The organism is Calothrix anomala FACHB-343, assembly GCF_014696435.1.
Classification (GTDB): Bacteria; Cyanobacteriota; Cyanobacteriia; order Cyanobacteriales; family Nostocaceae; genus Aulosira; species Aulosira anomala_A.
The window spans coordinates 57,672-105,221 of sequence record NZ_JACJQG010000027.1; the positions used below are offsets into that span (position 1 = coordinate 57,672).

Consider the following 47,550-nt stretch of genomic DNA (forward strand, 5'->3'; position numbering starts at 1 on the left):
TCGGCTCACGAATCCACAGATAACGCTACAGTGGTGGGCAATATTCACCAAGTTGCTAGCCGCATTCCTGGAACTGTGAGCCAGGTACTAGTGAATGATAACCAGCTAGTGCAGCCAGGACAGTTATTAGTAAAACTCGATCCACAAGATTATCAAAGTAAAGTCCAGCAAGCGCAAGCGGCGCTACAAACTGCGCGCAGTCAAGCGGAAGCCGCACAAGCAAATATTTTATTAGCTTCGCAAACCTCTACTGGTAAAACAACTCAGGCGCAGGGAGATGTCAGCAGTGCAGTAGCTGCAATTTCCACAGCCCAAGCTGCAGTTAGAGAAGCACAAGCCGGGATACCCGCCGCCCAAGCGGAAGTACAATTAGCGCAAGCCGGAATACCCGCCGCCCAAGCCCAAGTCGCCCAGGCGAATGCGAATTTGGCAAAAGCCCAAACAGATTACAACCGTTACAGCAGCTTATTTAAAGAAGGCGCAATTGCGCGTCAGCAATTAGATACAGCCAGAGCCGCCTATGATGTGGCTGTAGCGCAGAAAAATGCGGCGGTTCAGGGAGTCGAACAAGCCCAAGCGAGGTTAGCTGCGGCGAAAGTGGGCGTAGCTAAAGCCCAATCCCAACTAGCGCAAGCACAAGAAGGCGTCACCAGCGCCCAAGCCAAACTCGCCGCGTCGAAAGGCGGATTGCAACAAGCCACCGCTACCGGACAGGATACCGCAGTTAAACAAAGTCAGTACGAAGCAGCTAAAGCCGCGATCGCGCAGGCTGAAGCATCGTTAAAAGATGCGCAGTTACAACTTTCTTACACAAATATTACCGCTCCCAGTGCCGGACGAGTAGGCAGGAAAAATGTTGAAGTTGGTAACCGGGTACAAGTCGGGACACCATTAATGGCGATCGTTGATAACGGCTATTGGGTAGTAGCCAACTTTAAAGAAACCCAATTGAATAAAATGCAACCCGGACAGCCAGTAGAAGTCAAGCTCGATGCTTTTCCGAATCACCAGTTTACAGGTCGAGTTGATAGTATTTCACCCGCTTCTGGTGCGCAATTTGCCTTATTACCGCCAGATAACGCCACTGGTAACTTTACCAAAATCGTCCAACGGATTCCTGTCAAAGTAATTTTAGACCAAAAGAGTATTCAAGGATATGACTCGCGGATTACGCCAGGGATGTCTGCAGAAGTTACTGTAGAGGTTAAGTAAATTATTGGTCAATAGTCCACAGTCAATAGTCCACAGTCTCAAAATTCATAATCCTGAACTATTGACCATTGATCCATAACCATTGACTCTTGTACAGACGCGATTAATCGCGTCTCTAACAACTGACCCTTAAATAATGCCTAAAATTCAGCTGCTTCTACCTGCATTAAAATCCAAAAATTACCGCTTGTTTTTTGCCGGACAAGGTATTTCTCTGATTGGGACTTGGATGACTCAACTAGCTACAATTTGGCTAGTTTATAGCTTAACAAACTCACCATTACTCTTAGGAGTTGTGGGATTTACTAGCCAAATTCCTAGTTTCTTTCTTGCTCCCTTTGGGGGCGTTTTTGTAGATCGCTTTTCGCGCTATCGTACCTTAATTTTTACCCAAGTTATGGCGATGATTCAGTCCTTAGCATTGGCGGCGCTGGCGCTAACGGGTGTGATTCAGGTATGGCATATTATTGCTTTAAGCTTATTCCAGGGATTTATTAACGCCTTAGATGCACCAGCCAGACAAGCTTTTGTGCCAGAACTGGTGGAACGGCGCGAAGATTTAGCCAATGCGATCGCTATTAATTCAACTATGATTAACGGGGCGCGATTAATTGGCCCGGCGATTGGCGGTTTAATTATTGCTAGAATTGGCGCTGCTTACTGTTTCCTTATCGATGGTTTAAGCTATATTGCTGTGATTGCTGCCTTATTAGCAATGACAATTAAACCTTGGCAAGTACCAGTAAATAATGGCAATCCCCTACAAAGAGTTAAAGAAGGATTTGTCTATGCTTTTAGCTTTCCACCAATCAGAGCAATTTTATTACTATCAACTTTAGTCAGCTTAATGGGATTACAAAATACTATTTTAGTGCCCATTTTTGCAGAAGAAATTCTCAAAGGTGGTGCCGAAACATTAGGATTTTTGATGGCTGCTTCTGGAGTTGGCGCATTATCAGGTGGAATTTATCTAGCTACGAGACAAACTATATTAGGTATTGGCAAATTAATAGCTATAGCTCCAGCAATTCTCGGAGTCGGTTTAATAGCTTTTTCTGTTTCTCGATTTTTACCGCTTTCTTTATTCACAATGTTATTTGTTGGCTTAGGCACAATTCTCCAAATTGCTGCTAGCAACACATTTTTACAAACAATTGTAGAAGAAGACAAGCGCGGTAGATTAATGAGTTTGTATACCATGTCATTTCTAGGTATGATTCCTCTAGGTAATTTATTAGGAGGTTTTTTAGCTAATCGCATTGGTGCTACTAATACATTAATTATTGATGGCATAGTTTGTATTATTGGCTCAATAATTTTTGGTAAGCAACTCCCGGCATTAAGGGAATTAGTGATACCTGTTTATGAACAAAAAGGCATTTTAAAACCGTTAAAAAGTTCTAGATAAATATGCCTGCTACTGCCTAATTTAATAGAATTATTCCTGCGCCAAGCAACTAAAAACGGAGCAATTTTATGGCTAATACTGGCACCATCCAGCAGCATACTTCCCGCCCCCCAGAAAATATCCCTCTCAGAACTTGGATTGGTGTATTAGCCAGTATGCTTGGTGCATTCATGGCGGTTTTGGATATTCAAATTACCAACGCTTCATTACAAGAAATTCAAGCTAGTTTAGGTGCAACTTTAGAAGAAGGTTCCTGGATTTCTACGGCTTATCTAGTTGCAGAAATTGTAGTTATCCCTCTGACAGGTTGGCTTTCGCGGGTGTTTTCTTTACGACGTTATCTATTAGTTAATACAGTATTATTTATCTTCTTTTCTATATGTTGCGCTTGGGCGTGGAACCTCAACTCTATGATTGTCTTCCGCGCTTTACAAGGGTTTACAGGTGGGGTTTTAATTCCTTCAGCCATGACAGTTGTACTGACAACTTTACCCCCCTCTAAGCAAGCAGTAGGATTAGCTGCATTTGGGATTACCGCAGTTTTTGCACCCTCAATTGGCCCCACATTAGGCGGTTGGTTAACAGAAAATTTTAGTTGGCAATATAGCTTTTATATCAATTTATTTCCCGGTATATTAATGCTAACCGGCGTATGGTATGGCATTAAACAAGATCAACCGCAATTACAATTACTAAAACAAGGTGATTGGTGGGGAATTATTTCAATGGCGATTGGCTTAGGTTCCCTACAAGTTGTATTAGAAGAAGGTAGCCGGAAAGATTGGTTTAGTTCCGCTTTCATTGTCCGCTTAAGTGTAATTGCGGCAATTTTTATAACTTTATTTTTAATAATAGAATTAACTCGCAAACAACCGTTTATTAATTTAAGATTAGTGCTGAAGCGAAATTTTGGTTTAGCGAGTGTTATTAATATTTCCCTGGGTGTGGGATTATATGGTTCGATTTATATTTTACCTTTATATCTCGCCCAAATTCAGAAATATAATGCTCTACAAATTGGTGAAGTGTTAATTTGGGCAGGAATTCCCCAATTATTTATTATTCCGTTTATTCCTAAATTAATGCAACGCATTGATGTGCGGTTTATGGTGGCTGTAGGAGTTTCCCTATTTGCCCTCAGTGCTTTTATGAATGCAGGAATGACATATCAAACAGGATTAGATCAATTAAGATGGTCGCAATTAGTCAGAGCGATGGGACAACCATTAATTATGGTACCTCTAACTACTATCGCTACGGCGGGATTGAGTCCTAAAGAAGCGGGTTCGGCAAGTGGTTTATTTAATATGATGCGGAATATGGGAGGTTCTTTAGGGATTGCGGCATTAGCAACTTTATTAACTAATCGAGAGCAATTTCACTCGAATCGATTAGGTGATAGCGTATCTTTATATAATCCTGAAACTCAACAGCGCATCGACCAAATGACCCAATATTTTATCAGTCGAGGAGCAGATTTAAGTACGGCGCAAAATCAGGCGATCGCATCTATATCAAATATTGTCCGTCGCGAAGCCTTTGTGATGGCTTTTAATGATTGTTTTCACTTTATTGCCATTGCTTTATTATTAAGCGGCTTGGCGATTATTTTTATTAAAAAAGTTAAGGCTACAGGTGCTACTGCTGCTCATTAAATATTCAACCTCTCTCCCAAACGAAGAGAGGTTAATCAAAAAGTCAAAATCCTGTTCAACAACTCCCATTTATTTAGACGGCATGTTGCCGATACCACTCAATAGTATTCTTTAGCCCCTGCTGAAAGCTAACCTGAGCAGTAAAATTAAAAGCTTGCTTTGCTCGTTCAGTATCCAAACAACGGCGAGGCTGTCCATTAGGTTTATCTGTTTCCCAGACAATTTCACCTTTAAATTCCATTAGTTCACAAATCAGATTGATTAAATCGCGAATGGAGATTTCAGAACCTGTTCCCAAATTCACCGGTGCAGCTTCGTTGTAAAACTGAGTACCCATGACAATTCCCCTAGCCGCATCTTCAGAATAGAGAAATTCACGGGTAGGACTACCATCACCCCATACTGGGAGTTGCTTGACGCCGTTGATTTGCGCTTCGTGAACTTTGCGAATTAGCGCCGGAATCACGTGAGAACTTTTGGGGTCAAAGTTATCTTCAGGCCCGTATAAATTTACAGGTAAAAGGTAAATACCGTTAAAGTTGTACTGCTGGCGATAAGCTTCTAACTGCACTAACAGCGCTTTTTTAGCAATACCATAGGGCGCGTTAGTTTCTTCAGGATAACCATTCCACAGGTCATCTTCTTTAAAAGGCACAGGGGTAAATTTGGGATAAGCGCAAATAGTCCCGACACAGACGAATTTTTCTACTCCAGCTTGATAAGCAGCATGGATGAGTTGAGTTCCCATGATCAAGTTGTCGTAGAACAACTCGGCTGGTTTTTCACGATTGAGTCCGATACCACCAACATGGGCGGCTAAATGAATGACTATATCTTGCTGATCGACTACAAGTTGGCAATTTTCCCAGACGCGCAAATCGCGATCGCGCGATCGCGGTACGGTAATTTTTTCGCGATCGGCTCCTGCTTGACAAAGCTGATCGATTACCTGACGACCGAGAAAACCCGATCCACCAGTTACGAGAATTCGCTTATTTTTTAGTTCTAAGACAGCCATATTTTTATCCTCAGCCTTGGGTATTAAAAGTGGAGAGCGCCTAATTGTTGGCGAACAGTCGCCATATCTTCCAACAGGGAAGAACCACTACCATTAGCTGCTGTCACGCCCAAGGCTTGTAAATCCGCTTCCACCATTAGTGATACTAATTCCTTAAAGCTTACAGATGGTGCCCAACCTAGCTTTTGTCTGGCTTTAGTAGAATCCCCAATTAATAACTCTACTTCCGCCGGACGCAGATAGCGCTCATCAAACTCTACATAATCTTGCCAATCGAGGTTTACATAACTAAAAGCTAAATCTAAAAATTCCTTGACTGAATGGGTTTCACCAGTAGCAATTACATAATCATCTGGTTGCTCTTGCTGTAACATTAGCCACATGGCTTTGACATAATCCTTGGCATAACCCCAATCTCTTTTAGCATCTAGATTACCCATGTATAATTTTTTCTGTTTACCCGCCACAATTTGCGCTACTGCTCGAGTAATTTTCCGTGTGACAAAAGTTTCACCACGACGCGGGGATTCATGGTTAAAAAGAATACCATTACAAGCAAATAAAGAATAAGATTCTCGATAATTTACTGTTTGCCAATGGGCATAAACTTTAGCACAAGCATAGGGGCTACGAGGATAAAAAGGCGTTGTCTCGCTTTGAGGTACGGCTTGAACTAAACCATACATTTCTGAAGAACCAGCTTGATAGAAACGCACCTGAATTCCTGTGCGTTGCTGGTAATCGCGGATTGCTTCCAGCAAACGTAGTGTACCCATCCCAACAGCATCTACGGTGTATTCTGGCGAGTCAAAGCTAACTCTGACATGGGATTGAGCGCCCAGATTGTAAATTTCTATGGGCTTTACTTCTTCTAAAATTCTGCGCAGGGTTGTACCATCGGTCAAATCGCCGTAGTGAAGAAACAACCTTACCCCCTCTTTATGGGGATCTTCGTAAATATGATCGATACGGTCGGTGTTAAAGGTCGAAGTGCGACGGATAATACCATGAACCTCATAACCTTGCTCTAGCAAAAACTCACTCAAATAAGAACCATCTTGACCAGTAATACCAGTAATCAATGCTCGCTTCTGTTGTGTCATGCTGAGTATTCCTTTGGGATATTTTGATAAAGAATTGACGAGTCTAACTGATACAAGCTAGCAATTAATTACTAAATTGCCTAATGGACAACTTAGAAATCTTCGCTAATACTTAAAATCTAAAGTTATCTAATATACTCTGAAAAGACAAAACTCTCAAATTTTGATAGCAGTACAATCGAAACTACAAAATTTGATCTAGAAAATTGGGAAATCTTGACTCAAACTTCATGTAAATTTGAATTTTATGAAGCTTGCATAAATTTTATCGAAAACTTTAAATTTATACTAGAAGCGATCGCATTTCCATCTCATCCCTCGTTCAGTTCGCGAGCGATACACTAACACCCTATAAGGGTGAGGCTATACAAACATAGACGCAAAGCAGCTTCCCGCAGGGTAGCCTGCCCACTCCGCTAATAAATTGGGTTTTTCGGTTTATTGCGAAAATAAAATGTTTATTGAAAACTTATTTAGTTCAGTATAAATACTTTGGTAAAAGATGTGAGTGAGAAAGCATTAACTAGATACACAACTTATAAATGTTCACTGTTGACAGAGTTGAAAGGCTTGTATTGTCAGGATTTTATCTTAGCTTGATGTCCTCATCTATCTAACTACAGCTATAAATTGTATAAATTTTTGCTCTGGGGACATTTATTGCCCCAGAGAATTGTACTGAGAGAACTCCAAACAATAAATTATTCCATTCAAGTCTTTAACTGTTGAAGGTTCACAGTTAACAGTCAACGGTCAACGGTCAACAGTCAACAGTCAACACAGAACAATCGCTGCGGGAATATCTTTGACTTGGAAGTCCCTGATGTATTTGTCAGTAAGCCCCGTTATTTTTGGGTATAATTACAACATCAATAGTTTTCAAGATAATCCACAAATCCAGCCAAAAAGTCCTAAATTTGACATAATGTAGGTCAATTTGAACTCTGCGGGGATAAGGGATATCATTACGTCCAGAAACTTGCCACAATCCGGTGATTCCAGGGCGGGTAGTTAAAACCCGGTCGATGTGACAACCGTATTTAGGCAATTCTTCCGCTACTAAGGGTCGCGGCCCGACAACACTCATATCCCCTTTTAAGACATTCCAGAATTGTGGAAATTCATCCAAGCTAGTGATGCGTAAAAATTTCCCAATTTTGGTAATTCGCGGGTCTTGTTTCAGTTTAAAACTGCTTTCAAATTCCTGGCGCATTTGGGGGGATGTTTCCATCATTTGCATGAGCATTTCATCGGCATTACTCACCATTGTGCGAAATTTAATACAATTAAATGGCTTGTAATTTTTACCGACCCTTTCTTGGACATAAAAAATCGGGCCTTCTGAACTCAAAGCAATCAGTAAGGCCAAGATTAAGTAGACAGGGAAAAATACGATCAAAACAAACAGCGAAAACACAATATCAAACAGTCGCTTGGCAAACTCTCCGTTTAAACCTTGAAAAGACAAGCCTTTAGGTTTTAACCTAAAAGTCTTTTTTGGTTGACCGCGTTTGAAGAAAGTACGCGCAGACGCGCTAGCATCTCGTCGCAGGCCTCGCTTGCCGGAGAGGAGTGAGCTCTGGGCAGTCATCATACTCCTTAACAATCCACACCACACATAGTCCCAATCTTAAAGCTAAAACGAGGTGCTTCTGGGTTGAAATTGCCAAAAGCATACAAAAGAATTACAAAAATTTTGAATTTGACTCCAAGGATTGCTTTTGTTTGCTGCACTGCTCAACAAAATTGAGATAGCGCTGGGCAAATGCTACTGTAGAAAAGTGAGTAGCGTGCGATCGCAAATACTCTGGATTAAATGCATTTTCATACATTGCAAACTTTTCTACTGTTTCCACTAAAGCAGCCTCTGTTTGGGCTTTAAAGAAGATTCCTGTTCCTGTATCGCCACATAGGCGAATATCTCTGACAGTTTCTAATGCTCCTCCTGCACCATAGGCAATTACCGGAGTACCACAAGCTTGGGCTTCTACTAAGGCAATGCCAAAATCTTCACAAGCTGCGTACACAAATGCCTTGGCTTTTGCCATGTATTCTTTAACTACATCATCAGGTTGCCATCCTAGTATTTTGATATTAGAGTTTGCTATTTTCCGAAGATATTCCATCTGCGGGCCTGTACCAATAACTACCAACTGTTTTTGCAGTTGATTAAAAGCTTGGATAATTAAGGATACTTGTTTGTAACTAACTAACCGGGAAACTATCAGATAAAAATCTTCTTTCTCCTTGACAAAAGGCATAGCATCGACATTAACCGGGGGATAAATTACTTCTGCCTGGCGTCGATAACAGCGCCAAATTCGTCGAGCTGTATGCTGGGAATTGGCAATAAAATAGTCCACGCGATTGGCTGATAATACATCCCATTGGCGCAAGCGATGTAATAAATATCGCGTCATCCACCCAGCTAAACCACTGCCTAATTTGCTTTGTTGGAGATAATCAAAAGTTAAGTCCCAAGCATAACGCATCGGGCTATGACAATAACAAATATGTAATTGTTCGGGACTAGTAATCACTCCTTTAGCTACAGCGTGAGATGAAGATAAAATCACGTCATATTGCCGTAAATCCAATTGTTCAATGGCTAACGGTAACAAAGGTAAGTATTTTTGTACACCATTGCGCGCCAAGGGAAAGCTTTGGAGAAAAGTTGTACCAATCTGACGCTGATATAAATAGCTTTCTGGATTGCTAGATTCAAAATCAATGAGTGCAAATAAGTCAGCATTTATATGATTCAGAATTTCACGTACAACTAGTTCTGAACCTCCGGTGGCTTTAGGTGTCAGCCATTCATGAACCAGAGCATATTTTAAGGGCACAGCTAACGTAAATAAATGGAAAATACAGCAATTTAAGTGATGAGGTTAACTGAAAACTTTCCCTTTTTAATTAAGAAATGGAAAGCAACCCAGGTGTTAATGAAGACGCTATTCTCCGAAAACAGGTTCCAGAGGAATGCAGCAACCTGATAACCTCAAATAGGGAGAACTAGGGACTAGGGATGAGGGACTAGGGACTAGGGATGAGGGACTAGGGAAGATAAAGCATTAATATTTTTTTTACACTAGCCTCTAGCCCCTAGCCTCTAGCCTCTAGCCTTGTCCCCTAGCCCCTTGATGAATAACAGAGATTACAGGGGAATTTATGCGTATTTTGATAATGGGTGGGACTCGGTTCATTGGCGTTTACCTAACTCAACTGCTAGTAAAACAAGGACATGAGGTGGTACTGTTCAATCGCGGTAATCGTCCTGCACCTGCTTTACAGGGAGTAGGACAAATTATAGGCGATCGCACTGACCCCACTCAGTTAAAAGCAAAATTATCACAGGAACAGTTTGATGTCATTTTTGACAATAATGGGCGAGAACTATCTGATACCCAACCACTAGCAGAAATTTTTCAAGGTCGGGTACAGCATTTTGTTTATATGAGTTCTGCTGGAGTATATCTTAAATCCGACCAAATGCCCCATGTAGAAGGCGATCCTGTCGATCCTAAAAGTCGCCATCGGGGTAAACATGAAACAGAAGCGTACTTAGAACAAATCGGTATTCCTTTTACCTCAATTCGTCCTACTTATATCTACGGGCCGCGTAACTATAACGATTTGGAAGCCTGGTTTTTTGATAGAATAGTCCGTGATCGCCCCATAGTTATCCCCGGTCATGGTTTACACATCACCCAACTCGGTCATGTCAAAGATTTAGCCCAAGCCATGACTCAGGTTATCGGTAATCAGCAAGCCATAGGGCAAATTTATAATATCTCAGGCGATCGCTATGTCACTTTTGATGGTTTAGCCCGCGCTTGTGCGCAAGCTGCTGGTAAATCAGCCGATGACATCAAAATAGTCCATTACGATCCGAAAAAATTTGATTTCGGTAAACGTAAAGCTTTCCCTATGCGGACACAACATTTCTTTGCATCAGTCAATAAAGCTCAGAGCGAATTAGCTTGGAAACCTGAGTATGATTTAATTTCTGGGCTAACTGACGCCTTCAATAATGATTATTTAGCATCTGGGCGTGACAAAGCTGAGATTGATTTCTCAGTAGATGAAGAGATTTTGCAAGTCCAAAGTTAATAGTCCACAGTCAAGAGTCAATAGTCAAGAGTCAATAGTCCAAAGTCAACAGTCAAAACTATTGATCATTGACAAGGGAAGGAGGACAAATAACAAATGACTAATGACCATTGACTAATGACCATTGACCATTGACCATTGACTATTGACCATTAACACAAAAAATATGCAAACAATTTTAGTTACCGGAGGAGCCGGATTTATTGGCGCAAATTTTATTCTCCAAGCGCGAAAGGAGCAATGGGCTAATGTAATTAATTTAGATAAATTAACTTACGCTAGTAATCTCCAAAATTTAGCAGAACTAGAAACTGACCCCAACTATCATTTTGTTCAAGGAGACATTGGTAATTTTGAGTTAATCAATTACCTTTTAGAACAGTATCAGCCAGATGCAATTCTTAATTTTGCCGCCGAAAGTCATGTAGATAGGTCAATTTTGAATCCCCATGACTTTATTCAAACAAACGTTGTAGGTACATTTCAATTATTAGAAGCAAGTAGACTTTACTGGCAAAAATTATCATCGCCCAAGCAACAGCAATTTCGCTTTTTGCACGTGTCTACAGATGAAGTATATGGTTCACTCCAACCCCAAGACCCAGCTTTTAGAGAAGATACACCCTACGCACCTAATAGTCCCTACGCCGCATCTAAAGCTTCATCAGACCATTTTGTCCGCGCCTACTATCACACCTACGGATTACCAACTTTAACCACCAATTGCTCAAACAATTACGGGCCTCGACAGTTTCCCGAAAAACTCATTCCTTTAACTATTCTCAACGCTTTAGACCAGCAGCCATTACCTATATATGGGGATGGACAAAATATTCGCGATTGGCTGTATGTAACTGACCATTGCGAGGCAATATATCTTGTTTTACAACAGGGTAAAGTTGGTGAAACTTATAATATTGGCGGTCTGGACGAAAAAGCGAATTTAACAGTTGTCGAAAAAATCTGTGCTATTTTAGATGACTTAGCACCTAAATCTAATGTTCACTATTCATCTTTGATTACCTTTGTTAAAGACCGTCCAGGTCACGACCGAAGATATGCAATCGATTGTAGTAAAATCCACCAAGATTTAGGTTGGAAACCTCAAGAAAATTTTGACAGTGGATTATTGAAAACCGTTCAATGGTATTTGGCTAATTCTGTTTGGGTCGAACAAGTCCGTTCAGGCGCATATAAAAACTGGCTAAAACAAAACTATGAAAATAGAAACTCTTAATAATTTAGGACTTACGCAGTGTCAGATATTTTTCATGCTTTTTGTCAATGGTCAATAGTCCATAGTCCAAAAACCTGAATTTTGACCATTGAATTTTGACTTTTGACCACCCTTGTGAGAATTTTTGTGTTCGGTGCGTAAGTCCTATAATTTAGCCTTGATTAACATAAATCATTTGTAAACTTACCCAAATGACAAATGACCAATGATAAATGACCAATGACAAAAAAATTATGAAAGGAATTATTTTAGCAGGTGGCTCTGGTACTCGTCTTTACCCTCTAACATACGCTGTTAGTAAACAGTTAATGCCAGTGTACGATAAGCCGATGATTTACTATCCCTTATCTGTATTAATGTTGGCAGGAATTCGGGAAATTTTGATTATTTCTACGCCTAATGATTTACCATTATTTGAGAAAATACTCAAAGATGGTAGTCAGTGGGGTTTGCAATTTAGTTATATCGAACAACCTCGCCCTGAAGGATTAGCACAAGCTTTTATTTTAGGGAAAGATTTTATTGCGAACGAGCCAGTATGCTTAATTTTAGGTGATAACATTTTTTACGGTCATGGTTTAACAGAAGTGTTATATAGGGCTGCAAATCTCAAAGAAGGCGGATTAGTTTTTGGCTATCAAGTCAAAGATCCAAGTCAATATGGAGTAATTGAATTTGATGGCGAAGGGCGAGTAATTAGTATTGAAGAAAAACCTTTAGTTACCAAATCAAAATATGCTGTTCCTGGTATCTACTTTTATGATTCTCAAGTAGTAGAAATTGCGGCTAATCTGCAACCATCTGCGCGGAATGAATTAGAAATTACTGATTTAAATACTGTCTATTTACAGCAAGGAAAACTCCGCGTAGAAATTTTGGGAAGAGGCTATGCTTGGTTAGATACAGGAACTCATGAATCCTTACATCAGGCTGGTAATTTTATTCAAACGCTAGAAGAAAGACAAGGATTAAAAATAGCTTGTATTGAAGAAATTGCTTACAATCAAGGATATATTAACTCATCTCAATTGAGACAATTAGCTGAATCTATGGCAAAAAGTAGTTATGGTCGTTACCTGATGTCGGTGTTAGAAAATGAACAAAAATTTGTATTTATAGAACAAAATGATGGAATAAAACAGTCATCTTTAAATTTAAATTCATTTACAAATTAGGTAGAAAATTAACTTAGTAAAAATCTCAATAATGAACTATATTGAATGATATAATAAGCGCGTTAAATTAAAAATATCAATTCAATTTTGTCAATATAAGGTATTCAATGCGAGTTACACCAACAGAAATTCCTGATTTATTAGTAATTGAACCCCAAGTATTTGGCGATGAACGCGGTTACTTTTACGAAAGTTATAACGAAAAAGCTTGGCGAGAAAAAACAGGTATTATCGAGCATTTTGTCCAAGATAATCATTCCCGTTCTGCTAAAAATATCTTGCGTGGTTTGCACTATCAAATCCAACAACCTCAAGGAAAACTCGTGCGGGTGGTAGTCGGAGAAGTGTTTGATGTCGCTGTGGATTTACGTAAAAGTTCCCCAACTTTTGGTCAATGGGTAGGCACAAATTTAAGTGCAGAAAATAAAAGACAATTGTGGATACCAGTAGGTTTTGCACATGGTTTTTTAGTGCTTTCGGAATATGCAGAATTTTTATATAAAACTACAAATTATTATGCACCCCAACACGAACGCACTCTTTTATGGAACGATCCAGATTTAGCGATCGCCTGGCCAATACAATCAGAACCAATTTTATCAGCTAAAGATAAAGTAGGAACAAGATTGCAAGACGCAGAGGTGTATATATGAAAATTCTCTTAACAGGTGTCACTGGACAAGTAGGTTGGGAATTACAACGTACCCTGATGACTATCGGTGAAGTTATAGCTGTAGGGCGTAATATTAATAATCCAAATTTACAAATGGATTTAGCGCAAATAGATACTATTAGCCGCACAATTAAAGAAATCAAACCAGACTTAATTATCAACCCTGCGGCTTACACAGCAGTAGATAAAGCCGAAACCGAACCAGAATTAGCAATGAAGATTAACGCAATTGCGCCAGGTGCGATCGCCGAAGCAGCTAAAGAAATAGGCGCAGCCATGATACATTATTCTACAGATTATGTATTTGATGGTAAGAAAAATACTGCATACACCGAGCTAGACGAACCTAACCCCCAAAATATTTACGGTAAAACTAAACTTGCTGGAGAACAAGCGATCGCATCTGTGGGTGTACCTTATTTAATTTTACGTACCAGTTGGGTTTACAGTCTCCGGGGTAAGAACTTTTTATTAACTATGCTCAGGCTAGCGCAAGAACGAGAAGAAATTAAAGTAGTTGACGATCAAATTGGCGCACCGACTTGGAGTCGGATAATTGCTGAAGCAACAGCCCAAATTGTAGCGCAAGCACCAGGGAATATCTCGGATTTTTTAGCAAATCGGGGTGGGTTATATCATTTAACAGCTAGCGGTAAGACAAGCTGGTATGGATTCGCCAAAGCAATTTTTGAGCTTGATGAAAAAAAGAGCGATCGCAAATTGCAAAGGTTAACTCCCATTACATCTCAAGAATACCCTACACCAGCCAGCAGACCAGCTTATTCTTTACTAGACAGCCAACAATTATCGCAAAGCTTTGGGTTAATTTTACCTGATTGGGAAAGGTGTTTAGCGTTGTTGCTAGGTCGTTAATAATTATTTATAAAAAAATAAGTCTAAAATCATAGCAGAATAGGCGATCGCTTTAAATTATTTATGCAAAGCAAGTATTTTAAAGGCTACCTGCTGAGATTTATGGGCGGAGTTTTAGCCATCTGGATTAGTGTGATTCCGGCGAAAATTGCGATCGCTTCCTATCAATCCCCAACTCCCCAAGCAATTTTTGTACTAGGTGGTAATTTTCAGCGAATGGAGTTTGCTGCAAAGTTTTGGAATTCGCACCCTAATTTAGATATTTGGGTTTCTGACTTTAGCTGGTATCTAGATAATAATCGCCACATTTTTCAGCAGTTTGGCGTTCCCAATCAAAGGTTGCACTTAGATGGACGCGCCACAGATACGGTAACTAATTTTACGACCTTAGCAGCAGATTTCATCCAGAAAAATTTACAGCATATTTACCTGATCACATCGGATTATCATATGGCAAGAGCAAGAGCGATCGCAACTATTGTTTTAGGTAGCCAAGGAATTGTAGTTACACCTATCGCAGTAATTTCACATGAAGAGAAATCAGAATCCCTAACGCGAGTCTTGCGAGATTGTGTGCGCTCAATTATATGGATTTTCACTGGAAGAAGTGGTGCTAGTTTAAATCCTAATATCAATTAAAAACAATTTACAAAAAAATTATATTTAATTAATAACCTAAAAATTGAAATCAGTTTGTCTCAACAATAAAACTTAAGTCCGATTTTATTATTTCAGTCTCATATTTTTATTAAAATAATTTCCATCCATGCTTATTAAAAAAATAAATAGCTGATTTGATATTAATGAGCATTAGTTTAAATGACTTATATGAACCTTTAGCCCAATGGTGAAAAATATGTACATGAGGATAAAATACAGATCTATATTTTTGGGACATCCTCAGAGTTATATCTGCATCTTCTAGATACATAAATATATTCTCATCAAAATATCCCACTTCATCTAAATACTTTTTGCGAAATAGCATAAAGCATCCTGACAGATATGAAACATCCGCAACCTTATCGTAGCCGATATCATGCATTTCATACCAGTCTAAATAGCTCTTGAATAAGAAATTTAATTGTTTAGGAATAAAGCGTCTAGCAAAAAGAGCAAACACTGTAGGATAACGTTTACACAGATATTGAATATCACCATTAGGAAAAAGTATTTTAGGCTGAATTAGACCAATCTCTTGATCACTTTCTAAATAATTTATTAGTGCTGGTATAACATTTTTATCAAAATAAATATCTGGGTTAAGTATGATATGGTAGTCGGCTACCCTAGATTTAGCAATCGCTAAATTATGAGCTTTAGAGAAGCCAACATTATTACCATTATTATAATGATAATTAACATTATTTATATCCTTAAATAATATTTCCAAATCTGGATAATTCGAGTTATCTACAACATATAATTTTATATCTAAAGGTGTATTAATAGTCGAAGCGATTACGCATTTAAGAATTTCAGGATCATTTTTATAAAGAACTAGTGATGCATTAATAGTTATTATTTTTGTCATAGATTAAATCTAATTAATTGTATATTAATTACTATAAGACAACCAAATATTTTTAAGATGAGAGTGAAATTTAGGAGAAATTAAAAATATCATAAACTTTAGCAAAGATTTAATCATTAATAAAAGCATTTCTGCAAATTTTATCCTTTTAGATTTCCAAAGCTTCCAAAAATTATGAATATCTCCTAATCGCATTCTAAAAATATTACTACTCAAACTTTTTGGTTGTTTATAAACATAAGTTAATGATTGATCCAATAAATAAATAACTTGCTCGTCAAGGCTGAGTTGCATCCATAAAAAATAATCTTCACAATATTTTTGTTTAGAATCAAATCGATATTCAATATTTCTTTTAATCATGATTGATGAAGTTTCAAAAGGATTAGACCTTAACATTTGCTTTTTTGTGACTATACTGGCCTTAACTTCTTGATTTAACAGAACAATTTCCTGTAGGTTTGTATCTATGATAGACTGATTTGGTGCATGTCCAGAAACTAATACATGAGGATTATTACACATCCATATATACTGGAATGCAATTTTTTCTCGATGCCAAGCATTATCAGCATCGAGAAAAGCAATATAATCTTGAGTTGCTAAATCCCAACCTATATTCCGCGCTACAGAAGGGCCATAATTCAACTTCAAATCTATAACTTTTATCCAATTTTTTTCATATTCATCTTGTAATTTCTGCAAAATCTGCCAAGTATCATCTTGACTTCCATCATTAACAAGTATCACCTCTGATGGTCTCAAGGTTTGTTTAGCTATCGACTGAACAGCGCGATCAATAGTCTTAGCACAACAGTAACAAGGTATGACAACACTAACAGATGTTTCCATAAAATTACTTTTCAATATTTGCTCTGACCACAGATGCAATTTTATAATATAGAGCGATAACAGACTAAATACTTGGTTGCCTCTTACCTGTTACTGCGTAGATTATATTTTTTACTTTATCATATTAATATTTAGGAAACATTCTACCAGGCCAACCACTAGCCGTAAAGGTAGTTTGTTTACATAACCTCCAGCTGATTTCATAGCTAATTCTTCTAGCTGCTTTACGCCCTTTCTGCTTCCCAAAAATTATTATACTAATCCACAACAAAATACAGCTAATAGTTTTTAATATAAAATTAAGTTTGTGGGCTTGAAGTGCTTCATTAAATGAAGGTTTTTGTAGTTGGATAGAATTAGATTTTAGCCAGTTTTCTTTAGATTTTATAGCAAAATCTAAAACTTCTTTCATGCGAATTTCATAATTATGCTCTCGCTTAGTTCTTTCAAACCCAGCCCAGGCGATCGCATCCCGTTCTTCTGCATGTGCCAAGTAGTAATTGATTTTTTCTATTAATTCAGGAATATTATGAAATATTTCAATTTCTTTACCCAAATTATAATATTTTTCTAGTCCTGGCGCATACTCAGTTAACAAAAAACCACCAGCACCAGGAACTTCAAAAGTCCTCGCTTTAATTTGATTTTCACCTATAGAGTTAGCAAAATTGAGGCTGATTACTGATTCTCTCATTATTCGTGGTATTTCTTCTGCTGGTATCGATCCAGAACTCCATCCATATCCAAAACTTGCAACTTCAATACCAGATTTTTGCAATTGAGCAATGCGTTTGTTTCGACTACCAAATGCTCTACCAACAAAAGAAACGGGATATTGACACAATTTGAAAGATAAGGGTTCATTAAATGAATCTGAACTAGCAGCCCATTGAGATAATAAAACGTTTTGAATCCGATCCTGATGATATTTATTAACAACATCAGGATATGTTGTAGTCATGGCATGATATGCACCCCCAATAAATCGCGAAACTTGTATATATTTCCACGAATCATCCGTAGTCCAAGATATAGTTGCAACGTCTCCGCGTGCTTGAATAATTTTGAGCGTTTCCAGCCAAATTTCATAATGCATTTGAACTGTTAACATGACATCAGGTTTTACTTTTTCCACTGTTTCCAGTAGAGATTGATTCATTTCCGCAAAACTTACATAGGTAGACATATCCCATGATTCAAAGTGGATAACCTCATGTCCTAATTTTTTTAAAGCAGGTACAAATGCTGCATATTCAGTATTAATTCCCCTACTAGTATCTCCATACTGATACTTACCAAAAACACATAATACCTTCATATTTTTAATTTGTTTAATTATTTTTCTGAATTAGTAAAGCTAGTAAAGCATTTCATTACTCATTACTTTTTTAAAAATTCAATTATTTTTAGGAGATAAAACATTGCATAAAAAGCCAAAAAATAAGAAACATAATGCAGGTAATGGTAAAAAAACCAGAGAAAGAAAGTGGTTATAAGTATGAGCCGCAATTAGAGTCCATGTAATTTGGCAATAGATTAATAAATGAGGAAGACTAAAAAATGACCTTTTATAAAAATATTTAGATATCATGCCAAAAATTAAGGCAAATACTATAATTCCAGTAATTCCTAACCCCCAATGTAAATTACCATAGAATCCCACAGGAGAACTAGGTTCAGGACTAGGAGGTAAATCATTATTCATTACATAATCTTCATAAAGTCTATAAGGAAGTAAACCAACAAAACTATATATAGGGTTAAACTTATATGGGCCTAATCCAGCTTGTTCGCATTGGGCTTCAAAATTAATTAGAGGCCATTGGAGATAATTTATAGTTTCATCAGTACCAGATATTTGATAACCTGAACCAATTCTTAAGGAAGCAATAAAGCCCATAAAGTAAATTAAAATTGCTGGTACAAGTATATAAAGTAAAATTCTTACCTGCTTACTTATCTGTAAACCAAATACTTTAATAAATGTTTTTAATGGACTATTAAACCGAATTGAAAGTCCAGAAAATATAAAAAATACTAGGATAAATAATCCCTGACGTTTTCCAGTTATCAAAGTCCCAAAAATAGCGATGAGTAAATTAATGACAAAAAATAAAGACAGTTTTTTATGGGATTCTACAGCTTTGATGACTAAAGATAATAGTAATCCATTTAAAAAAAACAAAGATGTCACAAAAATTCCTAACTGACCAAAGCCAGTATCAACAGCATTGTTATTAACATCATTTATATTTATACTTCCTGAAAAAAATTCAAGAATTGGTAAAAAGCCATAAGCTTGAACAATATTAATAATTTGAATGATTATTAAAACTGAAATAATAAATATTATTCTCTTTAATCCGTTAAAACTAATTTTTATTAGCTTTGAAGACACATTATCTACATTAGATTTAAAAAATCTAGTACCTAGCCAAAAGAAAAAATATCCAATAGTCCATAAAAATAAAGGCAAATAGGTTATTTCATAGTTATAATTCTCATTCGGCCCTTGAATCATCCAAATAATGTAAGGAAAAAGAGCTTGAAGAGTACCTAAGAGAAACAGTATTTCGGGACTGACAATTTTGCGCCACATAAAATATTTTATTCACAGAATTTCATTAAGCAAATAAATGTATATATTTAAAAACACTTAGTTATTTTTGCACGATTTTATTTTTTTAGAAAAATATTTCAGTTAATTATCTAATAATTGTGTTTATTCTTCACATATATAGTAGGTTGCAAATTCATAATATCACCAATCTCAAAAAGTTATATTTATCAAGCCTGACAATCAATATAAGTTAAAAACATGAGTATATAAGTTCATATTTCAATAGCCTTGCTATACGATATTATTGCAATAATTAACAATTTCATCCTTAAATAAGTAGGACGGTGCAATTAAACATAACTGGCGAGGACTGTCATTTATCATTTATCATTGATAAGGGTTTCAACTCAATTTACGTTTTTTAACAGAGTTTGGTTTTTTTCCACCGACTTACTTAGTTTTATTCTGCTAAAATAGTTTTCCATACCTGCAAAATACTAGGAAAGTTATTCATTGTTCTCAATTGTTCAATTCGTAGTTTACCTTTTAATATATTTTCTCCCTGTAATCCAGAATCATCTAATATCTTGAGAATTAAGTTAGCTATCTGTTCAATATTTAAAGGATCAAAAATAAATCTAGTATCATCAATAGTTTCCGGCAGGGAAGTCACAGCAGAACAGATAACTGGCGTTCCTAAATACATCGCTTCAAGTAGCGGAAAGCTACCTGCTTCATATAATGTCGGAATTACAACTAGTGAACAGTTTTTGTAGAGCCAATGTAATTCAGTTTCAGGAACAATATCTACGAAGTGAACTTGGTTAGCTACTTGAGAATTTTTGAGATAATCTTCTATTACGGGGAAAAATGCTGGATTTTTTTTTCCAGTACATACAATATGGATAATTCTACCAAACTTATCTTTGATCAACTCTAATGCTTTAATTAAAGCTAGATGATTTTTATGTTCCCACGTTTGAGCAGGATAGAGTAAAAAGTTATTCCATTGGCTGTATTTTTGTTGATAAATTAATTTATCTTCATCACCAGGATGGGGTAAATCAATTTTCTGGTAGGGTAGAGGACAAACATGAACTTTTCTTTCTGGTAGACCAAAGAATTTAACCAGGTCTTGCTTGATATGATTAAAAGAAACAATAATCGCTTCTGATTTATCAATTGCTTTGGCGTAATATTTTGTTCTCCAAGCAAGTTCTTGAGATGTAAAAAATTCAGGATAATGTAATTGCTGTACATCATGCATAGTGATAACAAATGGATAAGGCAAATCATAGTATGGTGGAGTCTGTTCAGGTATATGAAGTAAGTCGATCTTCAAAAACTTAAACCAGATTAACCAAGGCTTAAAATACTGAGCAATTTGGGTGCTAAAATAAGCCTTAATAGGCATTTTAAAAAAAAGCTCACGTAACATGTTTACTTTTCTACTAAACAATAATTTATTTAGAAATATAATCCATTGTGGAACTAAACATATTTCTGCTCTGGCTTGATACTTATTGATTAACTCTCTGCAACTTGATTCCATATCTGAATCACATAAAATTAAAATATCAATTTCATAAGACTGGCTATGATTTAACAATACTTCTAGAGTTCTCCAAGCATAGGGAGCTGAACCACCATGTTTTATGTTTACCTTACCAAGCCAATATCCAATTCTCATTTTCTTGCCTACTCAATTTATATAAATATTTTTGTAAAGTACTAAATTTTTGAGCAATCCCTCCTCTCTTAGATAGCGAAAACCTAAAGATTCATACATTTTTCTTGCTCTGGTATTTTCTGGGTTAACTTTCAATAAAAGCTTTTCATAACCACAAAATTTACAGAAGCTTTCTGCATGGGTAATTGTAATACGTCCTATTCCCTTACTACTATATTGCTGAGATATAAAAACACCAAACATTGGGTCAGTATATCCTTCATCTAAACCTCTTAACATATAAAAACCAATTAAATCAGATTCTTGAGATAATCCAGATTCTAAGACAACTCCAAAAAATTTATCTTTACATGATTTGAACAATATTTTTTGAATAGTAGCGACTTGAAAATCAAATGGGTGAAAGTATTTGATATAGCTTTTGTCACTTTTTAATAAGATATCGCTGAGTTTTTCTGCATCAGAATACTGGAGAATTCTAAAACTTACATAGTTCATAAGTTATTTATCAAATCATGATACCCTGAATTAAATTAAACTGTTCTTTAAACAATCGCATATATATACAATTTCCTGTTCTGTCAAATCAGGAAAGCTAGGAAGATTTATACCACGCCAACCAATATCTTCAGCAACTTTATGGCGTTGGTATTTATGAGAATACATTGGCATAGTATGTACAGGGTAAAAAACTGGTCGAGTTTCAATACCAGCTTGCGCTAGATTTTGTCTGATGCGATCGCGTTGGCTTGCTTGAGAAACGAGTATAGAAACCATCCAGTATGAATGATGAACATCTCCAATTTCTGGATGAACTTTAAATTCTGTATTTTGCAACAACTCTTTATAAAGGTCAGCAATTTTGCGCTTTTTCAGTAAAATTTCATCTATTCTTTCCAATTGTGCTAATCCAATAGCAGCACAAATATTAGTCATACGATAGTTGTAACCGATGATATCATGCCAATATTCTCGGTATTTAGCTAAACCTTGTCCTTTTAAATGAATTGTACGTTCAAATATAGTTTTATCATTAGTGATAACCATTCCTCCTTCACCAGTAGTTAGGGTCTTATTTCCGTAAAAGCTAAAAGTAGCTATATCTCCAAAAATACCTACATGTTGACTTTGATATTGAGAACCTATAGCTTCAGCACAATCTTCTATCAAGAATAGTCTATGTTCATCTGCTATTTCTTGAAGAACTGACATTTCACAAGGATGACCGTATAAATGCACAGCCATAATTGCTTTAGTTCTTGGTGTAATACTTTTAATAACTTCTTGAGGATCTATCTGCCATGTATCAGAAAGAGAATCTACAAAAACAGGAGTAGCCCCAGTATAAACAATGGAATTAACTGAAGCAATATAAGTAAGAGTTGGAACAATCACTTCATCGCCATGACCTATTCCCAGAGCCGATAAAGCTAAATGTAATGCAACTGTACCATTACAGACCCCAGTAGCATATTTAATATTAATGTAGCTAGCAAATTCTTTTTCAAATAGAGAAACATATTTACCTTTAGAAGAAATCCAATTAGAATCAAGGCAATCATTGACATATTTCTTCTCGTTTCCTGAAAGGGATGGTTGGTAAACTGGAATTTTATACATACGACACTTTTTAGGTTTATTATTAATTGTTATTTTAACTTAAAAATATATAAATAATAAATTGATAAATAAACTATTAATTATAATTAAATTACTTCAATAAATTTCAGATAAATCTTGTTCTTTAAAAAAGAAATTATGGAGCTATTATTTAAACAAAAAAAAATAAATATTTAAAATAGTTTTTCTGATTAAATTAAACTAATTTATATTTTTAACTCTTAACTTTAATCTGTATAAAATATCACTACCAGTAATTCCTAAAGAAAACACTAAAATGCAGATTGCAGTAGCTAAAGTAACACCTGAAACACCTATTAAATTACCTAATAAAATGGATAATAAAAGATTGCTAATAGCAGAAACTGGTGCAAAGATAGTTTGTAATTTTAATTCCCCTAACCCATTCGCCAACATTGCTACACATTGCGCAATAGAATTTAATACTGTTGTAACTAACATAGCTAAAAGCAAGGCAATATCTGGAATTACTTCTTTGTTAGCTAGCAAATAAACAAGTTGAGGAGAGAATATAACCAATAAACTACCTACACATACAGACCAAATAAAACTTATCAAAACTGACATCTTAAATGTATGTTTAATCCAGGAATAATCTCCTCTGGATAAGGCTTCACTGTAGGCTGGCCATAGAGATATGGTAAATGAAGAGGATATATAAAGTATAAGAGAAAACAATCTTAACGTAATTCCATAACTTGCCACTGCACTGGCACCGAACAATTGAGCAACAATAATTAGATCAGTTTGAAAAATTAAGATAGCAGAAATTTGAACAATCCAGAACTGAAACCCAGTTTTTAGCAGCCATCTACATTGGAACAAATTAAAATATTTGTACTTAGGTGCTAACCACTTTCTATGAAAGCCAAATAAATGAATAGCACACAATACATCTCCAATAAGTACAGTCCCAAAGCCAGCAAGTATCAATAAAGGTAAGTTAGCATGAAGATGAATCGCAAATATTAGGCTAATTACCGATAATATACTACCTATGGCAGTCCAAATTTGATACCAGTATCCTTCTTGATAAGCTCCATAAATGCGACCGGGAATTGATAGTAGAAGGCGAAGTATAAACACAACCCAACAGACGAAAATAGCTGCTCCTACTTCTTCTTTAGCTAAAACTGAACTTATATTGAAAACCCGTTCCCAAGGGATTGATGGATATATTAATAAAAATAGTAATAACAATAATAATGATATAACTATCATTAAAAAGAATGCACTGGATACAACTTCTTGTGCCATCTTCTGATCTTCTTTACCATCGGATGTTGCCAGTGCATTGGTTAAACTATTGGCTAGTCCCAAATCAGCAATACTTATCCAGGTTAAGAATGTACTTAGTAACAGCCAAAGCCCAAATCTTTCTGTTTCTAAGTATTTAGCTGTCAAGGGAATAGTCATCAGTCCAGCTATGGTGGAAATTCCTTTGACTAATAAAGTTGTAGTACCTGTAAGACCTACCCGATGAATTCTTTTCTTTCCTCGATCAATAGAAATATTACTGTAATTATGAAACAATTGTTTGAATATATGCATTATTGAAAATAATCGGCATAAATTTTCATTAAATTAACATCAAACAAAAAAATGTAAAAGTTAGGTTTTGAGTTCCGATTTATTGCTGAACAACATCTGCTTGCAGCTACGAAAAACAAAACAAAACAAATATATCTTTTAATATTTGATTCCCAGCTTACAAAATACGAATTTTGGATGTACTCACATCAACCTTCCCATTTTTGGAATGCCCATTTTGATGGTAATAACCTTTGGAATAGTAGCCACCATAGCTGCTACCAGAGGTAATACCATTGACGACCATCCCCAAAACTCGTTGTCCAGACTGTGCTAATAGGTTCTTGGTAGCAATAGCAGCCGCAGATTCAACTACACCAGGACGTACAACTAGCAATATTCCGTCTACGAGCTTACCTAATATTTGGGCATCAGCAACTGCTGTTAAAGGTGGGGCATCAATAATTACAAAATTATAATTGCTGGTGGCTTCTTGAATCACAGCAGCCATCCGTTTTGACTCTAAAAGTGCAGCAGCATTTGGTGGAATTGTTCCAGCAGTCACTAAGTCTAAAGTCATCAATGCTTCTTTAGTTGTAGTTGCTAACTCAGCTTGATTAACTAAAATATTACTCAGCCCAATCAGGTTGTTTTGTTCCCAAACTTTATGCTGACGAGGACGACGCATATCTGCATCTATCAATAATACCCGGCGTCCTGTTTGTGCGGCAGCTACGGCCAAGTTTGCAGCTACAAAGGATTTTCCTTCACCAGGAATGGAGCTACTGACCACTATTACTTTTAGGGTCTTATCAGAAATGCTAAAACTTAAGTTGGCTTGGAGCATTTCAAAGGCTGCGGACTCAGGGGAATAAGGATTATTGAGTACAGGCAATTCTGCACTTCCTTCACCATCACTACCCTTAGGTTTTTCAGCTAAAGGAATAGTACCCAATAGTGGATAATCTAACAGTCCTTTAACTTCTTCAATGGTCTGGATAGATTTATCTAAAGCTTCCAGTAGTAGAGCTGCACCTACACCTAAAAGAACAGCAAATACTCCACCTAGTCCTAGGTTCAAGGGAATTATAGGAGAAACGGGCTTGTCAGGAACTAAAGCATCAGAAATTATCCGCGAATTACCAATGTTTTGGTTCTCTATTACTTCAACTTCCTGCAATTGCTTCATCAATTGTTCGTAAGTAACTTTTGCTACCTGCCACTGTCGCTGTAGCTTTAGTTGTTGCTGTTCGAGACGAGGTAAAATATCCAAACGCTTTTTATTGTCTAAGTATACTTGCTGCAATGTAGCTAGTCGAGTTGTAAATGCCAACCGATCTACTTCTGATTTGACTAATGCTTCAGTCAAATTCTGCTTCAGTTCTCCTATCTGCAAATTTTGCTCGGGTACAAATTCGGAAGTACCTATTGTTTGAGACACTCTCCCTTCTAATTGACTTCTTAAAGCTGTTGCCTTTTGATCTAAATTCACTATAGTGGGGTGCTCTTCACTATAGCGAGTCCTTGCTACTGCTAACTCGTCTTCTGTCTTTTGATAGTCTGTAAGTACCTGCTGTATCCCAGGAGATTGGCTTAAGGTACTAAATTCTACAGCCTGTTCTGTGTTTAATGAAATTTGACTTTGCAATGCTTTAGCACGAGTAGTAGCATCTGCCAATCCTGCTTGGGTTTTAGTAATTTCTCCTAATAAATCCTTAAGTCCTTCAACACCAGTTTTTGCTTCTACTTCCAGAGCCACCACTCTGTTTTGTTCTTTAAAGCGACGCAGAGAAATTTCTGCGTTTAAAACTCGTTTTTCTACTTCAGGTAATTGTCGATTTAAAAATTCCCTTGCAGATCTGGCTTCAGCTCGGTTGGTGCGAACATTACTCTCTAAGTAATAGTTCATCAGGGAATTAATTACGTTTGCAGCTTCTTGAGGGTTTGTGCTGCGGTAGGAGATCTGCATAACATCAGTTCCCCGAATAGTTTTAAGTTTTAACTGTTTGAGAAATTTTTCAATTGAGAGTGGCTTACCCTGTTTATCCTTAAGGTTCAGGCTGGTAATAGTTCTTTGGACTATAGGATTTGAGCGAATTACTTCTGCTTCTGTATCCACTGGGTTGCTGAAGTTGGTTAACCCACTGAGTTCTCCTACTTGTGAAGACAGACCGCTCAGTGATGAGACTCCGCTCTGTTTGTTAAACAACAGCTTGGCTTGTGATTCGTAAACTGGTTTTTGCGTAAAGGTGACTAATGCGGTTAGTCCAAACACAGAGCTAACCACAATTGCTGTTATTGGCCAGCGCCTTTTTAATATCGGCCAGTATTGTTGAAAATTAATCAGGTCACCGTCGTCTTGCTGAGTAGGCATAAATAATGTACCGAAACACCACAAATAATAATTTGGGCTGTCACTTTGCTAAAGGCTGATGCACAAGGTCATTCTTTCGACAATATCCAGTGGTAATGGCTAGTGTTCTTTTCTAGCAGACATTTTCCGGAGATGTTCTGATTCCCAAAATGTCCTGACTATTTTATACTAGTTTTCTGTTCGCTCTTCACTAAAATACTACTTTTGACAAAAATCATTGGTAGAAAGCACAAAATATTTATAAAAATTAAAATAATTTATAAGATTAACTTATTGTTTGAGCGTTTGACCTAAGTCTTGCTACTTAAGTTATTCATAAAGAATACATTGAATCAAAATATACACAATTATTCACTAGTAAATACTTGTGAACAAAAACTCATATTAAGGTATCCATAACAAAAATTACTGTTACTGTGTTAATTTTTTTATGTTCTAAAGTAATAAAATATTATCGCATAAACACTTAAAATCTTTTTTAAATCAAACTGAGTTCATCGAATTTGCCTGTTTTACTACCAAAAATTGGTAATTTAAAATACATGCTTAAGGTCATGGACTTGAGGGTTAAGCATCTTAGAGACACAAAAATTTACTACCGACAGATTATTTACCTGAAAATTTAAGTGTAGTATAAAATACTTATGTTCAATGTACCATTTAATTGTGACAGGGGAAGCATTCAGTTTCATAAAATACCCCGCTTCACGCCTGTATTGCTTTTGGTAGCAGATGTTTTTGGCTTATTCATCTTTTTAAAAATTACATTCTGGTTACGTATAGGTCAACCAGTAGGATTTGATACTGTTGTTTGCGGATTTATACTACTAGTCTTGGCAGGGCTTTATTTAGCAGATACTTACCATCCAGATACACAAATAGCAGGGTTACGTGCCCCAGCTCGCATTGTGATTAGTAATTCCATAATAGCTGGCATTACCTCTGCTTTAATTTACCTATCCGGGACTTGGGGACAGTACCCGTTTTTAGGGCGAGGAATTTTGCTAGTTAGCTTGGGAATATTTACAATCTGGGCAGTAATATCAAGGTTGTTGGCGGTTAAGTGGTTGCGATCGCACGCTGAACAAAGTTTGTGGTTAATGCTGGGTGCTGGCGAGAGTGGGATAAAATTTGCGCAAATGTTCTTAGAGCAGAACCCACTAGGGCGCTTGGTGGTTTTGGCAGAAACTAGTAAAGATATTACTGAATTAGCTAAAACAGGATCTAACTTAAGTTATGGAGGTAGTATTAAAGACTTAACTGCTTTGAGTCAGTATCCTTGGTCAGGGTTGGTTGTAGCCACTCAGATGAGTTTTTCTGAGACCCAGGTGGAGCAGTTGATGCAATTAAGACTTCAAGGTATTCCTATTTATCGATTACCGGATATTTGCGAGACATTATGGTATAAACTGCCCTCTTGTCTATTAGAAGATAGTTGGTGGGCTTTTAGTAGTGGTTTTAACTTAGTCTCTAGCGGTATTAGTTTGAAGTTGAAACGCTTGGTAGACCTGATATTGGCAGGGCTGTTATTAATACTTTTATTTCCACTGATGTTATTGGCAATGGTGGCAATTAAATTGGATAGTCCTGGTTCTGTTTTTTACAGCCAATTACGTACCGGGCTTTATGGTAAGCCATTTAGGGTTTACAAATTTCGCTCGATGTATAAAGATGCGGAAAAATGGGGGGCACAATGGGCTAGTCAACGCGATCCGCGCATTACTAGAGTCGGGTACTTGCTGCGAGTGCTGCGCATTGATGAATTACCACAGATTTTTAATGTGATTCGGGGAGATATGAGTCTGATAGGCCCCAGGCCAGAAAGACCGGAGTTTGATGTCAAGCTGAAAGAATCGATTCCTTATTACGAACTACGTTATTTAGTTAAACCAGGTATCACCGGCTGGGCCCAGGTATTGTATCCCTATGGTGCTTCGGTGGAGGATGCTTCGGAAAAGCTAGCTTACGACCTTTACTATATTAAGAATTATTCTCTGTGGTTAGATATTGCGATCGCATTTAAAACAATCCGCGTGGTTTTGTTGGGTAAAGGGAGATAAAAATAGTAAGTGGGCATTGGGCATTGGGCATTGATGTTGTGTGATGTAGAATTGGGGACTAATCGGCTGATGCGGGTGCAGGTAAGAGATAAATTGCCCCAGAGATTAATGTCAGAATTACAGAAACCCAAAAAGCTATTAAGGCTGGGAATTGCCAATCGGGTGATAAGGGTGCAATTAAAAGGGCGATCGCTATAATTTGACTAACGGTTTTGAGTTTACCCCAAATATTCGCTCCAGTAATTTGAGTTTGATTCACGCGCCAACCCGCGATCGCTAATTCTCGCGCTAAAATCAGAAACACTCCCCAAGCGGGGACTCTATTTAATTCAATCAACACCATCAACGGTGCAAGCACGAGAAATTTATCGACCAAGGGGTCAAGAAATTTGCCTAAATCGCTAATTTGGTTGAGTTTCCGTGCTAAATAGCCGTCTAACCAATCAGTTAATGCTGCTACTAAAAATATTGCTAAACATATCCATTTTGCTTGGGGTGTAGGGTTGTATAAGCCATAAAGCAAAAATGGTATTCCTAATAAACGCGAAAAGGTAATCCAGTTAGGTAGAGTCATAAGCCAATAGGTTAGGGAGCAGAGGAAGCAGAGGGGGCAGAGGAAGCAGAGGAAGCAGAGGAAGCAGAGGAGAAATCATCAATGCCCAATGCCCAATGCCCAATGCCCAATGCCCCATATCCATCATTCAAATACTACTGTGCGATTGCCATAGACTAATACGCGATTTTGTAAATGCGATCGCACTGCTCTGGCTAAGACAATTCTTTCTAAATCTTTGCCTTTTCTAATTAAATCTTCTACTGTATCGCGGTGGCTAACTCGCACTACGTCCTGTTCAATAATTGGCCCGGCATCTAAATCTGTAGTTGCATAATGGGCGGTAGCACCGATAATTTTCACGCCTCTTTCAAAAGCTCGGTGATAGGGATTTGCGCCGATAAATGCAGGTAAAAAAGAATGATGAATATTAATAATTTGGGGAAATTTAGTAATAAATTCTTCGCTGACAATTTGCATATATTTTGCCAATACAACTAAATCAATGTTGTATTTTTGCAGTAATTCTAATTGCTGAATTTCCTGTTCGGCTTTGTTTTCTTTGGTGATGGGAATATAGTGATAATCAATGCCAAATTGCTCGGCTATTGGTTTTAAAGAATTATGATTACTAATAATTAAAGGAATTTCCGCGATAAATTCTTTGGCTCGGTGTCGCCAAATTAAATCAAATAAACAATGGTCTTGACGACTTACCCAAATAGCAATTCGGGGTATGGTATCAGAAAAATGTAGTTCCCATTTAGCGCCTAAAGGTTGAGCTATGGCATTAAATGCCGGGCCGATTAAATCTCGTGGTAAATTAAACCCTGATAATTGCCATTCAATCCGGGTGAGAAACAATCCAGCCGCAAAATCTGTATGCTGATCGGCATGGATAATATTGCCACCATTCGAGTAGATAAAATTAGCAATTTTCGCCACCAATCCCTGTTGATCGGGACAAGAAATCAGCAATGTGGCTGTTGGATTAGTCATTGGGTATTGGGCATTGGGCATTGGGCATGGGGCATTGGTCAGTTGTTAAGAAGCGAACAGTCAACAGTCAACAGTCAACAGTCAACCGTCAACATCATTTACTTACCAGTTGGAGTTGGAGTTGGGGTTGGTTGTTCGCTATTATTTTTGGGTTGTTGCCATTCTGATAATTCGCGATTTACGGCATTTTCAAAGTCTTTAGATACCAATAGCACATCTATATTACCATCGGGTTTGACTGTTGGATTAGCTTGCACGTATAAAGAACTACCATTAGGGTTAAGCTTTCCTAACAATAATTGTTGGCTTTGTTGATTTTTTAGCTGGATGTTAATTGTGGCTTGGGGTTGATCTAAACCGAATTCGGCTTTTTGATTGGGTGGGATTGAGAAAATGCGATCGCTTTTTCCCTTAACTAACAAATCCATCAAGTAAGAAACAATAGCATCATTCGCTGGTTCTGACACAGGCGATTTTAGCAACCATTTCGGCTGGTTTCCTTGGGGATTGCGTTCTAAAGACAAACTCAGCTTTTGAGTTGTCACCGTCAACGACTGCACATCATCCGCAGTGAAAGAGAAAATTTGCTGCTGTTTCTCCTTCACCTCTTCGCGCTGAGTTCCCCCGCGAATCTCATAAAAGTAAACAAACGTACCCAAACCCAGCGCCAGCAATAGCAAAATTAAAGTCGTTCGCGAAAATTTCATAGTTCAGTTGTTAGAGACGCGATTAATCGCGTCTGTACAAGTGTTATTTGTCATTCGTCCCCCTTGTCCTCCTTGTCCCCCTGCCCCCTGCCCCTCTGCCTCTTCTACCTCCTGCGCCACCACATTACCGCAGCGCCTACTAAACCAAACAGGGGTAAAAGTAACAGCGATGATAAGGCTAAAACACCAGCTTGGGCGGCGTTGATGTTTAAGCGGCGGTTTTTGGCTTCTTTGGGACGAATGGATAAGGGTTGTTTATCTTCTTGTTGACTTAGCCAAGTGACTGAATTGAGGAAGACATCACCGTTAAGTTGCTGTTGAAATAAGCCATCTTTGGCAAATTCCGAATTACCAAATACTACTAACCTGGATTCCGTCGCCGTTGTTTCTGGTTGCTTGTCGGTTGGCGGTGCAGAATTAGCGGGACTAGGTGAAATTGTCGGACTAGGACTAGCTTGATTAGCGGTGGTTGGTGATGGTAATGCAGTGGGTGAAGTTGTCGGAGTGGGTTTTGCTTGTCCTGTTGCAATTGGGGATGGGGATGGTGATGGTGTTGCTTTTCCTTGGGTTGTGGGCGATGGTAAGGGTGAAGGTGTGGGACTAGGTTGGGTTTGAGTCGGAGATGGGGCGGAAATTTTCTTTTTCAAGGCTACGCCTAAAGTTAACGGCCCTTTTAAATCTTTATCGGCGTTAAACTCTAATTTTTCACTTTTCAGGTCACTTTCTGCCCAACTGTCAGGATAAGGTTTAGTTCGCAGTAAAGGTGTAGATTCAATTCCCGGTACTGGTGTGACTTCTATCGGTCTAGCTAACTGATAAAAAGAAATACCATTGGCGAAATCTTTGGTAATTGGATGTTGTCCGTAGTCGGTAACGATGGAAACCGCAGGGCCAATTTCGGCATTTCTTTTTGACAAATCCACCGCTAACCGATTATCTACACGTACACCCCAATCTTTGAGTAAGTTATCTAGTTTGGGTTCTGTACCTAAGTCAATCATGAGCATTAAATTACCGCCGCGATTGAGGTAATCTTGCAAAGCTTTGACTTCACTATCAAATAATCCGCGTTTCGGCCCGGCGACGACTACAGCCGTTGCATCATCGGGAACTTTTGGCTGTTCGGTTAAATTTAAAGCGGCAGTGGTGAAATTTTTATCAGTTAATTCTTGAACTGCTTGGGAAATAGAATCTTGTGCTGCTGCTAGTTGATGTTCGCCATGACCTTGAAGAAAATAAACTTTAGCGGCGTTAGTGGTAGTAATTTGTTGCAAGCGATTAGTTAATCTGATTTCTGAGAGTCTGTCTCTATCAGAAACTACCTGGACTAACTGTCTTTTACCTTGATATTCTAAATAAATTTCCCCGTTATCTTTATAACCAAATTGTGTAGCTAATCCCGGTCTTGCATCGGGATCGACATATTCAAATTGAAACTTAGAATTTTGTCGTCGATAATTATCTAATAAATCTCTGTCTTGGGGATTTTGGGTTTTATCAAAAATCCAAACTTTTACAGGTTGTGAAAGATTATTTACTAATTCCCGCGACTGGGGCGCTAAGGTAAATAATTGGGTTTCTGTAAAATCTGCGCGATAATGGTAGCGAGTACCTAAAAAGTTGATCAATCCCAAAATTACTAATACTGCCATTGTGGCGACTAAAGCATTAGTACCAGCTTGGGTTGAACGCCGCCCCCACCATTGATTTTCTTGGCTTTGAATAAACACCCATAAGCCAATGATTACTAATCCAGTAATCAGAAATGCTAAGGAAATCGTCCCCCATGTTGATGACACTAATCCCGAAGTTAAACCCGCAACCAAGAAAAAAGGGCCTAGCCAAAATAAATATTTCCAAAGTTTCTTTTTAGCGACGATTTTCATGTGATTTGTCAAATTGTCAATGGTTAAGAGTCAATGGTTAAGAGTCAACGGTCAATGGTCAATGGTCAATGGTTTTAAATTTGGACTATGGACTTTTGACTATTGACTATGGACTATTGACTATCAACTATTGCCTCTGAAAGCGCAATGTATCAATGGATTGTGATGTCAAAAAGACACCGAGAAATATGTAAGTGGCAAATAACAGAATGGCGCTGGTGTCAAAGATGCCCTGAATAAGTGTATTAAAATGCTTGAGTAAGGAAATATAACTTAAAGCTTCGCCGATAAAACCGGGGATAGCTTTAGAAATTAAATCAACGAATAACAGCAGTAAAATCACTGCAAAAGTGAAGACGGCAGAGATAATTGTACTGTCTGTTAAGGATGAAATAAACATTCCTAACGATAAAATTGCGGCTGCTAACAAGATTAAGCCTAAATGACCCAACAATAAAATTGTGAGTGACATGGGTGGATTTGATTGGCTGATGACGAAAACTTCTAGTGCAATTAAGGGTACAATCATTGTAATAAAGAAGGTTAGCACGCCTAATAATTTACCCACAGCAACCGCCCAGTTTGTGATTGGTGACGTAGCTAATAGTTCTAAAGTGCCCCGTTTGCGTTCTTCAGCATATAATCCCATTGAAAGAATGGGCAAAACAAATAATAATAACCAGCCCATTCTGTCTAAAAATGCCCTGATAAATTCATAGGATACATCAATTGGCGGTACGGGTACGCCCATTTGTTGTCCTTGTAAATCTATGGCGGCGATGGTGGGTAAAATTCCATCTGGCCCCATCAAGATCATGATGAGGAATAACCCTGATAAAAACCAGAATATGCCAGCAATTACATAAGCTAAGGGCGATACAAAGTAACTTTGCAATTCCCGGCGATAAATAGCAATAATATTACTCAGTACGATACCCATTTACGCGGCTTCTCCTTCTGTGGTTTCTGAGTCTTCTATCGACTCTACATTTTTTTCGGCTGTGGTGAGTTGCAAGAACACATCTTCTAAGGTAGCGCTGACACGCCGCATTTCATGCAAGGCAAAGCCAGAACGGACTAATGTTGTCGCAATATCTTTTCCGGGTTCGGTTCCTGGTTGAGATATTATCCGCAAGTAAGCGCGGTTTTCTGGCGCTGGCTGATGACTCGCGACTGTCGGCATTGATTCTACCAGACTGACGCCGGATATATTTTGTAGGACTTGTTTGGCTAGGGCTGGTTCTCCCTCAATCTCTAATTCATATCCTGAGCCACCTGTCAACTGTGTCATGAGATTTTCTGGTGTGTTGGTGGCGACTACTTTACCGCGATTAATAATGGCAACGCGGCTACAAGTCATGCTAACTTCGGGGAGAATGTGGGTAGATAGAATAATGGTATGGGTTCCCGCCAGACTTTTAATTAAATTCCGCACTTCTATAATTTGCCGGGGGTCGAGTCCTACGGTGGGTTCGTCTAAAATAATTGCTGGCGGATCGTGGACGATCGCCTGAGCAATTCCCACCCGTTGCCGATATCCTTTAGATAGCTTGTGGATTAGTACCTTGCGCTTATCGTCTAAATTACACCGCGCGATCGCACCTTGCACTTTATTATGGCGATCGCCTGGGGATACTCCCTTAATTCTCGCCACAAAATGCAAAAATCCCTCCACCGTCATATCGGGATATAAAGGCGGCGTTTCTGGTAAATAACCAATTCTTTGACGCACAGCTAAAGAATTTTCATGCACATCAAAGCCTGCTATCTTCGCCGTGCCCTTAGTTGCTGGTAAATAGCCAGCTAAAATACGCATAGTCGTAGTTTTACCAGCGCCATTAGGGCCTAAAAACCCTAGAATCTCCCCAGGTTCGACATTAAAAGTCACATCAGTAATCGCTGGGGTAGAACCGTATATTTTACTCAGATGCTCAACTTCAATCATCGTTCTCAGGCGATCGCATTTTTAGAGAATACCCAACAATATTAGATCACCATGTTGGAAAAATACGGACTGGGGGTTGGTTGTTGATTGTTGACGGTTGATTGTTGACGGTTGACGGGTGACTGTTGACAGCCCTGTTTGTCATATGTCACAAATCTTTAACGGATTGCTATATATGTCTTGTTGGTTGATGAGTGCGTCATTTACTGAAATGAGTAAGCGTTAAAGCTTTTCGTCTGCGGAAAACACTAAAATGAGTGCGTGATTTACCGAAATGAGTAGGCGTTAAGGCTTTTCATGTGCATAAAACAGCAAAATGAGTGCGTGATTTACCAAAATGAGTAAGTGTTAAGGCTTAACGAGTAAGCGTTAAAGCATTTTGCTTGCGGAAAACACCAAAATGGGTAGGCAATAATGTTTTTTGAGAATGCGTTAAGGCTTAATGAGTAGGCGATAAGGTATTTTGCCTTCTCAACACAGCAAAATCAGCCAGTAAATTAAAATTTTGCTAAAAAAGTTGGCTTTTATATGTTTTTTTGATGAAGTTGGGAGTAATTGCGATCGCCAAGCATAATCAGCTGTCGCCATCTAAATTTAAATTGTGTAGCTCTGCCTTGACTTCAATCTCATTGAAGTAAGGGACTTCCAAATAAAAAATATTCCAATCATTAACTTACCAAACCCGCAACTCGTCAGGGCGGGCTAACCCATTGGTGTCAACTTAAGTATCTCTGACTTACCCAACAGACTGCCCACAGGCTGTAAGCCTGGGGCTAACGTTACAAAGCCCACCTACGTGGGCTAAATTTTCTTAGCCCACGTAGGTGGGCTTTGTTCAATTAGCCGCACCCTTCGAGGGTGACGGCGGTTTATTGGGTAAGCAAGGGGTTGCGGATGAGGACAAAACCTAGTAACCAAAAGGGTTTCACGTTAAGTTGACACCAATGGGGGTAACCCCGCCCCTACAATTTGGCATAATTTATTTTTTGGAATTCCCTAAACTGTTTTAAGAATAATATATTTATGGGATGAATTAGGTTGATATCGTGAGTTTTGATAATGTCTGTAAATTGCTTGCAGAGAAATATCCAGAAGATTTTGTGCGGTGGTTAATTGCTGAAGAATCTACCAATGTTAAGGTGTTAAAAACTGAGTTAAGTTTAGAACCAATTCGTGCAGATTCTGTGACTTTTCTACAAACTGGCAATCGGATTTTGCATATTGAATTTCAGACTTTAACACAGTCTAATCCTGCGATTCCTTTCCGAATGCTAGATTATTCTGTGAGGTTAAAACGTCAGTATAAGTGTCTAGTTGTACAAGTGGTAATATTTTTGCAGGAGACGGATGATGAAATTGCTTTTACTGAAGAGTATGTAGATGATACAACTATACATCGCTACCGTGCAGTAAGGATGTGGGAGCAAGATTCCAGCTTATTTTTGAGTAATTCGGCATTGTTACCGTTAGCACCTTTGTGTCGAACTGATTCTCCACGAGATTTATTATCCCAGGTGGCACAAGAAATCGTTAAAATTCCAGATAGAGAGACAAGGCAAAATACAGCAGCCTACACCGAAATTTTAGCAGGTTTGCGGTTTGAGAAGGGTTTGATTCGTCAGTTATTACGTGAGGATATTATGCAGGAATCGGTTATTTATCAGGATATTTTGCAGAAGGGAGATAAACAAGGAGAGGAACGTACAATCATACGCCAGCTTAATCGACGTTTTGGTGAAATAAATTCGTCATTGATTGATAGGATTAAACTGTTACCTATTGAGAAACTAGATACTTTGGCAGAAGCATTACTAGATTTTTCAGCTTTATCTGATTTAGTTGCTTGGCTTGAGCAAAATACAAGCAGTTAAGTAATCGTAGGTAAAATGTTGGTTTCCGCATAAATGTTGGGTTTCGCAAAGCCTCAACCCAACCTACGAATCGATGTAATTCTACTTTTAGTTCATCTCACTGCCACACCTGAAGAATTAGCACAAGCTTTTTTAGAATGGGCTTCAAATCGCGATCGCAATTCAGCGCTGTTATCAGATTATGCTGTTAGCCGGGAAAGTATGTATGAGAACGAGGAATAATAATGTGCATTAGTAAAATTCTTGTGGGATGGGCGTCTCGCCCGTCCTGGGCGGACAAGATGTCCACCCCACAAGAAAATTATATTGCCACATTTTAGTCGTGTCAGTCCACTACCAAAACTGGACAGATGACGTTACCTTGGGACAAGCAAAAAGTGACAGACAGCACGGAAGTAGAGGAAGTAGCAAGGGTATTTATTGAAGCGAACTGCTATCACCCCCCATAACCCTTCCTCAATTTCACGAATCTCCTCAGCCAAACGCAGTGGTTGTGTACCCTTGGGATTCGCTGATAACACTAAGATTGTTTTGACTAGGCTGTCACTATTCATTGGATGGTTGTATTTATTTGCTATTTATATAATTTAAAGTCTGATAAACTACACCTTCAAATTCTACGATTTCTTATCAGAAGAATTCAATTAAAATTAACAAATTATGGCGATAATTTAGCTGATATCCCCAGGATCATCGACCGAGAGCAACCCAAAAGCGATGCTTAGGAGTCGTGTAAAAATAAGTTGAACAATTTAATATTTGTAGTGCGCGCAGCGTTCGACTGAGCGCTCACGCCGAAGTCTTGCCCGCGCGAGCAAGATGCTCGCACTACGTATTTTTACTTGATGCCTTAGGGCGGTAAATTACGCAATCTCAACAATACCATTGCGATCGCATATTTTTTACTCCGCTTCCGTCGCCGCTAACTTTTACTCAGCTTCCCCAATTAAAGTAAAAGCTGCCCAATCAACGGGATTTGGATTGTTTTTCATCGTCGTCAGCATCGCCTGTCGCAGCGCTTGCGCCTTGTCAGGGCTTTTTTGCAGATTTTGATAAAATTCCGTCATTAATGATGCTGTGGGCGCATCTGGAACCGACCACAAGGACACTAAGACACTGGGTACACCAGCAGAAATTAACGAACGAGATAAACCAATTACCCCATCCCCAGAAATCCGTCCGCGTCCGGTGTCGCAAGCGCTTAAAACTACTAATTCTGCATTGAGTTTTAAATCGAGGATTTCTGCTGCTGTTAATAAACCATCACCTTTTTGATTTCCCTGGCTACCGGGTGAGTTTGGTGCAAGAGCGATCGCACTATTTAAACCTTGGATATCATCAAAGATACCGTGAGTTGCTAAATGTGCAAATCGCGCTTGGGTTAAACGCCCAATTACTGCTGCTTTCGTTGCTTTGCTACCGATGAGCGGTTGGGTTTTGAGTAATTTAGCGATCGCATTTGCTTCTTTTTCTGCACCAGGTAAAGATGTTAATTGTTGCGGTTTGTCGCCAATTTTCGGGGAAATAAAAGGCATAGTCGGATTACCCACAATCAAGGTATTATTCCCCTGTATCGCTTGCTTTCCTATACGTTGCAGTTGTTTGTGAGTTAAATCTAAAACCTGAATTGATGGCGATGTGAGAATCGTGTGCTTTTCAATTAAATATTTACCTTGCTCATCTTGTAAAGCCGGAAATGGCACGAGAAATAATCCACCTTGAGGAATGAAAGTCACTCTTTCATTGGGGTTTTGCGGTAATAAATCAGCAATCGGATTAATTAGTAATTGGTAGAGATGCTTTAAATTATTTTTTGCTGCGGGTGCATTGGGGTTGTAAACTACATTAACGCCACGAAAAGCTGTACCTCTTGTACCAATGGAGTTGCGGCTGGTAATTATATAATCATTTAAAGTTGTTTTATCTTTTTGCCACAATGGTTTAAGGTCGGTTTTGCGAAAGCTAACTTCACCTGTAGGTTTGATTACCCATATATAAAGTTCTGATTCTTTAATTTGGGGTTTACCTGCAATTAAAAATTCTTCCTTAATTATGGAATATTGAACCAAGTGAGAATTTTGCCTTTTGGCAATTTGTTGCATTTCCAAAATCGTGGGTAATTGAGGTGCTTTGGTAACATTATTATTCGTAGATAAGCGAGATGTTAATAACTCTAAAAACGCTCTAGCACGACCACGTTCTGATATTTCTAGTGCAGCTTCAGGTTTATTTTGAGCAATCAAAACCTGTTGCAACAGTTGGTAAGTAGCAAGTTGGGTTTCAAACAGAGAAACTTTATTCGCATCGCTTAATTTTGGTCTGAGAGATTCTAAAATATCTATGCCTGTACGTAAAGCTTGTTCTGCTTCTGATAATTTCCCCGATTGATAGAAGGCGCTACCTATATATCTAAAAGTTCGCGCTTGAGCAGGTTTATCACCAATTTCTTGAAAAATAGCTAAGGCTTGGGCAAAAGATTCTAACGCTTGCGGATATTGTTTTTGATAGGCGTAAACTCTGCCAAGATTACTCAGAGCAACTCCTTGTCCACCGCGATCGTTAACTTCTCGAAAAATAGTTAAAACTTGTTGAAATAACTCTTGTGCTTGGGAATATTCGCCTTGATTACGCCGAAAATCTCCAATATTATTGAGACAAGTTGCTTCTCCTCGGCGATTCCCTAATTGTTGAAAAATAACCAAGGCTTGTTGATAATATTCAACAGCTTGAGCATATTGATCTATAGTGCGGTAATACAAGCCAATAGAGTTAAGAATCAATGCTTCTTGTTTGCGATCGCCAATTTTTCTAAAAATATCTAAAGATTGCTGTAAATAACCTAATACTTGCGGATACTGCCCTAAACTAGTGTAAATTGAACCCAAGTCAGCAAGCGTAAAGGCTTCGCCAGAGCGATCGCCTACCTGTTTGCGAATAGCTAAAGCCTGTTGATAAAAGTCTAAAGCCTGAGGATACTGTCCTAAACCTTCATAAACTTTGCCAATATTATTCAGAGCAGTTCCTTCATTCAAGCGATCGCCTAATTCTCTAAATATATCTAAGGCTTGTTTATAAAATTCTAGTGCTTGGATATAATCGCCAAGGGTGCGTTGAACTATGGCAATGTAATTTAGGCTCAATGCTTCGCCTGGACGGTCTTTAAGTTGTCGATAGATTGCTAGCGCTTGTTGAAATGACTGTAATGCTGCTGTATATTGACTAGTCTGAATTTGGCGATCGCCTTGCTGATACAATCGGTCTGCTTCTGCTTTCTGTGCATTGGCTGGTTGCGCCAATACCTGTGACATTTGCAAGAGTGTTAGAAAGTTAGCCGTTGGCGAGAAAATTATCAGGATGAGGGTAATAAATGCAATTAAACTCAGATTTCGATAACCCATAGCTGTTCGCCGTCCTAATTTCCATCAAACAGGAGTTCAAAAATATATATCTCTGGTTAATCTCAAGATATGCAAATTTAATACCAGTTTGAAAAATGATTGCGACAGATGGAAATCTGAAACGCTTATCCAATAGATGTTTCACAATCCAAAATCTAAAATCCAAAATGGTATAAGTATCCCATTGCCCGCATAAGCATTTACTGATATGCTGATGAACAACCAATACAATTTCTCAATACTTTCTCAATAGCTGGCATTAAAACCTTAACTGATACAGAAAGAACATCAAGGCATTTGTAATTAACTCCTCAAAGTTTCTGTTTAAATTTACACCTGGCAATTACTCGATTGATTGTCAGAATAGTCTTGATTTTTACTGTACTAACCTATATAGTTCTTCCCATCTTTCGCCGCTAAATTACTGAAAGTACCAATGCGGTTAGTTAATCATGTCCCAACGCACAATCCAAAGCATATATACAGATGGCGCTTGTACGGGAAATCCCGGCCCTGGTGGTTGGGGTGTCGTCGTTTACTTCAGTGATGGCTCAGTTCACGAGTTAGGCGGTGCATCATCCCACACCACCAACAATAAAATGGAAATGCAAGCTGCGATCGCAGCTCTCGAATTTCTGCAAACTTCTGGACAACAAAAACCCATCACTCTCTATACCGATAGCGAATACCTCATTAACTCAGTTACGAAGTGGATAAAAGGCTGGAAAAAGAAAGGATGGGTAAAAGCCGATGGTAAACCCGTACAAAACCAAGACCTGTTAGAAACTTTAGACAAACTCAATAGTTATATAGTAAATTGGGAATATGTTCGGGGTCATTCTGGTAATATAGGTAACGAGCGGTGCGATGTCATTGCCCGGACTTTTGCTACTGGCAAAGTTCCAACACTTACACAATCGTCCCTGACAGATTCTCACCAAGCATTACCACAACTAAATCAAATAAATGTAGCAAAAATAACTGAATCTCCAGCAACCTTGACAATAATTGAGACAACTCAACCAGAAAATAATTCTGGATCGCATATAACCACAATGGAGCCAACTATCATAAACTCTTCTGTTCCTATTGATGATAAGCCACCAGAAATGAGAGTGGCACAACTGCGCGCTCTGGTGGAAACATTACGTATTGCCGACGAAATAGCCACTAAAGGTTACTTAATCACTAGTTCGGAACTTGCCGATTTAATGGATGTTCATGCTAGTGCAGTTACCAGTCGAGGAGATCAATGGCGCTGGCGCAACTGGATAGTTTCACGAGTCAGACGAGAAGGTAATCAAATTCTCTGGGAACTGGAACGCGCTGACCAAGTAGGAGGTGAGGAAGATTAGGTAAAGAGGCAAGGGGGCAGGGAGCAGGGAGCAGGGGGACAAGGAAGACAAGGAGGACAAGGAGGACAAGGGAGACCAAAGCCCAATCCAAAGCCCAAAGCCCAAAGCCCAAAGCCCAAAGCCCCATGCCCCATGCCCCATGCCCTATGCCCTATGCCCCATTACTATACTTTCTTCCACGCCATTCTTTAGGCTGGCGGAATGCAGAAAGGAAAATTCGCAGCACAGCTAGAGGATCGGCTAAAGGCGAAAGCCAGAACAACCAGCCACCTTTAGCTGTTTTGCGATCGTAAGAGGGTGCGATCGCTAATAACATGGCAAAGCGAATCGCCAGCAAAAATATATTTAGTCCCAATAACAAGAGAATGGGAAGCTCGGCAGGTTGGGGGACAAGCAAACCATAACTCAGTAAAATCAGCAGGGGTAAACCTTGAACTGCTGAAAGTAGCCATAAATCCCCCCAAATCTGAGCGCGCGGCGATGCGTCTTTAAGGTCGAGGCTGCGCCCCCATTCTTTCCATGTTTCAATTGCGCCCTCATACATCCGTACTTTTAGCACCTTCGCCCCATCCAAAAAACCCACCTTAAATCCTTGTGCAGCAATATAGCGAGCTAAGGTAACATCATCACAAAAAGAACTACTTGCACTTGTATAACCATTGACCGCAGATAACACAGAACGCCGACATAAAAAGCACTGACCATTAGCCATTACTCGTTCTGGCTGTTCTGTATTCACACCGGCTGGGTCAAAGCGATACAGCAGAGTCATTAACAAAGCCGGTTGTAGCCAACATTCCCCAGGATATTTGAGAATAAACTGAGGTGACAGAGATACCAAATCATAGCCCTCTTTTTCGGCTGTCTGTACCAACCCAGCAATCAAACCAGGATGAGGTACAGTATCTGCATCCATCCCTAAAAACCATTCACTTCCTGGGGAAATCTGCAAAAAGCCATTATGTAAAGCCCAAGGACGACCCACCCAACCAGCAGGTAAGGGGTCATCTGTAAACACGCGAAAGCGAGGATCTCTTTGTTGTGCAGCCTTTACCAAATCAGCTGTACCATCTTGCGATCTGCTGTCTACAACAATTGCTTCCCGCATTTCATAGCTTTGCTGACTTAAGCCTTGCAACAGTGGGCTAATCCGCAAAGCTTCATTCAATGTTGGCACCACCACGCTGACACTACCAAAAATTTCCGGTGTTGGCTGTTGGGGTTGAATAGGCCGTTGCCGTGTCGGCCCCTTAAATAACCGTGAAAGTAAAATCGCTGTCGCTGGTATTTGCAGTAATAGTAATAAAAGCGATAAATCGGTCAGCGTAATTAAATATAAATTGGCAAGGGCTGTCATTTGTCATTTGTCATTGGTCATTGGTCAGAGACGCGATGAATCGCGTCTGTACAATTTGTCTCCCTTGTCAACGCCACTTGCTACAACGCGGGGAACCCGCGCAACGCAGTGGCTCCTCCTTGTCCCCTAGCCCCTAGCCCCTAGCCCCTCACCCCTAGCCCCTACTTCAAAGCCACCTTGACTTTTGCTACGGAAATTTCTGGAGTTCCAGCATCTACAGTCACAGCTTGTCCATTTGTACCTTGCCACCACAGTGCTACAGCCGGAGCTACACCTAGCAACAAACCTAGTAATACAGGGATAGAGAAGCCAGCAGCCAAACTCATAACAGTAGCAAAACCAAAGTTGCTTAAGTAAACAATCAAAGGTACATTCAGCTGCGATCGCTCTAATTTAATGGGGTTATTTCTCCATAAAAATGCAGCCACAGTCATAAATACCGATCCAGTACCCATCCAGCCAGCAAAGTTTTGGTAAGGCATACCAAAGAAAGCACCAGGCTGTTGCCAATACCAGAAGGGGAGAGAAGTTTGACTCATTGCTGGGTCAAGTACAAAATCCCAAGAAGTTAATAATAAAGCACCTAAGGCGATCGCACCTACATGACGCAACAAGCTGGGTTTTTTGTCTACTTCTAAACCAGCACGCGCCAACAGGTAAGAAACACATCCTACATAAAACCATGACAAAGGAATTGTGAACGGAACTAAACCAGCAATTTTATAGCCCAGTCCACTTAGATAACTATAGTGCCCAAAAGGAAAGCCAGTACTGGTTCCCGACAGTTCACTTCCTAGCGAAATAAACACTGAGGGCAGCAAAAATGCCAAAGCGCGACCTAATCCCAAAGTCCGGTAGGCATACAAAAATACAGCCGTCGCACCCAAAATCATATAAACCACACCACCTCCAGCCATACTCCACTGCATAGCGGTTTGTCCAACCTCAGTGAGGTTCATAATGATTTCGGCATTCGGCACGACTAGTAGTATACCTACAAGCCCAAATACCATAGACACGATATGACCAATCAGGCATACGCGCTCTGCAATAACAAGTTGTCTCATGATCGTTCCTTAACAAGATGTGACATTCGGCTACTCGGCTGCTAACAGTTTACAAATGTTTAAGAAAAAATTTAACTAGTTATCTACAAATTCTCTGTAAACTTGTCGAACTGTTTCGGCACGAGCATAATCAACGATTGCTAGAACCGAGAAAATATAAGATGATAGAGTAACAGTCTAAGGCATGAAATAAAAAATCTATACCTCTGACTCAGACCTTTATTCACAGTGCTATCAGCTCCTAGCTAAAGCAAAATTAAGTTTTAGCATCAACAAGCCAATTCAGGGTTGATAGGAGTTATGTATAAACAAACTCATAAAACCCATTGAATCAAGACTGTAATTACCTCCTCATAGTCGAGGAATCATAGTTTCACTTGCTACAAAAATATAACCCATGCCGATTTTGCAACGCATCCCTTGGGTTTCTCTCACACTATTACTATTGAGCTACAGTACCTTGGGCTGGGTAATATCTGAGACCAAAGCCCCTTTGTTTATTTGGGGAATTACTGTGTTAGGTATCTTACTATTTGTAGGCTGCTTAACTGTCCCCTGGACAAGGATGACACAATTATCTATTGTTGTTTTTAAATCCAATACTAGGACTTTTTTATTTTCAGTTTTGGCAGCCTTCTTATTCTTTGTCATGCTTGCTTGGTTTCGCATGTTCCTTGACACATTGCTAATCATAGCGGCAGCTATCTTAGCGAGAATAGACTTTCAAGCAGCTGGATACAAAGAAGGGCAAGCTTTTTGGATTACATCTGCACTTTCATTAGCAGGTGTAGCCTTAGGCGCAGGAATGCAAATTCTCTATCTCCGCCACTGGGCAATCCTTTAATTTTCCTTGACGGACAATTTTCTCATAAAAAAATAGGGTGTAAATTAGCTAATACTCACTTAAATTAAATATTTTGGCGTTAGGACTGTCAAAAGCTAGCTTGGACTTTGGACTACTGACTTTTGACAACCTAAGTGCGAAATATAGAATTTAAGTGCGTAATAGCTTACCACCCTATTTTTTTCAGCTATTTCCTAGCTAGCAACCGGTTCAGCTGCAGCAGGTGCGTAAACACTGACTTTTTTACGAGTTTTACCCTTTCTTTCAAAGGTAACAACACCGTCGATTAACGCAAATAAGGTGTCATCGCTACCAATACCAACATTGTTACCAGGGTGGAATTTAGTACCGCGTTGACGTACCAGAATATTTCCAGCACGGACAACTTGACCGCCATAGCGTTTTACGCCTAGACGTTGAGCATTAGAGTCACGACCGTTGCGTGTACTACCTGTTCCTTTCTTATGAGCCATAATTTCCTTTTGTGACTTAACTTTTATTGATTATTCTCAGCAGTGGTTTCTTCAGGGGAAGCTTGAGCAGTTATTGCTGCTTCTTCCAAAGCTAGAACTGCACCATTGAGGTTAATTGAATTAATCAACAGTCTAGTGATTTCCTGGCGATGTCCGCGTTTTTTGCGGGTTTTCTTCTTCGGCTTCATTTTGTATACCAGGACTTTACGACCTCTCAGATGCCGTAATACAGTCCCTTCTACAGTCGCCCCTGCTACTAGCGGCTGACCAATGTTGAGTTCGCCGTCGTGTTGGATTAGTAATACCTTGTCTATTGTAACTTTCTCATCAGGTTGAGCAGCCAATAGCTCAATATCGTAAAAGCGGCCAGCTTCAACTTTTAGTTGTTTACCGCCAGTTTCAATAATTGCGTAAGTCATCGAATTGTCCTTGAGGTTGCCGTACAGGTAGCTGGCCTTGCTTACTTTGAGATAAGCGGTTTTTATGCTTTTGCCAGCTTTTGCAGTATGTCTACCTGATCCGAGCAGGAATTAGACAGACAATCTAAAATTGTATCTTATTGACTGCTATAGAGCAACATAACACAACTATTTTCACCACAAAAGTCTCAACGATAGGGCTATTTGCGCGATCGCCAAATTAAATAATAGATTTTTCCAAAAAATTTTTGCTGATTTGGCGAAATTGAGATTTGCGCTGATGTAGATCAATGAGACACAGAACAGCACCGAAAAGTCTGAGCAGCAGATCATAGTTGCTCAGATTTTCTCTATTCTCCGGTTACAGCACTACAAACCAGGGATATTCTTTATAAATTTTGCAAAACTTTAAAATATTTAACTTTTAAAAAAATAACTATTAGCTATTCACGGTTGTAAAGAGCGATCGCTTGTCATTTATAGCCATCCTCAATTATTTGTGAAATATTACATTTATGGTTGTTGCTCGTCAACAGTCAACAGCCAAAACCATAACCTTTCATAAATTGACCGACATTAACTTATATTGACTCAATCACATGAAAAGAATAGACGTAGAACAAAGAACAATTCTCATAGGTTTAGCTGGTAGTCATGGCTATGGATTAAACCGTCCCGATTCTGATTTTGACTACCGAGGCATTTTTATCGCCCCTAAAAGATATTACTTGGGGTTCGATAACATAGAACAAAAAGAAAATGGTTGGGACGAGCCAGGAATATTTTCGTTTTTAGATAATAATCAAGATACAGTTATTTATGAATTAAAAAAAATCCTACATTTATTAGCTGGAGCCAATCCCAATGTATTAGAATTACTCTGGTTGAATAACTATCCCGTACTTACAGATATTGGCAAGCATTTAATTAATCATAAACAAATATTTTTAAGCAAGAAAGTTAAACATACTTATTCTGGTTATGCTTTCGCTCAAATCAAAAAAATGGAAACCCATCGTAAGTGGTTATTAAATCCTCCCGAAAAGAAGCCACTACCGTCAGATTTTGGCATAGAAGACGAATTACCTTTAGTTAAAGAAGACCTTAATGCATTTTTAGAGTATCTTTATCTGTTAATTAGAGGAAGAATCGAATTTTTAGAAGAAGCTGAACAGTTATATAAACTACTGACAGCAGATATAGATTTCAAAGGCGTACTCAAACAGTACACCCTACCCGACGAAACTATGGAATACACGCAAAAGCTCACCAACAGCCGCAAAGATTTTATCCGTCTGCTGCAAAAAAGTCAAAGCTATCAAATAGCTTTAAGAGAATGGCAAGCTTACTTATCATGGCAGAAAAATCGCAATCCAGCCAGAGCAGAAATGGAAAGCAAATCTGGATTTGATTTGAAGCATGGGATGCATTGTATTCGACTATTGCGTAGTGGACTGGAAATTTTGCAACAAGGAGAAATTACTGTTGATAGAAGAATCGCTGGTGATGCAGATGATTTAAAAGCGATTCTTCAAGGTGCATATACATACGAGCAAGTAATGAAAATGGCGGAAGAATTAGTTGCAAAAATGGAAACTGCTTATGCACAATCAACTCTCCCCCATAAACCTAACTTGGAGCAAATTAACAACTTATGTATGGAGTTAGTAGAAATGCAAGGATGGGAATAAATTAACAGTGAGAGCGGGGTTATTCCAGCAGATCAATTTTCCCCATTTTCATATTCTTCTCTTGCTTAAATTTACACCTAAACCTCAAGTCATAACCATTTGCTAGATCCCCGACTTCTCTAAGAAGTCGGGGATCTGGGGAGCATCCCAATTTTGACGCAATACCCTTCAAGGGTATTGCTATACCAACAAAGCCTGCCTTCGCAGGCTAAAAGTTTGATAGCCTGCGAAGGCAGGCTTCGTATTTCTAGCCCCACCCTTATAGGGTGAGGGCGTT

Annotated in this window: 39 protein-coding genes (1 of these 39 cut by a window edge); 15 read left to right on the top strand and 24 right to left on the bottom strand. The window is 38.6% G+C overall.

Annotated features, from left to right (window positions below):
- From H6G08_RS17010 to H6G08_RS17020, 3 genes are all read left to right on the top strand, one after another.
- On the top strand, positions 1-1,212 hold the 3' portion of the coding sequence (locus H6G08_RS17010) for an HlyD family secretion protein (RefSeq protein WP_190544995.1). 273 nt of this gene lie to the left of the window's left edge; the window shows 1,212 of its 1,485 coding nt (coding positions 274-1,485); the start codon falls outside the window, past its left edge; it ends in the stop codon at positions 1,210-1,212.
- 136 nt (positions 1,213-1,348) lie between these two features.
- Complete coding sequence (locus H6G08_RS17015; RefSeq protein ID WP_190544997.1) at positions 1,349-2,620, top strand: MFS transporter; 1,272 nt, start codon at positions 1,349-1,351, stop codon at positions 2,618-2,620.
- Positions 2,621-2,688: 68 nt separating this feature from the next.
- Complete coding sequence (locus H6G08_RS17020) at positions 2,689-4,275, top strand: DHA2 family efflux MFS transporter permease subunit (RefSeq protein ID WP_190544998.1); 1,587 nt, start codon at positions 2,689-2,691, stop codon at positions 4,273-4,275.
- 73 nt (positions 4,276-4,348) lie between these two features.
- Here H6G08_RS17020 and H6G08_RS17025 read toward each other — a convergent pair whose 3' ends face one another.
- From H6G08_RS17025 to H6G08_RS17040, 4 genes are all read right to left on the bottom strand, one after another.
- Positions 4,349-5,293, bottom strand: coding sequence for a GDP-L-fucose synthase family protein (locus H6G08_RS17025; protein WP_190545000.1), 945 nt, complete (start codon positions 5,291-5,293; stop codon positions 4,349-4,351).
- 23 nt (positions 5,294-5,316) lie between these two features.
- The gene (gene gmd / locus H6G08_RS17030) at positions 5,317-6,396 is read right to left on the bottom strand and encodes a GDP-mannose 4,6-dehydratase (protein WP_190545002.1); all 1,080 of its coding nucleotides are present in this window, start codon (positions 6,394-6,396) and stop codon (positions 5,317-5,319) included.
- Positions 6,397-7,228: 832 nt separating this feature from the next.
- Positions 7,229-7,987, bottom strand: coding sequence for an undecaprenyl-phosphate galactose phosphotransferase family protein (locus tag H6G08_RS17035; RefSeq protein ID WP_190545054.1), 759 nt, complete (start codon positions 7,985-7,987; stop codon positions 7,229-7,231).
- A gap of 94 nt (positions 7,988-8,081) precedes the next feature.
- The gene (locus H6G08_RS17040) at positions 8,082-9,242 is read right to left on the bottom strand and encodes a glycosyltransferase (protein WP_190545004.1); all 1,161 of its coding nucleotides are present in this window, start codon (positions 9,240-9,242) and stop codon (positions 8,082-8,084) included.
- A gap of 325 nt (positions 9,243-9,567) precedes the next feature.
- Between H6G08_RS17040 and H6G08_RS17045 the strand changes: the two genes are divergently transcribed.
- The 6 genes from H6G08_RS17045 (at position 9,568) to H6G08_RS17070 (ending at position 15,106) form a co-directional block, all read left to right on the top strand.
- Positions 9,568-10,509, top strand: a complete 942-nt coding sequence (locus H6G08_RS17045) for an NAD-dependent epimerase/dehydratase family protein (RefSeq protein ID WP_190545006.1) — start codon at positions 9,568-9,570, stop codon at positions 10,507-10,509.
- 166 nt (positions 10,510-10,675) lie between these two features.
- The gene (gene rfbB, locus H6G08_RS17050) at positions 10,676-11,746 is read left to right on the top strand and encodes a dTDP-glucose 4,6-dehydratase (RefSeq protein WP_190545008.1); all 1,071 of its coding nucleotides are present in this window, start codon (positions 10,676-10,678) and stop codon (positions 11,744-11,746) included.
- A gap of 233 nt (positions 11,747-11,979) precedes the next feature.
- Positions 11,980-12,921 carry a glucose-1-phosphate thymidylyltransferase RfbA gene (gene rfbA, locus H6G08_RS17055; RefSeq protein WP_190545056.1) on the top strand — a complete coding sequence of 314 codons (942 nt, stop codon included), beginning with the start codon at positions 11,980-11,982 and terminating at the stop codon, positions 12,919-12,921.
- Between the two features lie 107 nt (positions 12,922-13,028).
- Positions 13,029-13,574 (top strand): dTDP-4-dehydrorhamnose 3,5-epimerase, encoded by a 546-nt coding sequence (gene rfbC / locus H6G08_RS17060; protein ID WP_190545010.1) that lies wholly within the window; start codon positions 13,029-13,031, stop codon positions 13,572-13,574.
- Positions 13,571-14,467, top strand: coding sequence for a dTDP-4-dehydrorhamnose reductase (gene rfbD / locus H6G08_RS17065; protein WP_190545012.1), 897 nt, complete (start codon positions 13,571-13,573; stop codon positions 14,465-14,467). Before rfbC ends, rfbD begins: the two co-directional genes overlap by 4 nt.
- A 63-nt stretch (positions 14,468-14,530) precedes the next feature.
- Entirely contained in the window at positions 14,531-15,106 is a 576-nt protein-coding gene (locus H6G08_RS17070) for a YdcF family protein (protein ID WP_190545014.1), read from the top strand.
- Between the two features lie 109 nt (positions 15,107-15,215).
- Here the strand turns inward: H6G08_RS17070 and H6G08_RS17075 are convergent, their stop codons facing one another.
- From H6G08_RS17075 to H6G08_RS17115, 9 genes are all read right to left on the bottom strand, one after another.
- Positions 15,216-16,001 (bottom strand): glycosyltransferase family 2 protein, encoded by a 786-nt coding sequence (locus H6G08_RS17075; protein WP_199322626.1) that lies wholly within the window; start codon positions 15,999-16,001, stop codon positions 15,216-15,218.
- A 24-nt stretch (positions 16,002-16,025) separates the two neighbouring features.
- Positions 16,026-16,853 carry a glycosyltransferase family 2 protein gene (locus H6G08_RS17080; RefSeq protein ID WP_190545015.1) on the bottom strand — a complete coding sequence of 276 codons (828 nt, stop codon included), beginning with the start codon at positions 16,851-16,853 and terminating at the stop codon, positions 16,026-16,028.
- Positions 16,854-16,977: 124 nt separating this feature from the next.
- Positions 16,978-18,171: a CgeB family protein gene (locus H6G08_RS17085; protein ID WP_190545017.1), complete on the bottom strand. Its 1,194-nt coding sequence runs from the start codon at positions 18,169-18,171 to the stop codon at positions 16,978-16,980.
- Positions 18,172-18,249: 78 nt separating this feature from the next.
- Entirely contained in the window at positions 18,250-19,452 is a 1,203-nt protein-coding gene (locus H6G08_RS17090) for an O-antigen polymerase (protein WP_190545019.1), read from the bottom strand.
- 421 nt (positions 19,453-19,873) lie between these two features.
- Complete coding sequence (locus H6G08_RS17095) at positions 19,874-21,103, bottom strand: glycosyltransferase family 4 protein (protein ID WP_190545021.1); 1,230 nt, start codon at positions 21,101-21,103, stop codon at positions 19,874-19,876.
- 12 nt (positions 21,104-21,115) lie between these two features.
- Positions 21,116-21,601 (bottom strand): GNAT family N-acetyltransferase, encoded by a 486-nt coding sequence (locus H6G08_RS17100; RefSeq protein WP_190545022.1) that lies wholly within the window; start codon positions 21,599-21,601, stop codon positions 21,116-21,118.
- A 30-nt stretch (positions 21,602-21,631) separates the two neighbouring features.
- The gene (locus tag H6G08_RS17105) at positions 21,632-22,723 is read right to left on the bottom strand and encodes a DegT/DnrJ/EryC1/StrS family aminotransferase (RefSeq protein WP_190545024.1); all 1,092 of its coding nucleotides are present in this window, start codon (positions 22,721-22,723) and stop codon (positions 21,632-21,634) included.
- A gap of 201 nt (positions 22,724-22,924) precedes the next feature.
- Entirely contained in the window at positions 22,925-24,295 is a 1,371-nt protein-coding gene (locus H6G08_RS17110; protein WP_190545026.1) for an oligosaccharide flippase family protein, read from the bottom strand.
- Positions 24,296-24,452: 157 nt separating this feature from the next.
- Positions 24,453-26,648 (bottom strand): GumC family protein, encoded by a 2,196-nt coding sequence (locus H6G08_RS17115; RefSeq protein ID WP_190545028.1) that lies wholly within the window; start codon positions 26,646-26,648, stop codon positions 24,453-24,455.
- Between the two features lie 644 nt (positions 26,649-27,292).
- Here H6G08_RS17115 and H6G08_RS17120 point away from each other — a divergent pair.
- Complete coding sequence (locus H6G08_RS17120) at positions 27,293-28,708, top strand: sugar transferase (RefSeq protein WP_190545030.1); 1,416 nt, start codon at positions 27,293-27,295, stop codon at positions 28,706-28,708.
- Positions 28,709-28,766: 58 nt separating this feature from the next.
- On the opposite strand, the gene pgsA is transcribed toward H6G08_RS17120, so the two are convergent.
- The 6 genes from pgsA to H6G08_RS17150 all read right to left on the bottom strand — a co-directional run bounded on the left by pgsA (position 28,767) and on the right by H6G08_RS17150 (position 34,798).
- Positions 28,767-29,282 carry a CDP-diacylglycerol--glycerol-3-phosphate 3-phosphatidyltransferase gene (pgsA, locus tag H6G08_RS17125; RefSeq protein ID WP_096642239.1) on the bottom strand — a complete coding sequence of 172 codons (516 nt, stop codon included), beginning with the start codon at positions 29,280-29,282 and terminating at the stop codon, positions 28,767-28,769.
- A gap of 123 nt (positions 29,283-29,405) precedes the next feature.
- On the bottom strand, positions 29,406-30,260 hold the full coding sequence (purU, locus tag H6G08_RS17130; RefSeq protein WP_190545060.1) for a formyltetrahydrofolate deformylase: 855 nt from the start codon (positions 30,258-30,260) through the stop codon (positions 29,406-29,408).
- 98 nt (positions 30,261-30,358) lie between these two features.
- Positions 30,359-30,967, bottom strand: a complete 609-nt coding sequence (locus H6G08_RS17135; RefSeq protein WP_190545032.1) for a DUF4340 domain-containing protein — start codon at positions 30,965-30,967, stop codon at positions 30,359-30,361.
- A 104-nt stretch (positions 30,968-31,071) separates the two neighbouring features.
- Positions 31,072-32,853 carry a GldG family protein gene (locus tag H6G08_RS17140; RefSeq protein WP_190545034.1) on the bottom strand — a complete coding sequence of 594 codons (1,782 nt, stop codon included), beginning with the start codon at positions 32,851-32,853 and terminating at the stop codon, positions 31,072-31,074.
- Between the two features lie 127 nt (positions 32,854-32,980).
- Positions 32,981-33,793, bottom strand: a complete 813-nt coding sequence (locus tag H6G08_RS17145; protein WP_190545036.1) for an ABC transporter permease — start codon at positions 33,791-33,793, stop codon at positions 32,981-32,983.
- A complete protein-coding gene (locus H6G08_RS17150) occupies positions 33,794-34,798 on the bottom strand; it encodes an ABC transporter ATP-binding protein (protein ID WP_190545038.1) in 1,005 nt (334 codons plus the stop codon).
- 1,046 nt (positions 34,799-35,844) lie between these two features.
- Between H6G08_RS17150 and H6G08_RS17155 the strand changes: the two genes are divergently transcribed.
- Both H6G08_RS17155 and H6G08_RS17160 read left to right on the top strand, forming a co-directional pair.
- A complete protein-coding gene (locus tag H6G08_RS17155) occupies positions 35,845-36,669 on the top strand; it encodes a DUF4351 domain-containing protein (protein ID WP_190545040.1) in 825 nt (274 codons plus the stop codon).
- Between the two features lie 33 nt (positions 36,670-36,702).
- On the top strand, positions 36,703-36,891 hold the full coding sequence (locus H6G08_RS17160; protein ID WP_190545066.1) for a hypothetical protein: 189 nt from the start codon (positions 36,703-36,705) through the stop codon (positions 36,889-36,891).
- 707 nt (positions 36,892-37,598) lie between these two features.
- Here H6G08_RS17160 and H6G08_RS17165 read toward each other — a convergent pair.
- Positions 37,599-40,067: a CHAT domain-containing protein gene (locus tag H6G08_RS17165; RefSeq protein ID WP_190545042.1), complete on the bottom strand. Its 2,469-nt coding sequence runs from the start codon at positions 40,065-40,067 to the stop codon at positions 37,599-37,601.
- Positions 40,068-40,516: 449 nt separating this feature from the next.
- On the opposite strand from H6G08_RS17165, the gene rnhA reads away from it, so the two are divergent.
- Positions 40,517-41,422 carry a ribonuclease HI gene (gene rnhA, locus H6G08_RS17170; RefSeq protein ID WP_190545062.1) on the top strand — a complete coding sequence of 302 codons (906 nt, stop codon included), beginning with the start codon at positions 40,517-40,519 and terminating at the stop codon, positions 41,420-41,422.
- A 151-nt stretch (positions 41,423-41,573) separates the two neighbouring features.
- Here the strand turns inward: rnhA and cruG are convergent, their stop codons facing one another.
- Positions 41,574-42,779 (bottom strand): 2'-O-glycosyltransferase CruG, encoded by a 1,206-nt coding sequence (gene cruG / locus H6G08_RS17175; protein ID WP_190545044.1) that lies wholly within the window; start codon positions 42,777-42,779, stop codon positions 41,574-41,576.
- Positions 42,780-42,940: 161 nt separating this feature from the next.
- Positions 42,941-43,846, bottom strand: coding sequence for a gamma-carotene 1'-hydroxylase CruF (cruF, locus tag H6G08_RS17180; protein ID WP_190545046.1), 906 nt, complete (start codon positions 43,844-43,846; stop codon positions 42,941-42,943).
- A gap of 397 nt (positions 43,847-44,243) precedes the next feature.
- Between cruF and H6G08_RS17185 the strand changes: the two genes are divergently transcribed.
- Positions 44,244-44,690, top strand: coding sequence for a hypothetical protein (locus H6G08_RS17185; protein ID WP_190545048.1), 447 nt, complete (start codon positions 44,244-44,246; stop codon positions 44,688-44,690).
- Positions 44,691-44,884: 194 nt separating this feature from the next.
- On the opposite strand, the gene rpmA is transcribed toward H6G08_RS17185, so the two are convergent.
- Positions 44,885-45,163, bottom strand: a complete 279-nt coding sequence (gene rpmA / locus H6G08_RS17190) for a 50S ribosomal protein L27 (RefSeq protein WP_096642226.1) — start codon at positions 45,161-45,163, stop codon at positions 44,885-44,887.
- 23 nt (positions 45,164-45,186) lie between these two features.
- The gene (gene rplU, locus H6G08_RS17195) at positions 45,187-45,582 is read right to left on the bottom strand and encodes a 50S ribosomal protein L21 (RefSeq protein ID WP_096642225.1); all 396 of its coding nucleotides are present in this window, start codon (positions 45,580-45,582) and stop codon (positions 45,187-45,189) included.
- A gap of 599 nt (positions 45,583-46,181) precedes the next feature.
- Between rplU and H6G08_RS17200 the strand changes: the two genes are divergently transcribed.
- Complete coding sequence (locus H6G08_RS17200; RefSeq protein WP_190545050.1) at positions 46,182-47,273, top strand: nucleotidyltransferase domain-containing protein; 1,092 nt, start codon at positions 46,182-46,184, stop codon at positions 47,271-47,273.
- The last annotated feature ends 277 nt before the right edge of the window (positions 47,274-47,550 follow it).

Coding starts and splice junctions, on each gene's coding strand:
- H6G08_RS17015 (WP_190544997.1), top strand. CDS start 1,349: ATGCCTAAAATTCAGCTGCTTCTACCTGCATTAAAATCCAAAAATTAC.
- H6G08_RS17020 (WP_190544998.1), top strand. CDS start 2,689: ATGGCTAATACTGGCACCATCCAGCAGCATACTTCCCGCCCCCCAGAA.
- H6G08_RS17025 (WP_190545000.1), bottom strand. CDS start 5,293: ATGGCTGTCTTAGAACTAAAAAATAAGCGAATTCTCGTAACTGGTGGA.
- gmd (WP_190545002.1), bottom strand. CDS start 6,396: ATGACACAACAGAAGCGAGCATTGATTACTGGTATTACTGGTCAAGAT.
- H6G08_RS17035 (WP_190545054.1), bottom strand. CDS start 7,987: ATGACTGCCCAGAGCTCACTCCTCTCCGGCAAGCGAGGCCTGCGACGA.
- H6G08_RS17045 (WP_190545006.1), top strand. CDS start 9,568: ATGCGTATTTTGATAATGGGTGGGACTCGGTTCATTGGCGTTTACCTA.
- rfbB (WP_190545008.1), top strand. CDS start 10,676: ATGCAAACAATTTTAGTTACCGGAGGAGCCGGATTTATTGGCGCAAAT.
- rfbA (WP_190545056.1), top strand. CDS start 11,980: ATGAAAGGAATTATTTTAGCAGGTGGCTCTGGTACTCGTCTTTACCCT.
- rfbC (WP_190545010.1), top strand. CDS start 13,029: ATGCGAGTTACACCAACAGAAATTCCTGATTTATTAGTAATTGAACCC.
- rfbD (WP_190545012.1), top strand. CDS start 13,571: ATGAAAATTCTCTTAACAGGTGTCACTGGACAAGTAGGTTGGGAATTA.
- H6G08_RS17070 (WP_190545014.1), top strand. CDS start 14,531: ATGCAAAGCAAGTATTTTAAAGGCTACCTGCTGAGATTTATGGGCGGA.
- H6G08_RS17075 (WP_199322626.1), bottom strand. CDS start 16,001: ATGACAAAAATAATAACTATTAATGCATCACTAGTTCTTTATAAAAAT.
- H6G08_RS17080 (WP_190545015.1), bottom strand. CDS start 16,853: ATGGAAACATCTGTTAGTGTTGTCATACCTTGTTACTGTTGTGCTAAG.
- H6G08_RS17085 (WP_190545017.1), bottom strand. CDS start 18,171: ATGAAGGTATTATGTGTTTTTGGTAAGTATCAGTATGGAGATACTAGT.
- H6G08_RS17090 (WP_190545019.1), bottom strand. CDS start 19,452: ATGTGGCGCAAAATTGTCAGTCCCGAAATACTGTTTCTCTTAGGTACT.
- H6G08_RS17095 (WP_190545021.1), bottom strand. CDS start 21,103: ATGAGAATTGGATATTGGCTTGGTAAGGTAAACATAAAACATGGTGGT.
- H6G08_RS17100 (WP_190545022.1), bottom strand. CDS start 21,601: ATGAACTATGTAAGTTTTAGAATTCTCCAGTATTCTGATGCAGAAAAA.
- H6G08_RS17105 (WP_190545024.1), bottom strand. CDS start 22,723: ATGTATAAAATTCCAGTTTACCAACCATCCCTTTCAGGAAACGAGAAG.
- H6G08_RS17110 (WP_190545026.1), bottom strand. CDS start 24,295: ATGCATATATTCAAACAATTGTTTCATAATTACAGTAATATTTCTATT.
- H6G08_RS17115 (WP_190545028.1), bottom strand. CDS start 26,648: ATGCCTACTCAGCAAGACGACGGTGACCTGATTAATTTTCAACAATAC.
- H6G08_RS17120 (WP_190545030.1), top strand. CDS start 27,293: ATGTTCAATGTACCATTTAATTGTGACAGGGGAAGCATTCAGTTTCAT.
- pgsA (WP_096642239.1), bottom strand. CDS start 29,282: ATGACTCTACCTAACTGGATTACCTTTTCGCGTTTATTAGGAATACCA.
- purU (WP_190545060.1), bottom strand. CDS start 30,260: ATGACTAATCCAACAGCCACATTGCTGATTTCTTGTCCCGATCAACAG.
- H6G08_RS17135 (WP_190545032.1), bottom strand. CDS start 30,967: ATGAAATTTTCGCGAACGACTTTAATTTTGCTATTGCTGGCGCTGGGT.
- H6G08_RS17140 (WP_190545034.1), bottom strand. CDS start 32,853: ATGAAAATCGTCGCTAAAAAGAAACTTTGGAAATATTTATTTTGGCTA.
- H6G08_RS17145 (WP_190545036.1), bottom strand. CDS start 33,793: ATGGGTATCGTACTGAGTAATATTATTGCTATTTATCGCCGGGAATTG.
- H6G08_RS17150 (WP_190545038.1), bottom strand. CDS start 34,798: ATGATTGAAGTTGAGCATCTGAGTAAAATATACGGTTCTACCCCAGCG.
- H6G08_RS17160 (WP_190545066.1), top strand. CDS start 36,703: ATGTTGGGTTTCGCAAAGCCTCAACCCAACCTACGAATCGATGTAATT.
- H6G08_RS17165 (WP_190545042.1), bottom strand. CDS start 40,067: ATGGGTTATCGAAATCTGAGTTTAATTGCATTTATTACCCTCATCCTG.
- cruG (WP_190545044.1), bottom strand. CDS start 42,779: ATGACAGCCCTTGCCAATTTATATTTAATTACGCTGACCGATTTATCG.
- cruF (WP_190545046.1), bottom strand. CDS start 43,846: ATGAGACAACTTGTTATTGCAGAGCGCGTATGCCTGATTGGTCATATC.
- H6G08_RS17185 (WP_190545048.1), top strand. CDS start 44,244: ATGCCGATTTTGCAACGCATCCCTTGGGTTTCTCTCACACTATTACTA.
- rpmA (WP_096642226.1), bottom strand. CDS start 45,163: ATGGCTCATAAGAAAGGAACAGGTAGTACACGCAACGGTCGTGACTCT.
- rplU (WP_096642225.1), bottom strand. CDS start 45,582: ATGACTTACGCAATTATTGAAACTGGCGGTAAACAACTAAAAGTTGAA.
- H6G08_RS17200 (WP_190545050.1), top strand. CDS start 46,182: ATGAAAAGAATAGACGTAGAACAAAGAACAATTCTCATAGGTTTAGCT.